The sequence below is a fragment of the Listeria tempestatis genome (assembly GCF_963575625.1).
GTDB classification, from domain to species: domain Bacteria; phylum Bacillota; class Bacilli; order Lactobacillales; family Listeriaceae; genus Listeria; species Listeria tempestatis.
Map to the genome: position 1 here is coordinate 1 of NZ_CAUYTK010000008.1, position 56,463 is coordinate 56,463.

The 56,463-nt window shown below is 38.8% G+C and carries 63 protein-coding genes (1 of these 63 only partly in view); 24 read left to right on the top strand and 39 right to left on the bottom strand.

What is annotated here, in order from left to right:
• Positions 1-228: 228 nt before the first annotated feature.
• The 4 genes from R8923_RS10030 to yugI form a co-directional block, all read right to left on the bottom strand.
• Positions 229-987, bottom strand: coding sequence for a DeoR/GlpR family DNA-binding transcription regulator (locus R8923_RS10030; RefSeq protein ID WP_485872744.1), 759 nt, complete (start codon positions 985-987; stop codon positions 229-231).
• A 63-nt stretch (positions 988-1,050) separates the two neighbouring features.
• On the bottom strand, positions 1,051-2,403 hold the full coding sequence (locus tag R8923_RS10035) for a glucose-6-phosphate isomerase (RefSeq protein ID WP_485872643.1): 1,353 nt from the start codon (positions 2,401-2,403) through the stop codon (positions 1,051-1,053).
• A 75-nt stretch (positions 2,404-2,478) separates the two neighbouring features.
• Positions 2,479-2,901, bottom strand: a complete 423-nt coding sequence (locus tag R8923_RS10040) for an NUDIX hydrolase (RefSeq protein WP_485872644.1) — start codon at positions 2,899-2,901, stop codon at positions 2,479-2,481.
• Between the two features lie 177 nt (positions 2,902-3,078).
• Positions 3,079-3,429, bottom strand: a complete 351-nt coding sequence (gene yugI / locus R8923_RS10045; protein ID WP_485872645.1) for a S1 domain-containing post-transcriptional regulator GSP13 — start codon at positions 3,427-3,429, stop codon at positions 3,079-3,081.
• A 162-nt stretch (positions 3,430-3,591) separates the two neighbouring features.
• Between yugI and R8923_RS10050 the strand changes: the two genes are divergently transcribed.
• From R8923_RS10050 to R8923_RS10060, 3 genes are all read left to right on the top strand, one after another.
• The gene (locus R8923_RS10050; protein WP_485872646.1) at positions 3,592-4,761 is read left to right on the top strand and encodes a MalY/PatB family protein; all 1,170 of its coding nucleotides are present in this window, start codon (positions 3,592-3,594) and stop codon (positions 4,759-4,761) included.
• Between the two features lie 153 nt (positions 4,762-4,914).
• Positions 4,915-6,012, top strand: coding sequence for an ABC transporter permease (locus tag R8923_RS10055; protein WP_485872647.1), 1,098 nt, complete (start codon positions 4,915-4,917; stop codon positions 6,010-6,012).
• Positions 6,012-6,692: an ABC transporter ATP-binding protein gene (locus R8923_RS10060; protein ID WP_485872648.1), complete on the top strand. Its 681-nt coding sequence runs from the start codon at positions 6,012-6,014 to the stop codon at positions 6,690-6,692. The genes R8923_RS10055 and R8923_RS10060 overlap by 1 nt, the downstream gene beginning before the upstream one ends.
• A 69-nt stretch (positions 6,693-6,761) precedes the next feature.
• Here R8923_RS10060 and R8923_RS10065 read toward each other — a convergent pair whose 3' ends face one another.
• Positions 6,762-7,073 carry a PTS sugar transporter subunit IIB gene (locus tag R8923_RS10065; protein WP_485872649.1) on the bottom strand — a complete coding sequence of 104 codons (312 nt, stop codon included), beginning with the start codon at positions 7,071-7,073 and terminating at the stop codon, positions 6,762-6,764.
• A 225-nt stretch (positions 7,074-7,298) separates the two neighbouring features.
• Here R8923_RS10065 and R8923_RS10070 point away from each other — a divergent pair, with 225 nt between their 5' ends.
• Entirely contained in the window at positions 7,299-8,660 is a 1,362-nt protein-coding gene (locus tag R8923_RS10070; RefSeq protein WP_485872650.1) for an aspartate kinase, read from the top strand.
• A gap of 35 nt (positions 8,661-8,695) precedes the next feature.
• On the opposite strand, the gene R8923_RS10075 is transcribed toward R8923_RS10070, so the two are convergent.
• On the bottom strand, positions 8,696-9,283 hold the full coding sequence (locus R8923_RS10075) for a peptidylprolyl isomerase (protein WP_485872651.1): 588 nt from the start codon (positions 9,281-9,283) through the stop codon (positions 8,696-8,698).
• A gap of 238 nt (positions 9,284-9,521) precedes the next feature.
• On the opposite strand from R8923_RS10075, the gene R8923_RS10080 reads away from it, so the two are divergent.
• From R8923_RS10080 to mnhG, 8 genes are all read left to right on the top strand, one after another.
• Entirely contained in the window at positions 9,522-10,730 is a 1,209-nt protein-coding gene (locus R8923_RS10080; protein ID WP_485872652.1) for a lmo2377 family MFS transporter, read from the top strand.
• Between the two features lie 238 nt (positions 10,731-10,968).
• The gene (locus R8923_RS10085) at positions 10,969-13,383 is read left to right on the top strand and encodes a Na+/H+ antiporter subunit A (protein WP_485872653.1); all 2,415 of its coding nucleotides are present in this window, start codon (positions 10,969-10,971) and stop codon (positions 13,381-13,383) included.
• A complete protein-coding gene (locus R8923_RS10090) occupies positions 13,370-13,792 on the top strand; it encodes a Na(+)/H(+) antiporter subunit B (protein ID WP_485872654.1) in 423 nt (140 codons plus the stop codon). Before R8923_RS10085 ends, R8923_RS10090 begins: the two co-directional genes overlap by 14 nt.
• Positions 13,792-14,139 (top strand): Na(+)/H(+) antiporter subunit C, encoded by a 348-nt coding sequence (locus R8923_RS10095; protein ID WP_088809822.1) that lies wholly within the window; start codon positions 13,792-13,794, stop codon positions 14,137-14,139. The genes R8923_RS10090 and R8923_RS10095 overlap by 1 nt, the downstream gene beginning before the upstream one ends.
• Positions 14,132-15,616, top strand: coding sequence for a Na+/H+ antiporter subunit D (locus R8923_RS10100; RefSeq protein WP_485872745.1), 1,485 nt, complete (start codon positions 14,132-14,134; stop codon positions 15,614-15,616). The genes R8923_RS10095 and R8923_RS10100 overlap by 8 nt, the downstream gene beginning before the upstream one ends.
• Before the next feature lie 6 nt (positions 15,617-15,622).
• Positions 15,623-16,102, top strand: a complete 480-nt coding sequence (locus tag R8923_RS10105) for a Na+/H+ antiporter subunit E (RefSeq protein WP_485872655.1) — start codon at positions 15,623-15,625, stop codon at positions 16,100-16,102.
• Positions 16,099-16,386 (top strand): Na(+)/H(+) antiporter subunit F1, encoded by a 288-nt coding sequence (locus R8923_RS10110; protein WP_088815737.1) that lies wholly within the window; start codon positions 16,099-16,101, stop codon positions 16,384-16,386. Before R8923_RS10105 ends, R8923_RS10110 begins: the two co-directional genes overlap by 4 nt.
• Positions 16,370-16,954, top strand: coding sequence for a monovalent cation/H(+) antiporter subunit G (gene mnhG / locus R8923_RS10115; protein WP_485872656.1), 585 nt, complete (start codon positions 16,370-16,372; stop codon positions 16,952-16,954). Before R8923_RS10110 ends, mnhG begins: the two co-directional genes overlap by 17 nt.
• 41 nt (positions 16,955-16,995) lie before the next feature.
• On the opposite strand, the gene menI is transcribed toward mnhG, so the two are convergent.
• Positions 16,996-17,367: a 1,4-dihydroxy-2-naphthoyl-CoA hydrolase MenI gene (gene menI / locus R8923_RS10120; protein WP_485872746.1), complete on the bottom strand. Its 372-nt coding sequence runs from the start codon at positions 17,365-17,367 to the stop codon at positions 16,996-16,998.
• 118 nt (positions 17,368-17,485) lie between these two features.
• On the opposite strand from menI, the gene R8923_RS10125 reads away from it, so the two are divergent.
• Positions 17,486-17,968, top strand: a complete 483-nt coding sequence (locus R8923_RS10125; protein WP_485872657.1) for a divergent PAP2 family protein — start codon at positions 17,486-17,488, stop codon at positions 17,966-17,968.
• A gap of 89 nt (positions 17,969-18,057) precedes the next feature.
• Positions 18,058-18,480 carry a hypothetical protein gene (locus R8923_RS10130; protein ID WP_485872747.1) on the top strand — a complete coding sequence of 141 codons (423 nt, stop codon included), beginning with the start codon at positions 18,058-18,060 and terminating at the stop codon, positions 18,478-18,480.
• 210 nt (positions 18,481-18,690) lie between these two features.
• Here the strand turns inward: R8923_RS10130 and R8923_RS10135 are convergent, their stop codons facing one another.
• Together R8923_RS10135 and R8923_RS10140 are read right to left on the bottom strand one after the other, a co-directional pair.
• Complete coding sequence (locus R8923_RS10135; RefSeq protein WP_485872658.1) at positions 18,691-19,131, bottom strand: ester cyclase; 441 nt, start codon at positions 19,129-19,131, stop codon at positions 18,691-18,693.
• A 346-nt stretch (positions 19,132-19,477) separates the two neighbouring features.
• Positions 19,478-20,689, bottom strand: a complete 1,212-nt coding sequence (locus R8923_RS10140; RefSeq protein ID WP_485872659.1) for an NAD(P)/FAD-dependent oxidoreductase — start codon at positions 20,687-20,689, stop codon at positions 19,478-19,480.
• A 526-nt stretch (positions 20,690-21,215) separates the two neighbouring features.
• Here R8923_RS10140 and R8923_RS10145 point away from each other — a divergent pair.
• Positions 21,216-22,211, top strand: a complete 996-nt coding sequence (locus tag R8923_RS10145; protein ID WP_485872660.1) for an NAD(P)/FAD-dependent oxidoreductase — start codon at positions 21,216-21,218, stop codon at positions 22,209-22,211.
• Between the two features lie 81 nt (positions 22,212-22,292).
• Here R8923_RS10145 and R8923_RS10150 read toward each other — a convergent pair whose 3' ends face one another.
• The gene (locus R8923_RS10150) at positions 22,293-22,448 is read right to left on the bottom strand and encodes a hypothetical protein (RefSeq protein ID WP_485872661.1); all 156 of its coding nucleotides are present in this window, start codon (positions 22,446-22,448) and stop codon (positions 22,293-22,295) included.
• Between the two features lie 224 nt (positions 22,449-22,672).
• Here R8923_RS10150 and R8923_RS10155 point away from each other — a divergent pair, with 224 nt between their 5' ends.
• Positions 22,673-23,302, top strand: a complete 630-nt coding sequence (locus R8923_RS10155) for an SDR family oxidoreductase (protein WP_485872662.1) — start codon at positions 22,673-22,675, stop codon at positions 23,300-23,302.
• Between the two features lie 32 nt (positions 23,303-23,334).
• Here R8923_RS10155 and R8923_RS10160 read toward each other — a convergent pair whose 3' ends face one another.
• Positions 23,335-23,568, bottom strand: coding sequence for a YuzB family protein (locus tag R8923_RS10160; protein WP_088809811.1), 234 nt, complete (start codon positions 23,566-23,568; stop codon positions 23,335-23,337).
• 48 nt (positions 23,569-23,616) lie between these two features.
• On the bottom strand, positions 23,617-23,946 hold the full coding sequence (locus R8923_RS10165) for a YuzD family protein (protein WP_485872663.1): 330 nt from the start codon (positions 23,944-23,946) through the stop codon (positions 23,617-23,619).
• A gap of 384 nt (positions 23,947-24,330) precedes the next feature.
• On the opposite strand from R8923_RS10165, the gene R8923_RS10170 reads away from it, so the two are divergent.
• Positions 24,331-24,567 carry a NifU family protein gene (locus tag R8923_RS10170; RefSeq protein WP_485872664.1) on the top strand — a complete coding sequence of 79 codons (237 nt, stop codon included), beginning with the start codon at positions 24,331-24,333 and terminating at the stop codon, positions 24,565-24,567.
• Positions 24,568-24,615: 48 nt separating this feature from the next.
• Positions 24,616-25,116 carry a phosphatidylglycerophosphatase A family protein gene (locus tag R8923_RS10175; protein ID WP_485872665.1) on the top strand — a complete coding sequence of 167 codons (501 nt, stop codon included), beginning with the start codon at positions 24,616-24,618 and terminating at the stop codon, positions 25,114-25,116.
• A gap of 49 nt (positions 25,117-25,165) precedes the next feature.
• Here the strand turns inward: R8923_RS10175 and treC are convergent, their stop codons facing one another.
• The 7 genes from treC to R8923_RS10210 all read right to left on the bottom strand — a co-directional run bounded on the left by treC (position 25,166) and on the right by R8923_RS10210 (position 33,052).
• Positions 25,166-26,827 carry an alpha,alpha-phosphotrehalase gene (treC, locus tag R8923_RS10180; protein WP_485872666.1) on the bottom strand — a complete coding sequence of 554 codons (1,662 nt, stop codon included), beginning with the start codon at positions 26,825-26,827 and terminating at the stop codon, positions 25,166-25,168.
• A 40-nt stretch (positions 26,828-26,867) separates the two neighbouring features.
• On the bottom strand, positions 26,868-28,322 hold the full coding sequence (gene treP, locus R8923_RS10185; RefSeq protein WP_485872667.1) for a PTS system trehalose-specific EIIBC component: 1,455 nt from the start codon (positions 28,320-28,322) through the stop codon (positions 26,868-26,870).
• Between the two features lie 179 nt (positions 28,323-28,501).
• A complete protein-coding gene (gene treR / locus R8923_RS10190; protein ID WP_485872668.1) occupies positions 28,502-29,200 on the bottom strand; it encodes a trehalose operon repressor in 699 nt (232 codons plus the stop codon).
• 82 nt (positions 29,201-29,282) lie between these two features.
• Complete coding sequence (locus tag R8923_RS10195) at positions 29,283-30,575, bottom strand: hemolysin family protein (protein WP_485872669.1); 1,293 nt, start codon at positions 30,573-30,575, stop codon at positions 29,283-29,285.
• Between the two features lie 48 nt (positions 30,576-30,623).
• Entirely contained in the window at positions 30,624-31,388 is a 765-nt protein-coding gene (locus R8923_RS10200) for a TIGR01457 family HAD-type hydrolase (protein WP_485872670.1), read from the bottom strand.
• A 15-nt stretch (positions 31,389-31,403) separates the two neighbouring features.
• Positions 31,404-31,715, bottom strand: a complete 312-nt coding sequence (locus R8923_RS10205) for a YutD family protein (RefSeq protein ID WP_485872671.1) — start codon at positions 31,713-31,715, stop codon at positions 31,404-31,406.
• Complete coding sequence (locus R8923_RS10210) at positions 31,676-33,052, bottom strand: bifunctional metallophosphatase/5'-nucleotidase (protein ID WP_485872672.1); 1,377 nt, start codon at positions 33,050-33,052, stop codon at positions 31,676-31,678. Before R8923_RS10210 ends, R8923_RS10205 begins: the two co-directional genes overlap by 40 nt.
• 135 nt (positions 33,053-33,187) lie before the next feature.
• Between R8923_RS10210 and R8923_RS10215 the strand changes: the two genes are divergently transcribed.
• Both R8923_RS10215 and R8923_RS10220 read left to right on the top strand, forming a co-directional pair.
• Positions 33,188-34,024, top strand: coding sequence for a sulfite exporter TauE/SafE family protein (locus R8923_RS10215; protein ID WP_485872673.1), 837 nt, complete (start codon positions 33,188-33,190; stop codon positions 34,022-34,024).
• A 30-nt stretch (positions 34,025-34,054) separates the two neighbouring features.
• Entirely contained in the window at positions 34,055-34,396 is a 342-nt protein-coding gene (locus R8923_RS10220) for a DUF1634 domain-containing protein (protein WP_485872748.1), read from the top strand.
• 39 nt (positions 34,397-34,435) lie between these two features.
• Here R8923_RS10220 and R8923_RS10225 read toward each other — a convergent pair whose 3' ends face one another.
• The 3 genes from R8923_RS10225 to R8923_RS10235 are packed head-to-tail and all read right to left on the bottom strand — an operon-like array spanning position 34,436 to position 36,539.
• Entirely contained in the window at positions 34,436-35,068 is a 633-nt protein-coding gene (locus R8923_RS10225; RefSeq protein ID WP_485872674.1) for a DUF5105 domain-containing protein, read from the bottom strand.
• Between the two features lie 9 nt (positions 35,069-35,077).
• Positions 35,078-35,626: a hypothetical protein gene (locus R8923_RS10230; protein ID WP_485872675.1), complete on the bottom strand. Its 549-nt coding sequence runs from the start codon at positions 35,624-35,626 to the stop codon at positions 35,078-35,080.
• A gap of 58 nt (positions 35,627-35,684) precedes the next feature.
• On the bottom strand, positions 35,685-36,539 hold the full coding sequence (locus tag R8923_RS10235; RefSeq protein WP_485872676.1) for a YusW family protein: 855 nt from the start codon (positions 36,537-36,539) through the stop codon (positions 35,685-35,687).
• 214 nt (positions 36,540-36,753) lie between these two features.
• Between R8923_RS10235 and R8923_RS10240 the strand changes: the two genes are divergently transcribed.
• Genes R8923_RS10240 through R8923_RS10250 form a run of 3 tightly spaced genes read left to right on the top strand, consistent with a single transcriptional unit; the run spans position 36,754 to position 38,640 of the window.
• Positions 36,754-37,083, top strand: coding sequence for a PadR family transcriptional regulator (locus tag R8923_RS10240; RefSeq protein WP_485872677.1), 330 nt, complete (start codon positions 36,754-36,756; stop codon positions 37,081-37,083).
• Positions 37,076-37,558 (top strand): DUF1700 domain-containing protein, encoded by a 483-nt coding sequence (locus R8923_RS10245; protein WP_485872678.1) that lies wholly within the window; start codon positions 37,076-37,078, stop codon positions 37,556-37,558. Before R8923_RS10240 ends, R8923_RS10245 begins: the two co-directional genes overlap by 8 nt.
• Complete coding sequence (locus tag R8923_RS10250) at positions 37,555-38,640, top strand: DUF4097 family beta strand repeat-containing protein (RefSeq protein WP_485872679.1); 1,086 nt, start codon at positions 37,555-37,557, stop codon at positions 38,638-38,640. Before R8923_RS10245 ends, R8923_RS10250 begins: the two co-directional genes overlap by 4 nt.
• A gap of 34 nt (positions 38,641-38,674) precedes the next feature.
• On the opposite strand, the gene R8923_RS10255 is transcribed toward R8923_RS10250, so the two are convergent.
• The 4 genes from R8923_RS10255 to R8923_RS10270 all read right to left on the bottom strand — a co-directional run bounded on the left by R8923_RS10255 (position 38,675) and on the right by R8923_RS10270 (position 41,687).
• Positions 38,675-39,517 (bottom strand): DUF72 domain-containing protein, encoded by an 843-nt coding sequence (locus R8923_RS10255; protein ID WP_485872680.1) that lies wholly within the window; start codon positions 39,515-39,517, stop codon positions 38,675-38,677.
• Positions 39,518-39,614: 97 nt separating this feature from the next.
• Complete coding sequence (locus R8923_RS10260; RefSeq protein WP_485872681.1) at positions 39,615-40,373, bottom strand: tyrosine-protein phosphatase; 759 nt, start codon at positions 40,371-40,373, stop codon at positions 39,615-39,617.
• A gap of 21 nt (positions 40,374-40,394) precedes the next feature.
• Entirely contained in the window at positions 40,395-41,330 is a 936-nt protein-coding gene (locus R8923_RS10265) for a ribose-phosphate diphosphokinase (protein WP_485872682.1), read from the bottom strand.
• 132 nt (positions 41,331-41,462) lie between these two features.
• Positions 41,463-41,687 carry a DUF896 domain-containing protein gene (locus R8923_RS10270; RefSeq protein ID WP_485872683.1) on the bottom strand — a complete coding sequence of 75 codons (225 nt, stop codon included), beginning with the start codon at positions 41,685-41,687 and terminating at the stop codon, positions 41,463-41,465.
• Between the two features lie 153 nt (positions 41,688-41,840).
• Here R8923_RS10270 and R8923_RS10275 point away from each other — a divergent pair, with 153 nt between their 5' ends.
• Positions 41,841-42,806 (top strand): cation diffusion facilitator family transporter, encoded by a 966-nt coding sequence (locus tag R8923_RS10275; protein ID WP_485872684.1) that lies wholly within the window; start codon positions 41,841-41,843, stop codon positions 42,804-42,806.
• A 42-nt stretch (positions 42,807-42,848) separates the two neighbouring features.
• Here R8923_RS10275 and R8923_RS10280 read toward each other — a convergent pair whose 3' ends face one another.
• The 13 genes from R8923_RS10280 to R8923_RS10340 all read right to left on the bottom strand — a co-directional run.
• Complete coding sequence (locus R8923_RS10280) at positions 42,849-43,604, bottom strand: carbonic anhydrase (protein WP_485872685.1); 756 nt, start codon at positions 43,602-43,604, stop codon at positions 42,849-42,851.
• A 269-nt stretch (positions 43,605-43,873) separates the two neighbouring features.
• Positions 43,874-44,476: an SGNH/GDSL hydrolase family protein gene (locus tag R8923_RS10285; RefSeq protein WP_485872686.1), complete on the bottom strand. Its 603-nt coding sequence runs from the start codon at positions 44,474-44,476 to the stop codon at positions 43,874-43,876.
• Positions 44,477-44,539: 63 nt separating this feature from the next.
• Positions 44,540-45,283: an alpha/beta hydrolase gene (locus tag R8923_RS10290; RefSeq protein WP_485872687.1), complete on the bottom strand. Its 744-nt coding sequence runs from the start codon at positions 45,281-45,283 to the stop codon at positions 44,540-44,542.
• 225 nt (positions 45,284-45,508) lie between these two features.
• Positions 45,509-46,801 carry a phosphopyruvate hydratase gene (eno, locus tag R8923_RS10295; protein ID WP_088809784.1) on the bottom strand — a complete coding sequence of 431 codons (1,293 nt, stop codon included), beginning with the start codon at positions 46,799-46,801 and terminating at the stop codon, positions 45,509-45,511.
• 393 nt (positions 46,802-47,194) lie between these two features.
• Positions 47,195-48,727 (bottom strand): 2,3-bisphosphoglycerate-independent phosphoglycerate mutase, encoded by a 1,533-nt coding sequence (gene gpmI / locus R8923_RS10300; protein ID WP_485872688.1) that lies wholly within the window; start codon positions 48,725-48,727, stop codon positions 47,195-47,197.
• A 1-nt stretch (position 48,728) separates the two neighbouring features.
• Entirely contained in the window at positions 48,729-49,484 is a 756-nt protein-coding gene (gene tpiA / locus R8923_RS10305) for a triose-phosphate isomerase (RefSeq protein ID WP_485872689.1), read from the bottom strand.
• A 32-nt stretch (positions 49,485-49,516) separates the two neighbouring features.
• Positions 49,517-50,707 carry a phosphoglycerate kinase gene (locus R8923_RS10310; RefSeq protein ID WP_485872690.1) on the bottom strand — a complete coding sequence of 397 codons (1,191 nt, stop codon included), beginning with the start codon at positions 50,705-50,707 and terminating at the stop codon, positions 49,517-49,519.
• Between the two features lie 140 nt (positions 50,708-50,847).
• Positions 50,848-51,858, bottom strand: a complete 1,011-nt coding sequence (gene gap / locus R8923_RS10315; RefSeq protein ID WP_088809780.1) for a type I glyceraldehyde-3-phosphate dehydrogenase — start codon at positions 51,856-51,858, stop codon at positions 50,848-50,850.
• A 35-nt stretch (positions 51,859-51,893) separates the two neighbouring features.
• Positions 51,894-52,940: a sugar-binding transcriptional regulator gene (locus tag R8923_RS10320; RefSeq protein WP_485872691.1), complete on the bottom strand. Its 1,047-nt coding sequence runs from the start codon at positions 52,938-52,940 to the stop codon at positions 51,894-51,896.
• 405 nt (positions 52,941-53,345) lie between these two features.
• Positions 53,346-54,689, bottom strand: a complete 1,344-nt coding sequence (gene rpoN / locus R8923_RS10325; RefSeq protein ID WP_485872692.1) for an RNA polymerase factor sigma-54 — start codon at positions 54,687-54,689, stop codon at positions 53,346-53,348.
• A 246-nt stretch (positions 54,690-54,935) separates the two neighbouring features.
• Positions 54,936-55,862, bottom strand: coding sequence for a dipeptidase (locus R8923_RS10330; RefSeq protein WP_485872693.1), 927 nt, complete (start codon positions 55,860-55,862; stop codon positions 54,936-54,938).
• A 15-nt stretch (positions 55,863-55,877) separates the two neighbouring features.
• Positions 55,878-56,261, bottom strand: coding sequence for a hypothetical protein (locus R8923_RS10335; protein ID WP_485872694.1), 384 nt, complete (start codon positions 56,259-56,261; stop codon positions 55,878-55,880).
• 66 nt (positions 56,262-56,327) lie between these two features.
• A protein-coding gene (locus tag R8923_RS10340) for a hypothetical protein (protein WP_485872695.1) crosses the window boundary here: on the bottom strand, positions 56,328-56,463 show its 3' portion. The gene runs 95 nt beyond the window's last position; 136 of the gene's 231 nt are visible here — the last part of the coding sequence; its start codon lies beyond the right edge, outside the window — the gene reads right to left on this strand; its stop codon occupies positions 56,328-56,330.

The window sequence follows — 56,463 nt, forward strand, 5'->3', positions numbered from 1 at the left end:
CCTGTCCTATGAATTGATTGGTGAAACATCTGTTTCATCGCTTTTTCATCTTCGTTTTGTTCAGTTTTCAAAGGTCATTCTTTCTTTTGTCCTGTGCGCGCTTAACGCATCAGCAACGTTTATAAATATACCAACTTTTTATGCATTCGTCAATAGTTTTTCTCATTTTTTTTTAATATCCTAAAAAACAATTTATTTTTGAGTGCATAAATGATTATTTTGATACGTTTAAGTTATGTATATTTGAACTCCTTTTTCTTCAAATTGAAGCTTTAGAACGGGATCTATTTCGCTTCCTGTAATAATATAGGAGAGCTCGTCGAGTTCCGCATATTTATATAGCGATAGCCTTCCAAACTTTGTATGATCAGTCACTAGGATAACTTCATCGGCAGAGTGAATCATTTCTTGTTTGGCGGGGACGAGATATTCGTCGTAGTGCATTAAACCTTTGTCACTGTCTAAAGCCGGAGTTGTCACGAATGCTTTGTGGACATGTAAATTGCGCAAGGTGCCACTTGTTATCATACCATTTAAGATATAGGTTTCTGGGTAGACGACTCCACCTGTTACGATAATTTTTGATTTTGAGAAGCGCAAAATGGAGGCGGCATTAATATCATTTGTGATGATAGTCAGGCCTGAACGCCCTTTTAATGCTTCCGCTATATGTCCTGTTGTAGTACCAGCATCGAGAAGAATTGTATCACCTTCTTCGACCATTTCAGCTGCATAAGTCGCAATTTTCTTTTTTTCTTCGTAGCGGACTTCGCTTCGTTTTTTCCAGTCGGGTTCTGAAACGACCTTTTCTTCTATCATAACGCCTCCGTGGGTCCGCTTTAGTTTTTTATCTTTTTCAAGCGCTGTTAAATCGCGGCGGATAGTTGCTTCGTGAACTTCAAAGTGTTTCGCAAGTTCACTTACCGTTGCAATTTTTCGTGAGCGAACATATTGGACAATCGCGCGCTTTCGTTCAATAGAGAGCATCATCTTCCTCCTTTCCTGCAAAAGAAAAGAGCCCTTACAAAACGCAAGGACTCCTCGAACATTTTAGTCGTTTAAGCGTTTTTCAAGTTCCGCTTTTTTCTCTTCAAATCCTGGTTTCCCTAAAAGTGCGAACATGTTTGCCTTGTATGCTTCGACACCTGGTTGATCAAACGGATTTACACCGTTTAAGTAGCCGCTAATGCCTACTGCTTTTTCAAAGAAGTAAACGAGGTAACCAAATGTGTATGGGTCAAGCGCTGGTACTTCAACTACAAAATTCGGCACTTCGCCATCCGTATGTGCAAGAAGCGTACCTTCAAAAGCTTTCGTATTCACAAAATCAACTGTTTCGCCAGCTAAATAATTTAAACCGTCAAGATCAACTTCTTCTTTATTAATGGTTAAATTATGACGCGGAGTTTTCACTTTGACTACCGTCTCGAAAAGGTTGCGACGACCGTCTTGAATATACTGACCTAGTGAATGCAAATCAGTTGAGAAGCTCGCGCTAGATGGATAGATACCTTTTTGGTCTTTCCCTTCGCTTTCGCCAAACAATTGTTTCCACCATTCATTGAAGTATTGAAGTCCTGGTTCGTAGCTAATTAAAAGCTCTGTTACCTTCCCTTTTCTGTACAGCACGTTACGTGCTGCCGCATATTGATACGCGATATTTTCTTTTAAAGAAGGTTTTGAGAAGTCTTTACTTGCAGCTTCTGCGCCTTCCATCATTTTCTTGATGTCTACGCCGCTTACTGCGATTGGTAGAAGTCCAACTGCGGTTAAAACGGAGAATCGTCCGCCAACATCATCTGGAACTACGAATGTTTCATAGCCTTCGTTATCAGATAGTGTTTTAAGTGCGCCTTTTGCTTTATCTGTTGTAGCATAAATACGCGTTTTTGCTTCTTCTTTGCCATATTTTTTCTCTAAAAGTTCTTTAAATACGCGGAATGCGATAGCTGGTTCTGTTGTTGTACCGGATTTTGAAATTACGTTTACAGAGAAGTCTCGGTCGCCAACAACTTCTAGTAAATCATGTAAATATATGGAGCTAATGCTATTTCCCGCAAAGAAAACTTGTGGCGTTTTGCGGTCCGCTTTGTCTAGTACATTATAGAAGGAATGATTTAGTGTTTCAATTGCAGCACGTGCGCCTAAGTAGGAACCACCAATGCCGATAACAATTAAAACTTCGGAATCATTTTTAATTTTTTCTGCTGATTTTAAAATGCGTGCAAACTCTTCCTTATCATAATTACTTGGCAAATCAACCCAGCCGAGATAATCACTTCCTGCCCCAGTACCATTATGTAGCATGTCATGCGCTGCTTTTACTGCAGGTTCCATGTACTCTAATTCGCGTTCTTCAAAAAAACGCAATGCTTTGGAATAATCAAAACTAATGTGTGTCATTATTTTCCCTCCAAAAATTATAAAGATTTCTGTTTTAACTTTATATCAAAAAGTGAACTTTAGCAAGGAATGTCGCTAGCTGACAGGAAATTCATTGTGGTGATCATAGAGCACCCCTTTATCAAAAATCAGCTTATTAAGAGGTGTCTTTTCTAGTTCAAGAAGGCCGTCTGCTGTAGGAATTGACAACCATTTTACACGAAAAACACTTTCATCATTTTCCGGCCAATTAAAATCTCCCATTGCGGTTGCACGGAACACAATTGTGCAGACATGCTCCCATTCCGTCCTACGTTCTTTACAGAAAAGGAGGCTGTCAACGGAAATGGTCACATTCGTTTGTTGTTTAACTTTAAGAATTAGCGCTTCTTCCATTGTTTGATCTTTCTCGACGGCACCTCCTGGGAATCCCCAAGAAAGATCTCGTTTACGCACTGCTAAAATCTCATCTTTTTTCTCATTATAGATAAATCCTTCAACGTTAATTGTTCTTTTCATGGTATCCTCCCTTTTCATATGAGAATGATTAAACTACTTAAAACAATCAGATGCTTGTTACTCCCGATTAAATACTGACTAATTATCAATTGATGAAATACTAAATAAAACGTGAATTGTCTGACTTTTTAAAATAAAGATTCGGAAGCTTCTTTCGAGAGAAGTTTCCAAACACACTTACTTGTCCGCTTTCTGAACCCATTCTTGCAGTTTATCTCGGAGTGTATTAAAACCTTCATCAACACCTTGAGTCTCTTTTTTAGGCGAAAAATTTCTTTCCGGTTTTACTTCCTCCGTTGCACGAATCGAAAGACTAATTTTATTATTTTCAGCATCCATATCAAGAATTTTAACTTTCACTTCTTGTCCGATTTCTAAAAAATCATGGATATCTTTAACAAAACCATGCGTCACTTCTGAAATATGCACAAGTCCTTGCGTTTTATCATCAAGCGCTACAAATGCTCCGTAACCCTGAATTCCTGCGACTTTCCCTGTTACAACGTCGCCTACTTTAAATGTACTCATCTTAAAACACACCCGCTTTCCAAAATACCGATAATACACAATTATACCACTTGCTTAAGATTACCACAATTATTCATTACTTTGATTAAAGCTAATGCAGCTTCCTAAAATTGTGTTACAATGGCATTATAAAATGATAGGTAAGTTAAAGGAGGAACTAGTATGAGTCAATTTGATGAAGTCATTCCACGTCTAAATACAAATTCAGAGAAATGGGACGGGGCGGAAGCGTTATTTGGGAGGAAAGATATTGTTCCGATGTGGGTTGCCGATATGGATTTTCGGGCACCAAAGCCTGTTTTAGATGCTTTTCATAAACGAATTGACCACGGCGTCTTCGGCTATACGAAATGTGAGGATGGCATGACAAAAGCTATTTTAAATTGGAATAAAACGCGGCATGACTTTGCCGTTGATCCAGAATCGATTTTATATAATGCGGCTGTTGTCCCTTCGATTTCACTTGCAATTCGTGCACTAACTAAGCCTTCGGATAAAGTTTTAATGCATTCGCCAATTTATCCGCCATTTTTCAAAGTGACTGGGGATGAAACGAAACGCGAAGTCGTATTATCACCGTTAAAATACACGAACAAACGGTTTGAAATGGATTTTGGCGATTTAGAGCAAAAGCTAGCCCAAAATGATATAAAGTTATTTTTACTTTGCAACCCTCAAAATCCAGGCGGAGTTTCCTGGAAAAAAGAAGAACTTGTACAGTTGGTTGAGCTTTGTGAACGCTATAATGTACCGATTGTCTCAGATGAAATTCATGCGGACTTAGTGATGAAACATCACATACATACGCCGCTTGTCAAGGTGGCGCCGCATTATAAAAATCAAATTATTACGTTAATGGCCCCAACAAAAACGTTTAATTTGGCGGCTTTGAAAGTTTCGTATTTAATTATTGATAATCCAGATTATCGCGCGAAATTTCGTGAGTTACAGCAATATGTGCATACGCCAGGCATTAATGAGTTTGGTCAAATCGCGCTTGAGACGGCTTACAATGAAGGCGCGGAATGGCTAGATGAGTTGCGTGATTACATTTATGAAAACTTTCAATATGTCAAAGCGGAATTGAATGCCCGCTGTCCTGAAATTGGTGTGACGGAGCTTGAAGCGACTTATCTTATGTGGCTCGATGCAAGGGCACTTAAGAAAGATGAAGCGGCGTTGTATCAAGACATTATTGATGCGGGTTGTGGTGTTCAGATGGGGTCAGGCTTTGGCGCGGTTGGCGATAAATTTATTCGTTTGAATATCGCTTGTCCACGAGAAACGCTCAAAAAAGGTGTCACCGCACTCATCGCGGGGATTCAAAAATAGTAAACTTGAACCAGGCTGATATTCAGTCTGGTTTTTAAATCGGGGTTTTGGTAATTAACTAGGAACCTTGTTATACTAAAATTGCAGTATGGTTCTTAGGGGGAACGAGGAAAATCGTTTTTCTTTATTTTTGTGAAAGGAGATGAATAATTTATGTTTTTAGGGCTACGTGAAATGCTCTATTCAAAATTGCGATACATACTTGTAACAGGCATCATGGTTTTGATTATGTTGCTCTCATTAATACTTTCTGGTCTTGCAAATGGTCTGGCGTATGATAATGCTTCTGCTGTTGCCGATAACGGGGTTCCGTTTTATGCGATTGCAAAAGATGCACAGGGCAAAGTGTCACGCTCGTTGTTTGATGAAAGCGAGCTCGCTAGTGTACAGGAGGATAAAAGTGTAAAAGATGCAGCGGTGCTTGGGCAATCCATGCAAACATTGAAGCGTGAAAGCGATGATAAAAAGTTTAGTATTGCTTTTTTCGCCATTCAACCGGGTACTTTTCTTGATCCGAAAATCTCTTCTGGGAAAGGCTTAGAGGTAACTAAGCCCGATGAAATTGTAGTAGATTCTTCTTTGAAAAAAGATGGGATTAAGCTTGGGGACATTTTGATGGACGACCAGCTGAACAAGGAACTGACAGTCGTTGGTTTTACCGAAAACAAAAAATATAGTCACGCGCCTGTCGTTTATATTAATATGCCAACTTGGCAATCGATTAATCCCGTTTTATATCACCAAAAAACACCACAAGTGAGCGCCATCGCTATTCAACCTAAAGGTGATTCCGTTCATTTAGCCAATAAAGATTTATCCGTTTTAACCCAAGCAGAATTTTTAGATCAAATTCCGGGTTATTCTGCTGAGCAAATGACACTAAATATGATGATTTATTTCCTAATTGTGATTGGTGGCTTTATTTTAACGGCCTTCTTCTATGTGATGACGCTTCAAAAGACGACACAATTTGGAATTTTAAAAGCGCTAGGTACGAAGTCCAGCTATATCGCGGTGAGCGTTATCACACAAGTCATTGTGATTTCCCTCATTAGTATTTTAATTAGTGTTGGTGTCACGCTCTTACTTCCGAACGTGCTTCCAGAGGCCATGCCATTCCGCTTGTCAGGCTTCACAATTAGCTTATATAGCGTGATTTTCTTCGTTGTGGCCCTGATTGGTTCACTGCTTTCTATGTGGAAAATTAATAAAGTTGATGCGCTTGATGCAATTCGCGGAGGTGATGAATAATGCGTCCAATTTTACAATTTGAAGGTGTTACTAAAAACTACAAATCTGGTCCCACTACGATTCATGCTTTGCGTGAGACCCATTTTGAAGCAAGCAGCGGTGAACTAATTGCAATTGTCGGACCGAGTGGATCTGGTAAAAGTACTTTCTTGTCACTGGCGGGGGCGCTTCTTACGCCTACAGATGGCAAAATCATTTTAAACGGGCAAGAAATTAGTCAGCTAACAAAAAAAGAACAGACGCAAATTCGTCTGACGGAAATCGGTTTTATTTTTCAAGCTGCGCACCTTGTTCCTTATCTTCGCGTGGTCGATCAAGTGCGCTTTATCGGGCAACAAGCCAAGCAAAGTAAAGATGCGGTGACAGAAAAGAGTGTCGCCCTTTTGAATCACCTTGGTCTCGAAACACGGACAACTTTTTATCCTAAAGATTTATCTGGGGGTGAAAAACAACGGGTTGCGATTGCGCGTGCTTTAATTAATTCACCGTCTATTATTTTGGCGGATGAACCGACGGCTAGTCTTGATAGCGAGCGGAGCCGAGAGGTTGTGCAATTACTTCGAAGCGAGGTAGAAGGTACGGAACGCGCGGCGATTATGGTTACGCATGATGAGCGGATGCTTGATTTATGCGACCATGTTTACCGTATGGAAGATGGACGTTTAACAAAAGAACATTGAGCATGATGGCACAAAAAAACGAACTTTCCCGAAACAGGAAAGTTCGTTTTTTTATGATACAAATTGTCTTTATTTATTTTCTTCAATTAATTTAAGTGCTTGAGCGTAAACTGTTTCGCCATCCATTTTCCCGTATGCCATCATATCAATAACATCAACTGGAATGCGTCCTGCAGCTGCATCTTTAACTGTTTTTTCTTGGTAACGCACTTGTGGGCCAAGCAGTACGACATCTGCATCTTTAATAACTTCATTAATTTCAGCAATGGAATACGCAGCAATTTTAACTTCGTCACCTTTTGCAGCTGCTGCTTTTTCCATTTTTGTAACTAGTAAGCTTGTGGACATCCCTGCCGCACAGATTAAAACGATATTTTTCATTTCTATTCTTCCTTTCCAATTAAACGGCTATTGTTGTAACACTATTATTATACAATATGCGCAGTATGTTAAACAAGTAAACGTTATCAGTAACTTTATTACAGTAAATATACACTAATTTTTAAAATAAACTAAAAATAGATTGCACTTTTTCTCTAAAAGAGCGATAATAGACAGAAAATACATAAAATTTCGCTTAAATTGAGCTAGACAGGAGTTGTGTACATGAAAGTCGTTAAATTTGGTGGGAGCTCACTTGCTTCCGGACTTCAACTGAATAAAGTATTAGATGTTGTAAAAAGTGATGATCTGCGTAAAATCATTGTCGTTTCTGCGCCTGGGAAGCGTTTTGCTGATGATACGAAAGTAACTGATCTTCTTATCGATTGTGCGGCGAAGGCCTTACTCTCTGAAGACACGACGGACATTTTCAATCAAATTATCGCACGCTATCATGATATTGTGCTGGATACTGGTATGGATGAGGCTGTCATACGAGAAATTAGTGAAAATTTAACAACCATTTTGCAATCTGACAAATCTAATCCCGACAAATTTATGGATAAAATGAAAGCTAGCGGCGAGGACAATAACGCAAAATTAGTTGCCGCGTTTTTCAACCACCAAGGGGTTCCTGCTACTTATGTGAATCCAAAAGAGGCGGGTCTTTTCGTGACCGAAGACCATGCCCATGCGCAAGTTTTACAAGAATCCTACGACAATCTTTTTGCACTGCGTGACTACCCGGGACTTGTCGTTTTTCCTGGCTTCTTCGGCTACACGAAGTCTGGTGAAATTACCACTTTTTCACGCAGTGGCTCAGATATTACAGGTGCAATTGTTGCAAACGGAATCCAAGCTGAACTTTATGAAAACTTCACTGATGTTGATGCTGTTTTTGTAGTAAACCCTGCTATTGTCAAAAAACCTCAGCAAGTATCCGAACTAACGTACCGCGAAATGCGTGAACTTTCCTATGCTGGTTTTTCGGTTTTCCATGATGAAGCGCTAATTCCAGCATTCCGAGCAGGTATTCCAGTGCATATAAAAAATACGAACAATCCCGAAAGCACTGGTACTCGTGTCATTCACGAGCGAGACACTACGAATGGTCCTGTTGTTGGGATTGCTAGCGATGACGGGTTTTGTAGCATTTACATTAGTAAATATTTGATGAACCGGGAAATCGGTTTTGGTAGACGCGTCCTCGAAATCCTTGAACAGGCAGGGTTAAACTATGAACATATGCCGTCTGGAATTGATGATTTAACCATTATCTTGCGGGAAAATCAACTCGATGCGGCTTTAGAAGAAAAACTAATCAACGAACTCACGCACAAATTAAATGCCGACCTGGTTTCCGTCGAACACGACCTTTCTCTCATTATGATTGTAGGCGAAGCAATGCGCCAAAATATTGGAACAACATTTCGAGCTAGCCGTGCACTTTCAAATGCACATGTTAATATCGAAATGATTAACCAAGGCTCATCTGAAGTTAGCATTATGTTTGGCGTCAAAAAAGACGATGAGCGGACAGCCGTTCAAGCCCTTTATAATGAATTTTTCCAAGAAGTAGAGGTATAATAAAAAGCGAGGACAACCGTCACTCGCTTTTTTAGCTATTCCACAATATTAATTTTTTCGATGACAACATCATGAACGGGTTTATCTTGCGCACCTGTTTGAACACCTGCAATGTTATCTACAACGTCCATGCCTTCAATAACATGCCCAAAAACAGTGTGGCGTCCATCTAACCACGGGGTTCCGCCTTCTTTGTATGCTTCAATAATTTCTGTAGGGAAACCAGCTTCTTCCATTTGGCCAATCATTTCTACTGGCATATCTGGTTTTTGCACAATGAAAAATTGGCTTCCATTTGTATTTGGACCAGCATTAGCCATAGATAGCGCACCGCGTAGGTTAAACGCATTTTTTGAAAATTCATCTTCAAATGGCGCCCCCCAAATACTCTCGCCGCCTGTTCCGATTCCGTCAGGGTCGCCGCCTTGAATCATAAATTCAGGGATTACACGATGGAAAATCAAACCGTCGTAATAACCATTTTTCGCATGTGTCACAAAGTTCTGAACGGTCTTTGGTGCCACCTCTTTGAAAAGCTTCAGTTTGATTGTGCCGCGATTTGTAACCATTTCAGCTAAGATTTCATTTTCAGCAATTTCTTTTGATAATTGAGGATATGTCATATATGATTAGCTCCTTTGTCATAATTTACCTTCCAAACCAGATTATTAAAAGATTTACGAAAACCGCAACCATATAAAGTACTAAAATTGTTGCGAGTGTCCATATGATAATTTTTTTAACCATGAGGCGCTCCTTTTGTTAGAAGAGCGACTCTTGCCGCTCTGATTTATTCAGTACTTCTTTATTCTAATAAAAAACTGCGCGTTTTGAAACTAAAACGAATGGAGATGTCAAAATATGTCAGTAAAAAAACGTAATTTATACATTTGCATGCTGGCGAATTTACTAATGTCCGCTAGTACAACGATGATTATGCCCTTTTTATCTCTTTATATTGAAACATTTGGTGACCAGGACCCGGCTTACGTACAAAAATGGGCTGGCTATATATTCGGCGTTACTTTTCTAGTCGCCTTTATTTTTTCACCTATTTGGGGACGAATTGGTGACCGGTTCGGCTATAAAAAAATTCTTATCTTCACTTCATTTGGTATGGCAATTAGTATATTTCTAATGGGTTTTGCTCATTCTGTTACATACTTATTTATTTTGCGAATCTTTATGGGGGTTGTTACTGGGTTTATTGGAATTTCAAACGCGTTTATCGCGCGTCAAACTGATAAACATGAAGCCGGAAAAATTCTCGGTACGCTCCAACTCGGCGGGGTTACTGGTATGTTATTTGGCCCGCTAATTGGTGGCGCTATGGCGGATTTGTTCGGTTTCAAAAATACTTTCACTGTAACGGGTATCGCCATTTTAATTGCCTCATTTCTCGTTGCTTTTGGTTTAAAGGAAGTGCGAAGCGAAACACAAAAAGCAGGTCGTCCCATTTATTCGCGGAGAGCCGTCTTGAAGAAAATTTTTACCTTAAGAGTGCTTTTTACTGTGATGATTATTACGGCACTTATCCAAATTGCAAACTTCAGTGTTCAGCCGCTTCTTGCGCTTTATGTGGGTGAGATGACGCATTCATCTAATGTAGCTTTCATGTCCGGGCTTGCTTTCTCTGCTACAGGTTTTGGTAATCTTGTGATGACGCGTAGTTGGGGGCGTCTTGGTGATAAATACGGGTATGAAAAAATCTTAAATATTTTGCTAATTCTTGCGGCGCTTACGGTGATTCCACAAGCATTTGTTTCACATTTATGGACGTTTATTATTTTTCGGTTTTTATTCGGCATTGCGATTGGCGGTATGGTTCCTTGTATCACAGCCTATATTCGCCTTGCCGCTCCGGGCGCCATGCAAGGTGAGATGCTTGGCTATAACCAAAGTGCACGTTTTCTAGGAAATGTTATCGGTCCAATTCTCGGGGGAACGCTTGCAGGTTTTGTTGGTATCAACAATGTCTTTTTATTCATGAGTGGCATGTTTTTCGTTGCTTTTTTCATTTTACTTTATGCCCTTCACGCGGATAGAAAACGCAATCTTAATGTAGATTAAGTTGAAAAGATGATTCAATGTTACTTTTAAAACTTAGTATGACTTGATATGATCATTTGTTGACGTTTATCTTAGAGGTGGAAAACTTGTTAAAAGAACAAGCTTTCCACCTTTTTTTTCACCAAAAAAGTATGCTATAATAAATTGTGTTTGCTTTTTTTAAAAAAATGTAAGTACTTGCTTGAAAAAATAAAAATAAATCATTTAAAATAGATTATTAAAAAAGGAGGAACCGATTTTGTCATTGTTGCATCTTGCAATCATTCTGCCATTTATTGTGGCACTTATAATCCCGCTTATTTATAAGTGGACCAAAAAAATTCATACTGGTTGGCTTGTTCTACCGGTTCCAATCATTCTCTTCATCTACTTCCTAACGTTTATCCCTGAAACAATAGACGGTGCTATCATAAAAACATTCGCTTGGATTCCTCGATACGGCATTAACTTCACTGTTGTAGTAGATGGTCTAAGCCTGTTGTTTGCTCTTTTAATTACAGGAATTGGTGCGCTCGTTGTCTTCTACTCCATTTATTATTTAGGAAAAAACAAGGAGCGTTTGAATAATTTTTATGCCTTCTTGATGATTTTTATGACGGCAATGCTTGGCGTTGTACTTAGCGATAACCTTATCGTCCTTTACCTATTTTGGGAATTGACTTCGATTAGTTCCTTCCTGCTAATTGGCTACTGGTATCACCGTGAACGCTCTCGCTACGGTGCTAGAAAATCAATGATGATAACCGTTTTTGGCGGTTTAATGATGCTTGGTGGCTTTTTAATGCTACACATCATGACTGATAGTTTTTCCATTCGGGAAATTCTTGCAGCTAGTGAAGCTATCTCACAAAACGCCCTCTTTATCCCAGCAATGATTTTAATCTTACTTGGCGCATTTACAAAATCCGCTCAGGTTCCTTTTCATATTTGGCTCCCAGACGCGATGGAAGCTCCTACACCTGTCAGCGCTTATCTTCACTCTGCCACAATGGTTAAGGCAGGTATTTATATCGTTGCACGCTTTACACCACTTTTCGCTGTTTCCCCAGTTTGGTTTTGGACGGTGACAATAGTTGGTAGCATTACACTCTTATGGGGGTCTATAAACGCGACGAAGAAAAATGATTTGAAGGCCATCTTAGCCTATTCCACCATCAGTCAACTTGGTTTAATAATGACACTACTTGGAGTTGGAGCGGCCAGCCTACATTTCGATAATTTAAGCGATAATATATATGTTCTTGCCGTTGTCGCTGCTGTTTTCCACCTTTTCAATCACGCGACATTCAAAGGAAGTCTATTTATGATGACAGGCATTATCGACCATGAAACCGGCACGCGTGACATTAGACGTCTTGGCGGACTCATGCGTATCATGCCTATCACCGCAACAATCGCTTTTATCGGAACGTTTTCGATGGCTGGATTGCCACCTTTTAACGGTTTTTTGAGTAAAGAAATGTTTTTAGAGAGCCTTGTTAACCTCACGCACCTTAATCTTTGGAATGCGGAGACTTGGGGAATACTTATTTTAATTAGTGCGTGGATTGCTAGCGTATTTACGTTTACGTATAGTATGATCATCTTCTTTAAGACTTTCACTGGCAAGCAAAAACCGTATTTAATGCCAAAGAAACCTCATGAGGCACCTTTTGGTTTGCTACTACCTCCCTCCATTTTGGCTGCACTTGTACTTTTAATTGGACTATTTCCCAATTTAATTGCCGCACCAATTTTAGAACCTGCTGTGAAAGCTATTGTACCATCGCTTGCGACAAATGATGATTTCCACATCCACATTAGCCTTTGGCACGGGATTACACCAGCGTTGCTTATGACCATTGGTATTGTTATTATCGGGATATTAGTTTATAAGACGTATCGTTACTGGAAACCTTTTATTACAACACGAGTGCCTAAAATGCTCCGAATTGGCAAGAGTTACGATAAAGGTATGTCATACCTCGAACAAGGCTCCTATCGTTTAACGATGACCATCATGACGGGATGGCTGCGCACTTATTTGAACTACATGTTATTTGCTTTTATTGTTCTTGTTCTTGGGTCACTCATTATGACAGGCTCATTAAATTTCAACTTTAATAACTTAACGTCTGTCACACTTGTGGACTATGTTTTAGCCGCGGTAATTCTTGTAACCTTAGTGGGTACGGTTTTCTCGAAATCGCGCATTACTTCTATCATCTTACTCGGTGCGATGGGCTACACGATTAGTATTTTCTTTGTAATTGCTCGTGCTCCGGATCTTGCGCTAACGCAGCTTGTGATTGAAACGATTTCGGTTGTGCTTTATTTACTCGTTTTCTATCATTTGCCACAATTTAGTAATATTGAAGAAAAACCGCGATTCTTTTCGGTTAAAACATTTTTAAGTATTGGCGTCGGCATTACAATTACACTGGTCGCATTATCTGCCTACGACACAACTTTTTATGATTCCATTTCACAATATTACATTGATAACACGTATAAAGAAGCGGCTGGGAAAAACATTGTAAACGTCATTCTTGTTGACTTCCGTGGCTTCGATACATTGTTTGAAACGACTGTTCTTGCCATTGCATCTATCGGGATTTTCCAGATGATTAAATTACGACTTACGAAACGGAGGGAGAAAAATGAAAACCAATGACGTACTGCTGCGCAATGTCACAAAAGTAGTTGCATTTATCATCTTTTTATTTTCACTGCACCTCTTTTTCGCAGGGCATTATAATCCTGGCGGCGGGTTTGTAGCTGGACTTACGAGTGCTGGTGCCATTACACTCACCCTCCTTGCTTACGATATTAAAACAGTGAAAAGCATGCTGAATATGCATACCATGATTATTACAGCTACCGGCCTTATTTTCGTCGTAGGGACTGGACTACTTGGTGTATTAAACGGAAAACCCTTTTTGACACATTTATATGGTCATGTTGATTTACCTGTTTTAGGCGATGTATCGCTGCATACTGCAACACTTTTTGACTTAGGCGTTTATCTTGTTGTTGTCGGTGTGACACTTACTATTATTCAAACGATTGGGGAGAGTGACTAATGGAATTATTAATGTCTATCCTCATCGGTTTAATGTTTGCCGCTGCTGTTTATTTAATTTTATCAAAAAGTTTATTACGGATTATTATTGGGACAGCGATTTTAAGCCACGGTGTCAATTTGCTTGTTTTGACGATGGGCGGAATTAAACGTGGTGATGTGCCTATTTTAGGTTTAAAGGTCACGGCCTCTTATAATGATCCATTGCCACAAGCGCTCATTTTAACTGCCATTGTAATTAGCTTTGGCGTCACCGCTTTTTTCCTAGTTTTAGCTTACCGAGCATATCAAGAATTAGACAGCGAGAGCGTATCCAAAACGAGAGGACATGAAGCCGATGATGAATAATATTATTTTACTACCTATTTTTATCCCGTTAATCGGCGCAATTATTTTAATGTTAGCGCCAAAAAAAGTCATCGTTCAGCGCACCATTGCACTGATTATGAGTTTACTACTTGTTGCTTCAGACCTTTTCTTACTTTTTTATGTAAAAAATAATGGTATCATAACGCTTAATATTGGCAACTGGCGTGCGCCTTTTGGAATTACAATCGTAGCCGATATGTTTGCCACTCTTCTAGTCGTCACAACCAGTTTAGTACTGACTTGTGTGGTTATTTATTCGTTTTACACAATTGGTAAGGCACGTGAAAAGTTCCTTTACTACCCGTCCGTTTTATTTCTCATCGTTGGTGTTAACGGGTCCTTTTTAACAGGTGATATATTCAACTTATTCGTGTTTTTCGAAGTTATGCTGATGGCTTCCTATGTTTTACTCGTCATTGGGGGCACGCAAATCCAGCTAAAAGCAACAATTAAATACTTGCTCATCAATGTGATTGGCTCTGCTTTTTTCGTCGTCTCAATCGGTATTTTATATTCGATGATTGGTACATTAAACATGGCGGATATTTCTCAAAAAATTAACGCTCTGCACGGTGCAAATACTGGTATGATAAGCGTTTCCGCTGTGATGTTTCTGTTTGTTTTCGGTTTAAAAGCTGGACTCTTTCCGCTTTACTTCTGGCTACCCGGATCCTATTTCGCGCCACCAATGCCTGTCCTCGCACTATTTGGTGCACTTTTAACAAAAGTTGGTGTTTACGCCATCATTCGTACGTACAGCTTATTTTTCGCAAAAGAAACAACTTTTGCGCTGCCGCTTCTCGGCATCTTGGCAATTATGACCATCATTTTAGGCGTGATTGGTGTCATTAGTTATTATGATTTGAAAACGATTGTGATTTATAATATTTTAATTGCAATTGGCGCGATTTTATTCAGCGTTTCCATCATGACGCGCGAATCCATGACCGGTGCCGTTTACTACCTAATTCACGATATGATTATTAAATCGGCGCTTTTCCTTATAATAGGTGTTATTATGGCCATAACAGGCACCTCCACAGTTAAGAAATTTAGCGGCTTGATGACTGTAAAGCCAACGCTCGGCTGGTCATTTTTCATCGCAATTTTAGCGATTGCTGGGATCCCACCACTGAGCGGATTTTTTGGAAAACTATTGATGGTAGAAGGCGCCTTTAGTACTGGCGAAATCTTCCCCGGTATCGTCATTCTTCTATCAAGCTTATTCGTTTTAATGTCACTCATCAAAGTGTTTACACGCGGATTTTGGGGTGAGAAAAGCGGAAAATTCAATCTCGCTATTCCCTATAAGAAAATGATGCTTCCTGTCGTTATTTTACTTGCTTGTTCCGTTTTATACGGCGTCTTTTCAAATGCGCTTTATCCATTTATCGCTGACGCTGTTGACCCTATTATCGATCCAAATATTTATATTCATGCTGTGATAAAGGAGTGATGACGCATGGCATTTCAATTAATCATTAATGTTATTTTAGCTTGCTTTTGGATGTTCCTTGAGTCATCCTTCACATTCGGCACATTTATTATTGGCTTTGTAATTGGGATTGTGCTTTTATTCTTCATGCGGCGCTTTCTTGGCTCAACCTTCTACTTGTTCCGCCTCTTTGCGCTCGTTAAACTGTTATACAATTTTCTGCATGACTTAATCGCATCAACCATTCACGTGAGCCGTATTGTCTTAAAAAAAGATATGAACATTCGTCCAGGAATTTTTAGATACGATACTTTGTTAGAAACTGACTGGGAAGTGACCATGCTCGCGCTTATGATTACACTCACGCCTGGAACGCTTTCAATTGATATTTCTGACGATTATAAATCGATTTATGTTCATTCATTACATGTACCAAATATCGAAGAAGAAATTGCCACCATTCGAAAATCTTATGAAGGTGCCATTATGGAGGTGTTTCACGGATGATTTTAAAAATTGCCCTATCCATCGCACTTTTACTTTATTCCATTTCTACTTTTCTATACTTGTACCGTATTTTAAAAGGTCCTACTACATCGGATAAAGTTGTCGCACTTGATTCTATTGGTATGAATTTAGTCGCTACGGTAGCACTTCTATCCATGTTTTATGACACAAATGCCTATCTAGATGTCATCCTTTTAATTGCACTTCTTGCATTTATCGGAACGGTTTCCTTCTCTAAATTTATTGAGAAAGGTAAGGTGATTGATCGTGAACGTGATAATTGAAATCATTATTTCTATTATGGTTCTACTTGGTGGTTTATTAAGTATTTTGGCTGCTATTGGTGTCATTCGCCTGCCCGATGTCTATACGCGTACACACGCAGCCGGTATTAGCAATACATTCGGTGTTAGCATTCTTCTATTTGCGACAGTTGGCTTCTTTTTCCATTCTGGTGAAGGTTTCAATGCCCGCGTCTTGCTCGCCGTTTTCTTTATTTATTTAACAACACCTGTTGCTTCTCATCTTATCAACCGTGCGGCCTATGATACAGGTGTCCCGCTCGCAATTCGAATTCGTGACCAATTGCGTTCGGTTAAGAAAGATGAAATTAAAGCACGGAAAAACTTAATTATTCAGCAAGAACAAATTGAAAAAGCGCGTCAAGAGAAAGAGGAGCTCGAAGACCGTTTAGACTACGAGCTTCGCGAGGAACAAATTGATGCCCGCGAACGGAATGAAGATCTGGAGCGCGAGCGTGACGAGCAGACCATCGAGGAAGAAGCGGACGATTCGGAAGACCAAATCATCGAACAAGATGATAGCGACTCAGAAAAAAAACAAGACGATTAAATTAAAAAGCCCGATTCCATGTGAGGATTTCGGGTTTTTGTTTACCTATTTCGTTTTTTCTTGACGGCAATTGTGACTCGGCTAACGCAAATGATTTGGCCATTTGTCTCAATTTGAACTTGCCAAACTTGGGTTGTGCGACCAATATGTACGGGTTCTGCTACGGCGTAAACGTCTCCACTTTGAACGCTTCTCAGGTGACTAGCATTTATGTCCAAACCAAAGGCGATTTCATCTTCTGGGACTAATAGCGCAGCGCCTAGGCTAGCTGCATGTTCTGCAAGCGCTACTGAAACACCTCCGTGCAAATAACCAAATGGTTGTTTCACTTTATCCGTAACTGGTAATTTTAGTTTAACGTAACCTTTTTCAGCGGACACTACTTCAATTCCGATATTTTCTCCAAAATCCATCATTTCACCGCCCTTTTTCTTTTATTATAAAGCTTTTCAGGAATTTGGCAAAAATTGGGTTTCCATTAGTTTGATTGTGGTAAAATAAGAATAAAGAAGAGAGACTGGGGAGATTGCTATGACCGTTTTTGAAAATGTACCTTTGGTAGCTTCAATTGTTGCCATTTTATTTGCTCAATTTGTTAAAGTCCCAATTCGCTTAATGATTTCGGGAAAGTTGGAATGGGGACTAATGTTTTCAACTGGTGGCATGCCTAGCTCCCACTCTGCTGCGGTGACTGCTTTAATGACCACTCTTGCAATCGAACATGGCTTAAGCTCACCATTTTTCGCAATTGCTGTCGTATTTGGCATTATCGTTATGTTTGATGCGACTGGCGTTAGACGTCAAGCGGGCGAGCAAGCTGCTGTTTTAAATAAACTCGTGAGTGACTTCCAAGAATTTGTGGAACATGCGAAAGGTTTAACGGCTTCTGAACAAGCTGAAAAACAAAAACATTTAAAAGAACTTTTAGGCCATAAACCGATGGAAGTATTTTTCGGTGCCATAACTGGTATTATAATTGGCTTTTTCATTGCCTTTTTGATGGGAATTTTATAAAATTTCACTAATCTGTCACAGTATTTCTATTTTCATCATGATAAAATGAAGATAAGGCTACGAACAGAGGAAGTGATATTTTGATTACCGTGGTAAAATTCTTAGATGCACGAACTGAAGAGCTAGTCAATTACTGGCTAAGTACCTACTATGTTCGCTCAGAAGAATATGCGCTTCGCAGGCACGCCGAAGGTTTTTTAGAAGCCGAGCGTCGTGAAGCTATCCTTATCTTTAAAAAAGCACTACAATGTTTTGAGAAAAACGAGCGTATCCCTTATATAGATGAAATTGTTGAAGATCGCCGTGATATGCAAACACCATTTCATGACGCTTATATAAACTTAGAGACTTTTTTCACTGCTATAAATGAGTTTTTAATGATTCATTACGAAAAGAAAACGCTAAATTGCTCACAAAATGCCCTTTTTAAAATCCTTTTAGAAATTCGAAAAATAGAAACCATATCTTGCTTGGCGCTCGTGAATGGGTATCATTCTAATTCATTTGAATAATTCTTATGTACGGAAGAACCATGTCAGTGCATGGTTCTTTTTAAAACATTTACAACTCGGTAGAACAACATGAAAGCAATCTCATTTTGTAGCTGCTAAGAATTAAAACAATCCATTGACCATACAATTATCAATGTATCAAAATCAAAAGTTGGGCTAAATTAAATTTAGCCCAACTTTTTAGGTTCAATAAGTCTCTTAACCTTGCCGTTATTTTACTTGATTTTCAATTGTTGTTGGTGTTAAACCAGAATCATTGATTTGACGAATCTCATACACTTTTCCTTCATCATTAAATTCAAAAAACTCCACCGCGCCATAACTGAACTTTTTACCCGTTTTACTCGCACGTTCTCCATTTGGGAAAGTAATATCTCCAGTTAAAGTACCAGATATACTATAGCGACTTATCGCTACGTTATTGTCCGCATAAATTTCATGATCTTCTACTTTAGCATCACTTGAAAAAGTCACAATGGCACGAATAGTAGCAATGAAATTATCTGCCCCTTCAATTACTTCTCCATTTTTATGAAAAACAATATCTGGCGTAATTAACTCATACTGTTTATCAAAATCTCTATTATTAAGGTTCGTATGGAAAAGATGTGGAATCATTCTTTTTTCTTCAATTGTCATTGGATTGTTCATTTTTTATCTCCCCTTGTCATTTTTTTATGTGCTTAATCTCGTGTTTAAACCTGTATTCCCATTCTTACTTCTTGTCTAGCAAAAAAATATATATTACACCTTCCTCCTGTAAGACAAATATTTTTGACGAATCTGACTACTCCTCATAATTTAATATATATGATAATGCAGTATCTTTCTGTTTCAATTACACAAATTCAATATAACTTTCTTACAGTTTTATGAACAATTCCCCTCTTAATAACAAAACAAGCATAAATCCAGTAACTTCCATCTTCAAAATGGTTTTGTTACTAGACTTATGCTTTTATTCTCTGAAAAAATCCATTATCTCTTGTAATGGTTTTTATTTATAAAACTTAAACTTACCTTTATTCACCATTACGCCAGGTCCGCCAATTTGGAGTAGCGCGCGGTCATCGATAACCTTTTTCATTACAGAAGCTGGGTAGCCTTTTAGGTTTTTACCAAACACAATGCCAATCGCATCGTTATCACCGATGGAACAAACTGTCCCTTTTTCATGATACTCGAAATCAACAAGATCCGTATCGCCCATTGCAAGTTTTGCTAGATTGACAGCCGCAATATCAGCTTGCTGCATCGCAATTTGCGCAGTTGGCGGGTATGGGCGCTCATTTGCTGGGTTAATAATTAGCGAGCAATCACCCACAATAAGAATTTCTTCATTGCCTGGCACAGTTAGATTGTTGTTTACTTTCACACGACCGCGACCTTGTTCAAAGCCAGAAGCTTCAATGACACTGTTGCCACGAACACCAGCCGCCCAAATAATTGTGCCCGCTTTAATTTCTTTCACTTCATTCTCGCTTGCTGCATATTTCACGCCTTCAGCTGTAGCTTCTTTCACAGGCTTTCCAACTAAAAATTCCACGCCGCGGTCTTCCAAAACACCCACGCCGTAATCTACTAATTTTGGATCAAATTGTGGCAACACTTTAGGTGACGCTTCTAAACAGAAAATGCGCACTTTTTCTCGTGGCACATCATACATTTTCACAAGTTCAGGAATGCGATTTGTTAGTTCCCCTAAGAACTCGATTCCCGTAAATCCTGCCCCGCCAACGATAATCGTTAATAGTTCATCATTTTGTTCCGTTTTCCATTTCGCAAATTGCGATTCAATATGAGCGCGAATTTTCTTAACAGACTCTACACTCGTAATCGTTAATGCATATTCTTTAAGTCCCGAAATTCCGAATGTTTCTGCTTCTGAACCTAAAGCAATTAACAGATAATCATAGGAAACCTCACCATTATTCGCTAAAGACACCGTTTTCTCTTCTTTATTGATTTTTACAACCGTATCTTGAATAAAAGTGGTTTTGTTTGGATCAATGACTTTGTCTAAGGGATACATGAGTTTTTCAGGTTCAAGCGTTCCTGCCGCTGCTTCGTGCAGCCAAGTTGTTTCATGATGATAGTCATTCTTGTTTACAAGTACAAGTTCAGCACCTGTATTTGAGTTTTGCAATTTCCTTAACGTTTTTAGTCCACCGTAACCAGCACCTAGAATGACGATTTTCGGTTTATTCATCTGTAATCACATCTACTTTCCCTTTATATTTTTTTCACAAACTAATTCAAATCGAGAATATTCTCCGTATTTCTTATGTAGATTGCGCTAAAAATCTACCTCAAGTGAAACAATCCACTTGCAGTTACTATGATAGACGTTTTAGGCAAGTATTTCAAGAATTGACGCTTAGAAAAGTTAGTATATTTAAGGCATTCTAACTGGTACAGTCATTTCTTGCACATTAACACGTAACGGCTAATTATTTAGACGCTTTTGTTCATATTTTAACAAAAATTGGTATGGTCTTATGGAAAATTTCTCCATATCATTCTCCTACCCAACATTGTGAAATTCAAAACATATTTGAGAAAACCGCAACTAATCATTCCGACGTTAAAATCGCAATTTCGCTTTACTATTTATCTATTTTATAAAATCTTCATCATTCGTATGCCTATTCTTCATTTTTCAAGCAAAAGTTGCATTAGTTTTAATTTTTTTATGCTAGAATGGATATAATCTTTGATTGAAAGGGGAAATTATTTTGGATGATAAAACCAAAATTTATGATATAACTATTATCGGCGGCGGTCCAGTTGGTCTTTTCGCAGCTTTTTATGCTGGCATGCGCAAAGCCAATGTGAAAATCATCGAAAGTTTACCCCAACTAGGTGGTCAATTAACCGCGCTTTATCCTGAAAAATATATTTATGATATTCCTGGTTTTAAAGCTGTGCGGGCCCAAGAACTCATTAATAATTTAACGGAGCAAATGCAACCGTTTAATCCTAGCATTTGTCTTGAGGAGACCGTCTTACAAGTTGAAAAACAAGCGGATGGTACATTTGAAATTACGACAACAAAAGACGTTCATTATAGTAAGACCATCATTATCACTGCTGGAAATGGTGCGTTTGAACCGCGCAGACTTCAGCTAGAAGAGGCTAAGCAATTTGAGGGGGCAAACTTGCACTACTTTATTAGCGACTTAAATCGTTTCAAAGGAAGACGTGTTGCTGTTTGTGGCGGCGGCGATTCAGCTGTTGACTGGGCGTTAATGCTTGAACCAATTGCTAAATCCGTTACCATTATCCACCGGCGAGGAACGTTTCGCGCGCATGAACATAGTGTCGCAAATCTTGAAAAATCTTCCGTAACAATTTTAACGCCGTTCATTCCAACTGCACTACACGGGACAGAAACGGGCATCGAACGAATTGTTTTAGACGAAGTAAAAGGGTCACAACAAGAAATACTTGAAATTGATGATTTTATCGTCAATTACGGCTTCGTTAGCCAACTTGGCCCTATTAAAGAATGGGGCTTAACTATCGAGCGAAATTCTATCGTTGTCAACTCAAAGATGGAGACATCGATTCCCGGCATTTATAGCGCAGGAGATATTTGCACGTATGACGGTAAAGTCAAACTTATCGCTACTGGCTTTGGCGAAGCGCCGACAGCTGTTAATAATGCGATTAATTTTATTGATCCAACTGCGCGCATCCAACCTATGCACTCCACATCCATGTTTTCCTAAACTTAAAAAGGAACCTAGCTCTTTAGCTAAGTTCCTTTTATCCGTAAAAACCCTATCATAGTATCTTTCGTTTCATCATCTTTATTTATTGATGCTTTTAATTAAGCGTCTATCTTTATCATTATAAATCTGTTCTTGAATGTTCCGCATGCGTATTTTAAGTTCTGCTAGCTCACGTTCCATCGTGTCGCTTTCTTCTTTCTTCTCTCTAAGCTTTGCGCGTATCCTCCTTAACATATTTATCACCTCATATTATTCTTTTTTTCTCTATAGTTAAATGGTACCATAAAAAGAGGCTTCAAAATGTAAAATACCCTAGAAAGCCCGTTTTTAGTCCTAAATAACAAATGTAAGCATAATTTTCACACTTCCTATATATTGTTCGTAATTTTCAGACTCTGTTTTATTTTGCATTGCCCAGGGAAAAAGATAACTACCAAAACTAAAAAGGAGGTCAATTTATGAATGTTTTAGTTATTGGCGCAAATGGTCAAATTGGCAAACAAATAGTGCGTGAGTTAGCACTTGGTAAAGGTTTCTTTGTACGCGCCATGATTCGTAAAGCAAGCCAAGTAGATGAATTAGAAAAATTAGGTGCCAAGCCAATTATTGCCGATTTAGAAAAAGATTTTAGCTATGCTTATGATGCAATTGATGCCGTCATTTTTGCCGCTGGTTCCGGAGGGCATACCGGTCCTGAAAAAACTATCAGCGTTGACCAAGATGGCGCCATCAAAGCGATTCAATTTGCTGAGATAAAAAATATCAAGCGTTTCATTTTAATCAGCTCCGCTCTAGCTGGCAAGCCTGAAAAAGGTCCCGCCTCATTAGCAAATTACTTAATCGCCAAAGGACGGGCTGATGATGCATTACTTGCAAGTGAATTAGACTATACCATTTTACGTCCCGTCACCTTAACAAATGAGGCACCAACTGGTCTTGTGGACGATGCTAGCGAACTCGGTCAAGCTACAATTACCCGTGCTGATGTCGCACAATTTGCATGCGCCGTTTTATCTGAAGAGAGCACCTACCACAAAATCTATACATTTCAAAACGGTACTACACCCATTTCAAATTATATCCACTAAAAAAACCGAGGAATTTTTCCTCGGTTTTTTATTTAAATTGGATTTTCTTCAAGAAATGCATAAATGTTACGTAATAGTTCAGCAGCATCATTTCCGCGCACTACTTCACCGTCTACAAGTGCGAAAAGACTTGTCGCACATAAATCACAGTAGGTGAGGCAATCATATTCCACAACGTCCAAATTCGGATCTTCATTTAAACGTTCGTATACTTCTTGTGCCCCGCTCGCTAAATTATTAACGCAAAATTCCACAATCGGATTCACGTCTTTACTTCCTTTCTTTACAACGGAAGCCTTTCACACTTCGTCTTTCTACATCGTTGGAACATATCCGTGGTCGGTCATCACTTTATAAATATCTTTAAGTCGTGGGTTTCCTTCTGCAACAATCTCATCATCCACCACAATAACAGGATACATATAGTCTTCATCAACAATTTTTCGTGCCAAATCCCTTACATTTGAGTCAACTTGCTCTGGGTCAAAAATATCGACATACTCGACTTCAAACGGTTGATTTTGAAACTTTCTCCCAACTGCTGCACGTAGCCATTCCTCCGTTTCTTTTGAAGAAGGAGCACCTACACAGCTCGCGCAAATAACTGAAGAACCGTACACATACAGTTTTGTTTGATTTTCCATCGCAACCTCACCTCACACACATTGTACTAAAAAAAAAGAGCAAAATCGACTTTTCTGTTTTAAATGAATAAATGTGAATTTTCCTGATTAGTTATTCATTGACACCATTTAAGCAGTATATTATAATAATTAGAACAATTCTGTCACTTTAGCGCTTGTTTGTGATAAAGTGCTAATTAGCGGTTGTTTCCGTGAAAATCACGGTTTATATAACAACACTCCCTTTAGGCTGGTAAAATAACCAGTCTTACGCGGCTTTACCAACCGCGTTTTGCCCGTTCCTTTCTGAGCCTTAGGAACGGGCATATTTTGTGTCAAGTGCTTCCATCTCTTCTTCACTCCTGTTATAATAGTGAATATCACTTGAAAGGAGTTTTATTTCGTATGGAAGAAATTAGTTTTGATACTGTTGACAAAGCTTTGCAAAAGTTCCGTCCGTATTTACTCCGAGATGGTGGCGACTATGAACTTATTGATGTGACTTCAGATGGCATCGTTAAAATCAAACTTCTTGGTGCCTGCGTAACTTGTCCCAGTTCGGATATGACTCTAAAAATGGGCATTGAACTCACACTTTCAGAAAAAATTTTTGGCTTTAAAGAAGTCGTTCAAGTTTTTTAAAAAGCGGCAATTGAGATTGCTGCTTTTTTAATTTAAGGAGGAATTTGCATGGTAGAAAAACAAAGCGTTTTAGAGCAAAAAGCACGTACAATGCTTACTGAACGCGGTGTGACAATTGATGACATAGCAGATCTTGTTTTATTTCTACAGAAAAAATATCATCCGAAGTTAGAACGTTCGGTTTGTATCGAAAATGTGGAACAAGTTTTAAGTAAACGCGAAGTGCAAAACGCCATTTTAACAGGGATTCAATTGGATATTTTAGCTGAAAAAGGCGAATTAATGCAGCCATTACAAAATATTATTAGTAGTGATGAAGGTTTATACGGTGTTGATGAAATTTTGGCGTTGTCCATTGTTAACGTTTATGGCTCTATTGGCTTTACCAATTATGGCTATATCGATAAAGTAAAACCTGGCATTTTAGGAAGATTGAATGAACATAATGGCCAAGACATTCACACCTTTTTAGACGACATTGTGGGGGCTATTGCAGCCGCAGCCGCGAGTCGACTTGCCCATAGTTATCACGACGACATTGTTCAGTGAAATTTAAAGAAAGCCTAGCAACTTATGCGGTTGCTAGGCTTTTAATCATTTAACCTGATATTATTAACGCTTCATACGGTCTTAATTCAAGTGTATCTTTTATTATTCGTCCAGATTGCTCATAGTTAGAGAGTAATATTTGTCCGCCTTTATTTAACCATGTTAATTCATGCAAACAAATGCTAGCTGGCTGTTCATAAAAGTTCGCGACGACTAATAAATGACTCTTTGCCGTGTTTCTTGTGTAGGCAAAAATATGTTCATCAAGAAGGAGTAGCGGCTTGTAGTCTCCTTCTGTGATAATCGAATGCGCTTTACGGAGCTTAATCAGTTGCTGATAATATTTGAATACTGATTTCGCAGCAGCCTGATCTTTTGCGGCATTAACTGTTGCGCTATTTTTCCCTGCGCTTATCCAAGATGTACCATCAGTAAAACCATTTGCCTCACTTGCATCCCAAGTCATTGGTGTTCGCCCGTTATCTCTTGATTTATCTGCTAAAATTGCCAACGTTTCAGCCTCGCTACTTCCAGCTGCTATGAGCCTCTTATATGCATTTAGTGACTCCACATCGCGATACTCATCAATGGAGCGAAAATCAGGATTTCCAGTAGCAAATTCTTCTCCTTGGTAAATATAAGGTGTCCCCTGCATGCCATGTAATACTGTGGCTAACATGGTCGCACTTTCATAGCGATACTTCTCGTCACTGCCGAACCTTGTGACTGCCCGCGGTTGGTCATGATTATTCCAAAACAGTGCGTTCCAGCCACCGCCTTCGTGCATGCCAATTTGCCAGTCAGCAAATAATCGCTTTAACTCGGTGAAATTAAATGGCGCTCTTGTCCATTTTGCTTTATCTTTATAGTCTACTTTTAAATGATGAAAATTAAATACCATATCTAACTCTTCATTTTCTGGTTTTGTATAAGCAATACAACTTGGCAAGGTTGTTGATGACATCTCTCCGGTTGTCAGCGCATTAGGAAATTCAGCTAAAACTTCTTGATGCATTTCATGTAAGAACTCATGGATTCTTGGACCATCTGTATAAAACTTGCGCCCATCATCCGTTGCGGATTCTAGGCTATCATCTAAGAAGCGCTGATCTTTTGATAATAAATTTACTACGTCTAATCGAAAACCATCAATACCTTTTTTCAGCCACCAACGCATCATCTGATAAATTTCTGCGCGTAGCTTTGGATTTTCCCAATTTAAGTCTGCCTGAGTCACATCAAATAAATGTAAATAGTGATTTTTAGTTGCCTCGTTATATTCCCATGCACTTCCGCCAAACTTTGACTGCCAATTATTCGGTTTCTCTTGCCAGATATAAAAGTCATAATACGGATTATCGCGGCCTGTTTTCGCCTGCTGAAACCACTCATGTTCTGTTGACGTATGATTTACAACTAAATCCATAATGATTTTTAATCCTTTATGATGCGCCTTCGTAAGCAGTTCATCAAAATCGGCTAAGGTGCCATATTGAGGATCAATGTTATAATAATCCGCTATATCATAGCCATTATCACGCTGTGGTGATACATATATCGGTGTTAGCCAAACATAATCAACACCAAGCTTCACTAAATAATCTAAGCGGGAAATGATTCCTTGAATATCACCAATCCCATCACCGTTACTATCCTGAAAGCTCTTCGGATAGATTTGATAAACAACAGATTGTTTAAAATTTGTACTCATTTATTATCCTCTCTTCAATCATCCTTATGTTTTTTATTTTCTACATACCGAAATCTGTATCCTCAGGCGTGATTATTTCTTGTCCGCCTGCTTTCTTCACGGCCATTTTATGGAATGCGAAGGTTAACGCCATTGGCACAGCAATAGCTACAATCATCGCGATGGCAAATGGTAGCCAATCTTGTGGTTGAATGGATAAAATTCCAGGTAGTCCCCCGATACCAATAGCATTTGCCATTACCCCGCTAACTGTCGATACTACCGCGGCACAGGCCGATCTGATAATTGCAGCATAAAATGGGTAACGGAACTTCAAGTTAACGCCGTACATCGCAGGTTCAGTAACCCCAAGCCAAGCGGAAATGGTTGAAGATGTTGTTACTGACCGCGTCTTAGCATCTTTGTATAAGAAATAGCATGCAAACGCGGCAGCACCTTGTGCAATATTACTTAAAGCAATCATTGGCCAAATCATTGTTCCACCGAGGTTAGCGATTAATTGTAGGTCTACGGCGATAAAGGTATGATGTAAGCCTGTAATAACAAGCGGTGCATAAGCTAGACCAAAAATAATGGCACCAATAAAGCTAAATGGTCCGGTTAGTAACCATTCAAAGGAGAATGCAATTCCGTTCCCTATTTCGCGCGAAACTGGACCAATGATAGTATAGGATAACACCATTGTAACTAATAAAACTGTAATTGGAATAATGACCATTTTTAAGGCATCATGAATATATTTATTTAAAAATGTTTCCATTTTAGCGAGAACAATTCCGCCAATCAAAGCTGGTAAAACTTGTGCTTGATAACCTACTTTTTGAATTGTAAATAAACCAAAATCCCAGACTGGCACTTTACCAGCCGCATTAGCTGCTGCGTAGTCATAAGCATTAAGCAATTGCGGTGATACTAACATAATTCCTAACGTAATACCAAGTACCGGAGTCCCTCCGAACTTTTTCACTGTAGACCAACAGATGGCCACCGGCAGGAAATGGAAAATGGCTTCTCCAGGAACCCATAAGAATGCATTTAGTGCATCCACCCAGGAATACATTTCCGTTAAGGTTAAGCCGCCAAACTTGATTTCGCCAATGATATTTCGTATGCCTAAAATTAATCCGCCCGCTAATAAAATCGGGATAATTGGTACAAAAATCTCAGCAAGATTGGCAATTAGACGCTGTATAATATTTTGATGCTGTAAAGCATCTTGTTTCACTTCTTCTTTACTTACTTTTTCAATACCACTCACTTCTGCAAAATCTTTATAAAAATCGGCAACAGCATTTCCAATGATGACTTGAAACTGACCAGCACTAGTGAATGTCCCCTTCACTTCATCTAATGTTTCAATTTTCGTCACATCTGCCATATCTTCATCTTTTAAAACAAACCGAAGCCGAGTTACACAATGCGTTAATGATACGATATTATCTTTTCCGCCAACATAATCAAGTAACAACTTTGCCTGCTCAGTATACTTCCCCATAATTTACCTCCTAGAGTGTAAGCCTTTACATAAAACTATAACTTGTTTAAACAAGATTGTCAACATGTTTAGACAAGTTTGCGGAAATTTTGTTTAACTAGCAAAAAAAGCATACTCTCAGTAACAATCCCCTTTCAAAATTCGAAGATTACTGAATTTATGCTTTTTACGACACTTGTTTAACGCCTAGCAATATCGGTGAAAATAAATCGATCAGGTCGATGTCTAGATTGAGTATATTCAAATAACACTCCGTTTTGTAAGTAAACAAAGTTATGAACAACTGCGACTAAATCGAAATCTAGCATATCAATATGTTCATAGTCGGTTTCAGTCGCTCGTTCAATGACAATACTTTTCTTAGCAATACCAATTTCAATCGCGAGCTCTTCTTCAATAAACGTGTAAATTGACTTTTGCGCAATTTCAGGTGTCAGTCCAGGAATAAGTTGCTGAGCGAAATAATTTACATCCAGAATAATTCGCTCATTTTGAAGCGAGCGTACTCGTTTAATATGAGTTAGTAGGGTGTTCACTGCAAACCCACTCTTTTTTGCCAACTGTTCATCAGCAGTGATATGTTCAAATGCTACTACTTTTGTTTGGAAGTTTTCCTTTGTTCGCACCATAACCTCTTGAAAACTTTCAAGACCGCTAATTGCAAATTCAAAAGAACGGTTGTCTAATACGAAGACACCTTTTCCTTTCTTACTTACCACCATACCGTCACTAATTAGCAAATCAATTGCTCGGCGAACAGTATTCCGACTTACATTATATTTTTCAGTCAACTTGCTTTCAGAAGGAAGCTGTTGTTTATACTCCCTATTTATAATTTTAGTCTTTAAATCATCGTATATCTGATAATACTTATTCATGTTGCTTAGCACCACCCAAACTGTATTTTATCACGACTTGGTATTTATTAAAATTTTGAAACGTAACTAAAAACACGTAAGATCAGCTATTTTCAGTTTTTCTTATCTCCACTTGTCGTACAGAATTTTTATTCATTGCTAAAATAATAAACTTCCAGCCAGATTCTTGAATGATATCACCACTATCTAAATTAAAATTTTGTAAAAACAGCCAGCCAGATAAAGTATGTACGCCTTGCCCTACAAGTTCAATTCCAAGGACTTCCTCCACACTAACGAGTGGTTCTGATCCCTCTATGATAAAATGATTTTTCGAAATATGCCGAACCCCTTTTGGATTTTTCGCTTCCTCCATATCGCCAACAATAATCTCCATCACATCTTCAAGCGTTACAATACCAGAAGTTCCACCGTACTCATCCGTTAAAATCGTAAAAACCTCCGCACGCTCCTGCATCTTCACAAGTAATTCCTCAAGCATAATACCTTCAAACATTTCAAGCGCTTCTGTTACAAAAGGACGAATCGATTTTTCGAGAATTTCCGGATTCTCACCTAGACCAGCCATGACTCGGCTCACTTGAAGCATTCCTACGATTTTATCCTTATTATTTTCTTCAGTGACTGGAAAAATGTGATACGTATGTTGTGCTGTCAATTTTAGTAAATCAAGAACTGTTGCCGTCTCATCAATTGTAATGACTTTTAGACGGGGAATCATAATTTCATTTGCGGGAACATCCGCAAGCTTAAAAATATTTTTCATATATTTGAATTCTTGTTGGTTTAAAATTCCTTGTCGGTAGCTATCCTCAAAAATAATTTTCAGCTCGGTTGGCGTCATCTGCTCGCTATTCGGTTGATTTTTTGCCCCAAAAGGCTTTGTAATAAGATTTGCAGAACGATTTAATAACCAGTTTAAAGGAAATGTTAGCTTATACCAATATACAAGTGGCCGCGCGATTATGAGTGCTACTTTTTCCGTGCTTTGAATGGTCAGCGTTTTCGGCGCCAGCTCACCAAGAACGACGTTGAAAAATGTGATGAGGATGAATGACACAAAAATGGAAATTGGACCTTCAAGTGAACTTGGTAATGGCAACCACTCAAATAGTGGTGCAAGAAATTTTTGCATTGTTTCTTCACCAATCCAGCCCATCGCAAGTGCAGCAAGAGTATTTCCGAGCTGACAAGCCGCCAAATAATCATTCATGTTCTGTGTCACAAGTGCTACGTATTTCGCACGCTTATGACCACTTTCGACAAGGCTCGTTACGGTTGGCTTACGAATAGCTACTATAGCAAACTCAGAGGCTACAAAAAATGCAGTTGCCGCAATAAGAAAGACAACAAAAAAATCACTTACAATATCCACAGTCATTCCTCCTTTTTTGAAAGTAAAAAAAGCGTCACAAAAACGCTCTTAAAATTTCCATTCTGCCAAGCTAGAAAGTGCATAAGTCGGTTGAATTTCCTTCTGCACTAGCGCTTCTTTCGATGTAAAACCGGTGTGAACGATGAGCGTATCCATTTCCGCATGAATTCCGGCTAAAATATCCGTTTCATAGTTATCGCCGACCATAATGGCCGTATTTTTTGTGACACCCAGTCGTTCAAGCGCTTGATTAATAATAATTCGTTCCGGTTTTCCAACGATTATTGGCGCTTTTTCACTCGCAACCGACACCATTGCCGTAATCGAGCCGTTCCCTGGTAATAACCCACGTTCAGTCGGAATCGCCGCATCCACGTTTGTAGAAATAAATTGCGCACCGCCTCGAATGGCAAGCACAGCTTGTGCCACTTTTTCATACGTTAAATGCGTGTCCATGCCCACAACAACAAATGCTGGGTTTTCTGGTTGCACTTTAAACCCCGCCTCAAATAGAGCTGTTTCAAGCCCTTCTTCCCCTATGAAAAAAACGCTTCGCTCATCTGTTTGTTGTGTCATAAATGCGGCTGTCGCCTGCGCCGAAGTAAAAATATCCTCTGGCTCTGCTGGGATACCCATTCCGTTTAAGCGGTCGCTCACTTGTTTAGGCGTTTTTGTTGAATTATTCGTCACAAACAAATGTGGAATTTGCTTTTCATTTAACGTTTTAATAAATGGAATCGCCTCTGGAATAACCGTTCCACCGCGGTACATTGTCCCGTCTAAATCAATTAAATAAGCCTTGTATTGTTTCAAACTAAAAACGCCTTTCTATTTTTTAACTTTTTTCAACACAAAATAGGCACAGCCAAAATTACAGTATTCATATAAATACTCTTTTAGCGTGCTAATTTTATTATCGTAGGTCGATTTACGATTATTATCTTCAAAGAAGCCTTTTAAACGCAGTTGATCATAACCATAATCGCCAACAATATAGTCATAGCGAAGTAAAACATCACTGAAACGTTCCATTAATTTTTCTTCATCAAAACATTCGCGGTAATTGGTTAGTAGCTCATATTCTTGCTTTTCTATCGTTATCATTCTTTTTCCTCCCCGTACAATTTTTTTAGTTGCCATGTTAAAATATCGCGGAGTAATTCCGGTGTATATACTTCTTTTTTCTTTACTTGTTTTATGATCGGGAAAAACGGTGCATAAACAAAAGTATCATGGGTTACAATTCGGTATTTCCGACTTGTATCAATTTGTTTTCCGTCCCAAAGTGGCATGTTAGAAGCTCGGTCATATCCCATTCGCTTCATTAAAATGGATCCGAAAACTTCACCACGAAAACCGAATCCCTTAAGTGGAAACTCCTTAAGCTCATCTTGTTTGCGAATAATTTCTTGGATTAAAACTTCAAGTTCTTGTCCCGAAAGTGTTACCGCAATTAAATTGAGCGGATGCGGCAAAAGTTGGTGGATATCAAACGCGCTTACATCGCCTTTTTCAAGGTCTTTCATGTATATTCCAGCGTTCGTCAAAAAAGTATCAGCCCCACTAAACGCGCATGCGGCATCATGAAATACCTCTGCAATTTTTGACCCTCCAAACCAATTATGCTCTAACTTTCTAGGGAGTGCAACCACTTTTTTAGAAAGCATATTTTTTCCTTTTTCAAAAAATGCTGCAATTTGCGCCTCTTCATCATTTGGCGCGGGGAGCGTTTCAGTTTGATATACTGTAGCCGTTTTTGAAAGAACTGCCTTTTCATCACTGAAGGTCACCGTTACCTTGCCAACATATTCCCCCCATCTGCCGCAAGCGGCAAGGAGTGTTGCGCCAATTTTTTTGCCATTTTCAAGGAGATGATGCGTATGACTGCCTAGAATTAAGTCAATTTCAGGAATTTGCGTAGCAATTTGTTCATCAAGCGGCAACCCAAGATGTGAAAGTAAAATAATAAAATCTGTGTCCACATCAAGTATTGCAATTTGTTCGCGGATACACTGGATTGGCTCTTTTATGCCCCATCCAAGTGATTCATAATATTCACTAAATGCAGCCGTCACACCAATGACTGCTATTTTAATTCCGTTAACTTCCTTATACACAAAAGGCACCGCCCAGTTTGCCCGCCCAGTTCTTTCCACATCCGCATAAATATTTGCACATACGACAGGAAAATTTGCATTTTCATAAAGTCTTGAAAGTTGTTCATAGGAAAGCGTTGTACCTTCATTATTTCCAATCGTCACCGCATCGTATGCTAATTCATTTAACAGCGCCACATTTGCTTTTCCCGCACTGCCTTCTGTTAACGGATGAACGCGGTCCAAAAAATCGCCAATATCAAATAAAAGGCTGTTGCTCGCGTTTTCTTGTCTTTTTTCAGCCAAAAAGGTTTTGATTCGCGGCCAATTTTCCAAGTGACTATGGATATCATTCGTATGCCAAATTTGAAGTTGTTTCATAGTAACATCCCCTTTTACTCCCTCTATTGTAGCTTAAAATCCTATTTTTGACACGCAACTCCGCTCCCACTCTTTTCATTTTGCTTTTTTTGGCGTATGATAAAAAGATGATGACTTACAGAAAGAAGTGAATTTATGGACACGCAAATGATGATGATACTTATTATCGCCATTTTTGCCGGTATTCTCGGATCCATTCTCGGACTTGGTGGTGGAATTATTATCACACCAGCATTAACACTCATTTTCGGCATCGATATTCAGTACGCAATTGGTGCAAGCATTATTTCCGTTATCGCAACTAGTAGCGGCTCTGCGATTGCTTACATAAAAGATCACATCACAAATCTTCGCGTTGGCATGTTTTTAGAAATCGCCACTACAATCGGCGCAATAACTGGAGCCTTCGTCGGTGGACTGCTGTCAGCAACCGCGCTGTATATTATTTTCGGTCTACTCCTTCTTTATTCCAGCTATAATATGTTTAAAAAAGTAGGTTCCGAATTTCCCGTAAACGTAGAAAAAGATCCCTTAGCTACCAAATTGAAACTCCACGATAGTTATTACGACAAGGCGCTTCGAAAAGAAATCCCGTATAATGTTGCGAACGTAAAAGCAGGATTTGGCGTCATGTACGGAGCCGGCGTTGCAAGTGGCTTACTTGGAATCGGTAGTGGCGCGTTTAAAGTCATGGCACTTGATGTTTTCATGAAAATGCCACTAAAAGTGTCAAGTGCAACGAGCAATCTTATGATGGGTGTGACCGCTGCTGCAAGCGCCACAGTCTACTTGTTTAAAGGCGATATCGATCCAACTATCGCAGCCCCAGTTGCCATTGGAGTTTTAATTGGTGCCACAATAGGCACACGCGTCATGCAACATTTAAAAAGTAAAGTTATTCGTATCATTTTTATTCCCGTGCTCTTATACGTCGCCATACAAATGATTCTTGAAGGATTGGGGTGGATTTAATTGGCTAACGATAAACAAAAAGAGCAAGAAATGTACCACGTTGAAGTTATTGTTGGCGGCCTGCTCCGCATCGGCGTTTTAATTAGCGCAACCATTATAATTTTCGGTCTCATTCTTTATATGGTGACCGGCGAAAGTGGCTATAAAGGCTCGACCTATCCAACTTCTATTTCCGCCATCTTTACTGGACTTACTGCATTAAAGCCATTTTCCATCATCATGTTTGGACTGCTCTGCCTGATTTTCACGCCCGTATTTCGGGTTATCGTCTCCCTTTTTACTTTTTTAAAAGAAAAAGATTATTTATATGTTGGTATTACTGGTATCGTTCTTTGTATATTATTAATCAGCTTTTTAATTGGTAAAGGATAAAAAAATGAGATTTCCGCGTATAGGAAATCTCATTTTTATTTATAAGCCAAATGCTTCATAGATATTTTTGAAAAAGATATCTTCATTAACAATTTGCCATTGTTCTTTATCATCAGGGTTTTGCTTCAATTCAAGAATAACTGTTACGGCCTTTTCCTCAGCAGGACTTCCTAAATACATCGTTTCAAGCGACTTATAACTCACTTCGTTAATGACCGCATTCAATTCAGCTTCCGAGCTATCCGCTGTAATTTTCTGTTCAGTTTGATTAATCAATGTTTCAATTTCATTGTTTACCGTCTCACTATCTGTGTCTAGGCCTTTTACAGCAATTTTTAAAGTTGCTTTTTTACTACTCTCATCTTCAACCTTAACCGAGTACGAGCTCACCTTTTTTAAATGTTTTTGTACTTCTTGCTGAAAATCTTCCAGTTCCGACTTCGACTTATCTGGAAATTGTTCTTGAATAGATGATATGAATGTATTTTGGTTTTCTCGAATCATACTTGCATCATCGATTCCAAAAATCGCTTTTAATTCAGGCGTGGATTCTTCATAAATATAGCTTTGTATGAGCGCATCACCAGCTTTTTTAGCATCTTCCGGTTGTTGGCACCCTGCAAGTACGAGGAAAACAGCACCAAATATTACTAGAAAGAAATATTTCTTCATTTTATTCTCCTAACGATGACTTTGATTATATTTTTTCTTTTCTTCAATAATGCGTTGGCGTTCTGCATCTGAAAGATTAGGGTCACTCAATTGATTTCCATACTCGCGATTTTTCTCACCAATCTCTCTACCATTTCGGCTTGCTCCTGTAGTTACATCTGATTGACCACTCTGTGTATTTGAAGAGGAGTCTCCAGAACTTTTTGGCTCAGCACTTTTTTCTGTTTCGGACTGGCTTCCTTGACTGTTTGAAGCTGCCGTTTGTTGTTTAGCTTGCTCCGCCTGTCTAGCCGCTGCTTCACGAGCTGCTTGTTCTTTTTTAGCAACTGCTGCTTTATAAGCAGCGATTTTTTTCTCTTCTACTTTCTTCACATGTGTTGTATCCACTTTCACTTTCACTTTTTCTCGAATTGCTGTGATTTTTTTCTGAATCGCAGCAGTTTGAACTTTATTGTAAGTTGATGGTGCTGCTGCTTTAGCTGATGGCTGGAATAAAACTGATAGGACTACTAGAAAACCAACTATATAAACTATGTTAACATATTTTTTTTGTAACATATCCTATTCTCCTTTATATCATGCAAAATGGAGCCCGAATAAACGGGACTCCATAGAATTATTTTACTTTAAACTCAAATTTTGCATTATTAGTTTGTTTCACTTCATATTCAAATTTCTCAAAGTTATTTTTAAGATTTAATTTTGATGTAACGTGGTTAATAATTTGAGTTTTATTTTTGTTTTGGAAGTTAAAGCCATTAAAGATTTTTTCTATTGCAACTTGTGCATCTTTACCTTTTAATTTTTGTCCAGTGAACTCATTTTTATATTCAGCTTCCACTCTACCATTACTCTTCACTTCATATTCGATTTCAACATCTTTCTTTTTATACTCAATTTCAACGTCTAATTCTTTAATGTTTAAAGTAGAAGTTGTAACCTCACCTGGTGCTGGTGTTGGGCTTACTGCTTCATCATCTTGATCAGGAGCTGGTGTTGGGCTTACTGCTTCATCATCTTGATCAGGAGCTGGTGTTGGAGTTACTGAAGAAGAATGGTATGTACCGAAGTTAACTTCTGTTCTCCAAGCATTCGAAACGTAAATAACTTTAAGACCAACGTTTTCGCCTTTAGAAATAGCAGTTAAAATGCTCTTCAATTGGTTAGCGTAACTTACAGAAGATGCTTTTGTAGCAATTACTTTCGCTTGTGCGTTCGTATATCCTGCTTTTTCCCAAGTTTGCGTTTCTTTTAACTTGTTGTAAACTTTTGTAATATTTGCTGTCGTAAGTTTAACCCCTGTGATGCTTTCTACTTCAGCTTTGCTAAATTCAACGATTTTCTTGTAAGCATCTTGATAAATAACCTCACCTGGTGCTGCCGCTGCTTCTGATACTGTTGGAGCTAGTGTTGTGACACCTATCGTCAAGGCTAACCCCGTGATTGCTGTTACTTTTACAAATTTGTTCATGTCAATTTCTCCTTTGTCCTATAAATTTTGTAGTATTGTTTTATCTATACTAGCTAAACTTAGTATAAACAATAACCTTTTATTCGTCAAGGTTTTTCTACTATTTTTTTTATAATAGCTAATATTAGATTGTGTAAAACCATTGAAAATGCTATACTTAGAGATGTTCTTAACTAATATAAAAAAGTGAATAGCGAATGTAGGAGGAAAGAAAATGCGTTCATCCGCACAATTTAAAAAAGGAGTTCTCGATATTTGTGTCTTATACTTATTACAGAAGACTGATCGCTATGGGTACGATTTGACACAACAAGTGAATAGCTATATTCCAATTACTGAGGGAGCCCTTTATCCATCATTAAGACGACTTGTAAAAGAAGGCTATTGTTCCACCTATTTACAAGAATCCCCTAATGGACCATCTCGAAAATATTATCACATTACAAACACTGGTCGAATTTACTTAGAAGATATGCTCGAAGAATGGGATGAGTTTGTAACAAGCTTTAACCAACTACGAAAGGAAGCGGATATTAATGGCTAAACATCAATTCCTAAAAGAATTAGATAAAGCATTTTCTGGCTTACCTAAAGAAGAAAAAGACGAACTTATTCAATATTACGCAGAATACTTAGATAATGCTCGTTTGGAAGGAAAGACTGAGGAAGAAGTGTTAGATGAACTTGGAAAACCTAGTCAAATTGCTGAAGCTTACCTAGAGGCAAACAGCGACATTCCTCTTGAACAGAAAGCTTACGAACAACTGGCTTTAAAAGGGTTTTGGAAAAGATTTCTCATTCAATTTTTATTTATAGGCGGGTTTATCTTACTCGGAATCATTTGTTTAAGTAGTTTTGCTAGTATTTTTCTCTTGCTTGCAGACATCATTTTCTTTAGGCAAATCATTTTGTTCCAAATCTTTATTTTATTATTTGCAATTGGCGTTTTGTACATCGCAATTCTTGGCAGCAGACAATTGTGGTTAATTTACACAACACGAAAAGGGCGGTTTTTATGAAAAAGCATGTTTGGATTAGTAGTATCTTTTTAATTATTGGCAGCGTTGGTATTTTGTTCTGCCTGTTTACGCACAATTTTCAAGATACTGGCAAAAATTATACTGATAAATGGCAGTTTACTGATGAGGAATTTTCCAATTTAAATCTTTCTAGCGACAAAAATGTAGCTATTAATATCGAAAGATCCGATGTCAAAAAGCCCACCGTTATAATTTCCGGCAAGCTTTCAAAGCGAGAGATTCAGGATTTAAAACCGACTTCTTCAAAGAACAGGACGGAAATTAAGATTGGAACTTTTAGAACATGGCTAGAACGTTGGCACCTTCCAACATATGGTACACAAAAAGTACGTGTTAAAGTACCGAAAGATTATTCTTTTAAAACCCTTTCTGCAAAATTAAACAATGGCAATGTCCACCTTAACAACCTAACTGGCGAAGGTCTCTCCATTCGGCTTCATGATGGGGATTTTGTAGGAGAGAAGAGCGCCTTTAAAAGCACTGAAATCACAACTAAAGCAGCCCAAACTGATTTGACAAACTGGACTGGGAAAATTGCGCTAGCTTCTAGCGAAGGGAATCAAATTGTAAAAGACTCCACTGGCGACTTCTCACTGCGCAATTCGAAAGGCATCTCACAAGTACACCGGCAAAAAGCGGTGAAAGGTGAAATTAACAATACTAACGGTAAAATAATTACGACTCGCGTCAAGTCTAGCCTTCTTACAATTAACTCTCAAGATGGAACAAACATCGTTGAACAGCTCGACGGAAAACTGTTTTTAACTTCTTTAAACGGAAAAAGTATCTTACGAAACAATCAAGGCGAGCAAATTGTCGAAAGTAAAAACGGTGATATCATTGTAGAGGAAAATACAGTGGACGAAAATATGAATATTAAGAGTGAAAACGGCTTGATTAAAATGACGCTCTCAGATGATTATCACCAAGAGAAATTTCAAATTATTGCGCCGCATGGTCAGGTAACTTCTGACTTTTTATGGCAAGACAATGCAAAAAATGCGAAAGTGAAAATTCAAACTTTACGTGGTGAAGTGAAAGTCTTAGAGGGTAGCGCATAGGAAAAGCGGGAGTGGCAAAAACCACACCCGCTTTTTATTCTGAAAATAAATCCATTTGCATCGGAGCAAGATTTGTATATTCTATTTTCATTTTTTCTTGTAAATGTTTGGCGTTATCTGCTGCATCACCGCCACTATTATTATTAAAAATGACTACAACCTCGGAAGACTCTTTTTCTAAGTGCGAAATGTATTTCGCCCATTCAGAAATTTCTTCTTTATTATAGCGATAAAGTGTTCGTACTTCTCTCCATTCTGGACTATTTGCTTTCATCCATCCATATTGATTTCGACCATGCAACCGTACTAAAGTTACACTCTTATTTGTTCCCCTTAGCACAATTGGGACGCTGCCCGAACCGACTTGCGGCTCATCTACAACAACGTGAATCAAGTTCAATTCTTTAAAAAAAGCCAGTGTTTTTTCTTTGTTCGTTTCGCTGTACCAACTGGCATTCCTAAATTCGACAGCAACAGGTAAATCCCCCATTTGTTTAGCTACATGCCGTAAGTAGTCCACATTTTCCTTCGTACAATTAAAATAGGGCGGAAACTGGCATAAAATTGCTTTTAACTTCCCTGCCTCACTTATTGGCGCAATAGCATCCATAAAGCGGCGATACATTTCAATTTCTGAATCAAAATAATCCTGCCATTTTTTATGCATCGTCATGGCGCTAAAAGCCTTTACAACAAAGAAGAATTGCTCCGGCGTATCATTTGCCCAGTTCGCCGTCGTTCGTGGTGACGGAATGGCATAAAAACTAGTATCAATCTCAACAAGTGGAAAATGTGCCGCATAATCCACTAATTTATGTTTACTGGAAAGTTTTAAGGTGTCATGATCACTAAACCCCGTCAAGCCAATCGTTATCATCTACATCCCAACCCTTCTCGTTATTTTATTTTATTATACCGCAAAGCACAAAAAAACAGAATGCACACGCATTCTGTCCATGTATAAATGGAGACAGTTAAAAGAAGAAAAACTTCTTCTTTAGTTCAATTGAGTCATATGGATTGAATACTTTATCCTCCAAGAGCGCTTTTGCATTACTTAAAAAGTAATTGCTTTTCTCCCGCCCTTCCGTTCGGCGAAGTTTATGAAGCTCATCACGCATCACTAACGAGCGTCCTTCATAAGAATGGGCATCTGTCGCGATAAAGTGTACGAGATTCGCTTTTATCAATTGGTCACTTAATTTCTTAATACGCTTATCTACCCGTCCTCCGTAAGACCCCCACGTCAACTGCGCAAAAGCCCCCGCATCAATCAGCTCATACAAACCTTCTAAATCACGCATCACCTCACGATTTCTCTCCGGATGCGCAATAATTGGTATATAACCTTTCATTTGTAAATTAAAAAACAACTCTTGGGTAAAAAGAGGAATCGAGTCTGTCGGGAATTCGATTAGAATATACTTCGTTCCGCCAAGCGTTAACACCGAACCGTCTGATAGCCCTTCAAGCATTTCACCGTGAATACGAACTTCCTGTCCTGGATGAATGGTTAGTGGGATTTTTTCTGCTACAAGACGCTCATTAAACGTTTCCACTTGCGCCTTAACCTCATCGCCTGGATTGACAAACTTCCCTTTCAAATGATGGGGCGTTGCAATTATGTCAGTGAATCCTTGTTCTACAGCTTGCCTAGCCATTTGCAAACTCACTTCTATATTTTTAGCCCCGTCGTCAACACCATTTAATATATGGCAGTGAATGTCTATCATGTTATGCCAACTCCTTTTTATCTAAAAAAGCGGATGAAGCGAACGATTTTCTTGCACACCAGAAATCGCCCTTGCTAGTATCTCACCAATTGTGATTACTGTCATTTTATCATGCTGTTTTTCTTTTGGAATATCAATAGCATCCGTTAAAACAATTTCTTGAATTGGCGAATCCGCAAGCCGTTTTGCTGCATCTCCTGCTAAAACAGCATGGGTAGCACAAGTTACAACTCCTGTAGCACCATTTTCAAGCAATTTTTCTGCAGAAGTTGTCGCCCGATATCCGGTATCAATAATATCATCAACAATAATCGCAAGCTTGCCTTCTACATCGCCAATTATACTTGAGATTTCACGTTCATTTGGACGCGGTTTTCGATTTAAAATGGCAATTGGTGCATTCATTTTGTCGGCCACTCGGCGGGCACGAACAACCCCGCTGTGGTCTGGTGCCACAATTACCACATCCTCATTCCCGTATTTTTCAATCAGATGGTTGGTTAAAAGCGGCACGGCCGAAATGTGGTCGATTGGGATATTGAAAAAACCTTGAATTTGCGCAGCATGTAAGTCAACTGAAATAAGTCTTGTTGCACCTGCTTGCTGAAGTAAATTCGCAATTAATTTAGCCGTTATAGGCTCTCTACTTTGTGCTTTTCTATCCTGTCTTGAATACCCATAATACGGCATAATAACTGTTATCGAATGCGCTGAAGCTCGTTTTAATGCATCAATCATGATAAGCATTTCTATAAGGCGTTCGTTCACGTTGCTGTTCATCGATTGGAGAACATAACAATTGGTTCCGCGAATGCTTTCTTCGATGTTGATTTTAACTTCACCATCACTAAACTTTTGTAGCTCAACCTCACAAAGTGGAACGCCTAGCGCTTTTGAAATCTTAATTGCAAGCGGTCGTTCAGTTGATACAGAAAAAAGCCTCATTTCATTTGTCATTCTTATCCCCTTCCGGCAAACTAATTTGACACTTAATATTATATAAAACAAGTTGTATTGTCGCAACCATATTCATTTAAAAGAAAAAGGCATACCGATTTTTTATACAAATTGGTACGCCTTCCGCTTTATTTATTTTTTTAAATCTGCTTTAATTTCTTTTAATTTATTTGGTGTTACATCATCGCCTAATGGATCTACGATGGTCACATGATGTAAATTATCTTGAAGTGTTCCGCGAATCATTTGGCAATACTCTTTGCGAAGTTCTGCTTGATGTTCTTTTTCAACTGCCGTAAGCCCTTCATTTCTTTGCTTTGCCCCGTAATGATTAATTTTTGCTAATAATTCCTTCATGTGATCCCTCCTCTAATTAGTTACCCTTAGTAAGTAACTAACAAAATAATAACACATTGGTCAAAAATAGTCAAACTAGATTTGTTTTGCTATTCCAACGCTTTGTTTCATGCTAAAATAATGAAAGATACTTACCCGAAAGAAGGAGACAATTTGAAAGAATTTTTTCAGCTGTTAAAACACGGTAACAAGTCGGCACTGATGGCCGCGGTTGTGAATGCTGTCGTTTCACTTGTAAAAGGAATAACTTATCTATTTACTGGAAATGTGGCGATGTTTGCCGAGACGCTTCATAGCTTAGGCGACGCCGCCAATCAACTTTTCGTTTTCACTGGGTCTGCTCTTAGTAAAAAACGCCCAACGAAACGTTTTCCAAAAGGCTTTGGCCGTGTTGTAAATTTAGTTTTACTCGGCGCTGTCCTTGTAGTTGGCATCATGGCGTATGAAACGATTAAAGAAGGCATCTCCCATATATTCCACCCTAGTGAATCGACTGGTTTTTTAATCAACCTAATTGTTTTACTTACTTGTACGCTTTTAGAAGCGACTGTACTCGTGAAGGCGATGCGCGAAATTACGCATGAGGCAGGTGTCCAAGCGAAAGGATTCAAACTTTTCCCTGCTGCTATGAAAAATTTAAAGTCGGCAAAAGCCGCTACGAAGCTCGTTTTTATGGAAGATTCTGTTGCAACTGGCGGTGACCTTTTAGCTGCCCTTGCCGTTGTGATTTCCCATTATACACCATTCCATCAAGCAGAAGGAATTGCTTCGATTTTAATTGGTCTTATGATGTTTATCGTGGTTGGTGAAGTATTTCTCGACAACGCTGCTGGTGCCATTGGAGAGTCCGATGAAGGTATGCACCTCCAAATTGGGCAGCTTATTATGACTGACCCTGATGTAAAAGATATCCAAGTTTTAACTGTTTTAAAAGAGGGAGATTCTTTCCATGTCGATGCCGAGGTTGAACTTGACTCCTCGCTCACGCTTGCTGAAATCGACCAAATTCGTGAGCGCATAGAAGACTCCGTTACCACTATCCCGCACGTATCCGATGTTATGATCACTTTTGATGAGGTAGACTCTGTCGTTGACTGGGAATACGGCGATGGTAGATAAAACTAAAACGGAAGAGCAGCTGAGACTCTCTTCCGTTTCTTTTTATTCTTTATGTTCTAAAACCGTACGTCCATTAAGTTCTTGCACTTTTCTGTTGTTCGCATCATAATATTTATCAAACTCTTTAATTTGTTCGCTTGAAATTTCTACGGGATTTTCCATCACATACCATTCCACATTTTCTGAAAGTGGGGGTGTTGTAAGTGATCCTAAATAATGATAATAGCTCTTATTTTCAGGAAGCATGCTCGCAACATCAATCGTGTCTTCCACTTTCACTTTTTCACCTTTTTTAATATTTGCAAGCACTGTATTAAAACCTGCATTTTCTTTTCCCTCTGTAAAGAAGACAGCAATTACGGCAATTCTACCATCTTGGGATTGATTGACAAAATGCGCTTCAACTGGGAAATGTTTACCATTTAATGTATGTTCACTTTTAGCATGGAAATGAAATTGAGCCAGTTCAAAGTTACGTCCATTAATCATGGCTTCACCCGTATCATCCACTTGAATACTATGACCATTATCCACCTCATCTACTACAACATCAGAATAATCAAGCTCTATTTTCCCAGAATCCTTCATAGGCTCCACTTTAGCCGTCTCAATATTAATTGGCGACTGCGCATCACCTGACTCAAATTTCCAACCTTTTTGATCATTATAGTCAATCGTTTCCTCTGACTCTTTTTTCACTTCTTTTTCACTCGCTTTTGATTCCGTATTACTAGAACAACCCGTAAGTAACCCTAATGCCACAAGCATTGCAGCCGGAACTAACAACATTTTCTTCATTTAATAAACCTCCAAAATATTTAATCAACTTAACTAAATTAACATAACATAGATTGAAATACTGTGGACAAAATGTGACGTTTTTCACATAAATATGTACATTTTACACAAAAAAAACACCCGCTTTAGTAAACGGGTGCTCCTGTCTTTACGAGACATAATGCGGTTTTCTGCGGGTCTCCACAAACCCATAAGCGCAGAAAACACTCGGGCAGCTAAAAAATCGCGCTGCATAAGGCTCATCGCATGACCTTTAATATAGCATTTTTTTATTTTTTTGTAAAGCTAGCAAAAGACGAACACCAAGCTTCCGCAATCAACTCATGTCCTCTTTTTGTCGGGTGAACCCCGTCAGGCGCAATTTCAGCATATCCTTGCGCGATTCCCGCTGCGTTCAACATCCCATCAAGTGGAACATATAGCGCCCCGTATTCCTTGGCAAGTTCCCGTACAGCATGAATTTTTGGATCTAAGTCAGCCCGCCATTCTTTTCTATCCTCTGGAATTGGTAAAACAAATGGCTCCATCAAAATCAATTTTGCTTTTGTGTTTTGTCTAGCTTCTTCCAAAACATCCGCGTATACCGTTTTAAATACACTCGTTGAAGTATCCCGCCATTCCGAAAAACTCCGCCAAGTGTCATTAATTCCAATTAAAATCGACAAATAATCTGGCGCAATCCCAATTGCATCCCGCTCAAAGCGCGCCCGCATATCTATCGTCAAATCACCAGAAACACCGCGATTAATAATCCGAAATTCAGGCAGCATGCGCGAAATCATTTCCACATACCCCGCACCCAAACTCTCGCTATCCGAGCGGTCCCGCCCTGCATCTGTAATACTATCACCTTGAAAAAGTATCGTCTCCATAAGAATCCTCCTAATTGATAAAAAAACACCAACAAGTAAGCACTCGTCAGTGTTCAGCTCACATTATACAACTTTTTCTTCCAACCAGTTTAAATCATCTAAAAAGTAAAGCAAGTCTTCCTCTAAAATGTCACGTTCACAATCGTTCACAATGTCGTGACCACTTCCTTGATAAAAACAAAGTTGTTTATCCGCTGTATGAATGTTTTTAAAAATATAATTCGCGTTATCCGCGTCAATTTCCTCATCTTGGCAACCTTGCCCAATCATTGTAGGCACATGGATTTTTTCAATATTATCCGCTACAAATTTATAAAAATCAGAACGAGCGTCTGCCATCTTTCTAATTTCCGGTTCATAGCTTTTTAGCATTGCTTCCGCTGCTTCCGCTTCAAAACCTTCTTTTGCTAGTTGCTTTAATAAATATTTCTCTACTGGAATATAGCGCATTTTACGATTAACATTCGCACATAAAGGAACAATCGCTTTCGGTGAAAATGATTCCGCCATCTTAAGCGCAAACACACCACCCATTGCAACACCAATAATGGCAATTTCATGATAACCTTCTTTTTCTAAAAACTTATATCCAGAAACAGCATCTTCGTACCACATTTCAGGCGTCGTTTTTAAGAATAACGCTGGCTCATCTCCGTGTCCACGGAAATTCGGAGCATATACCGTATACCCGTTTTCAGCCAAATATTCTCCTAAACTTTTGACATCTTCTGTAGTCCCTGCAAAGCCATGCAAGAGTAAAACAGCACGATTTCCCGCTTTTAACATAAAGCTACGATCCGCACTCATTTTTAAGCAGTCCTCCTACCCTTAAAATAAAGGTTTTGTGAATTACAATAGACCTATCATAACTCGAAGTTAGACAACTGTCAACCCTAAAAACCAATCGCTTTTTTCGGGCTAAAATAAAGTTGAAAATCCAACAAAACACCCCCTTCTCCACCTGAAATTCCTCAACAAAAAAAGCTCGGCAAACAATGCGTTTCCGCATCATTCGCCGAGCTTACAATTCAATTATTTTTTCAAATTGTAGAATGCTTTAAGACCACGGTATTCCGCAAGATCTTGAAGGTTATCTTCAATACGTAATAATTGGTTGTATTTTGCAACACGGTCAGTACGAACTGGCGCACCAGTTTTAATTTGACCAGCATTTGTTGCAACTGCGATGTCAGCAATTGTGGAATCCTCAGTTTCACCAGAACGGTGAGAAACAACTGCAGTATATCCAGCTTGTTTAGCCATTTCAATTGCATCTAAAGTTTCAGTTAAAGTACCAATTTGGTTAACTTTGATAAGGATAGAGTTTGCAATACCTTTTTCGATACCTTGCTCTAATTTTTCAGTGTTTGTTACGAATAGATCGTCACCAACTAATTGCACTTTAGAACCAATACGTTCTGTAAGAAGTTTGAATCCATCCCAGTCATTTTCATCCAAGCCATCTTCAATAGAGATGATAGGGTATTTGTTAATCATTTCTTCATACCAAGCTACCATTTCTTCAGAAGTACGTGTAACGCCCTCACCTTTAAGTTCATATTTACCAGATTCACGGTTATAGAACTCAGAAGATGCCGCATCCATCGCGATTCGAACTTGTTCGCCTGGTTTGTAACCAGCTGCTTCAATTGCTTCAATAATCGCTTCAATTGCTTCTTCATTTGATTCTAAGTTTGGCGCAAAACCACCTTCATCACCAACACCAGTGTTAAGGCCTTTACCTTTAAGAACGCCTTTAAGTGCGTGAACAATTTCAGCACCCATACGTAAAGCTTCTTTAAAGTTAGCAGCACCTACTGGCATAACCATGAATTCTTGAATATCAACGTTATTATCCGCATGTTCGCCGCCATTTAAAATGTTCATCATTGGAACTGGAAGAACTTTTGCATTTGTTCCACCAATATATTCATATAAATGTACGCCTAATTCGTCAGCGGCAGCACGAGCAGCAGCTAAAGAAACACCAAGAATAGCATTAGCGCCTAATTTACCTTTGTTTGGTGTACCATCTAAGTCAATCATCGCTTTATCGATACCAATTTGATCTGTAACATCAAAACCAATAATTTTGTCAGAAATAATATCATTTACGTTTTCAACAGCTTTTAAAACACCTTTACCTAAGTAACGGCCTTTATCACCATCACGTAATTCTACAGCTTCGTATTCACCAGTAGACGCACCACTTGGAACAAGCGCGCGACCAAAAGCACCAGCTTCAGTATAAACTTCTACTTCAACAGTTGGATTACCACGGGAATCAAGAACTTCGCGTGCATATACTTCAGTAATAATAGACATTAATAATCTTCTCCTTTGTTGGGACTCTTACGAACAAAGTAAGTTAGAGTCCCAATATGCATGTGAGCAAAGCGAACATGTAATCCTTAAAAGACTCTTCACAGATCAACTCTTCAAAGCCCTATTAGAACACTTAATCCTTCAAAAGCTCTTCATAAGTCAACTCTTCAAAGCCCTATTAGAACACTAATCCTTCAAAAGCTCTTCATAAGTCAACTCTTCAAAGCCCTTTTCAAGAACACTAAACCCTTACAAGATTCCAAAAAGCCAAAATCTCGCTTCTTTGAAACCCATCACACACATATTGGTACTTTCCAAACTCGTCCGTGCCCACATTTTAAATTACATTTTTATTGTAGCTTTGTTTTAACAAAAACAAAAGTAAAAACTGTTTTATTTCTCAATTAAACTTTCACCAGTCATTTCAACTGGTTTTTCTACATCTAATAAATCAAGCATCGTAGGCGCCACATCAGCCAGGCGACCATCAGTTCGAAGTGTAACACCTTTCTTCGTTACAATAACAGGAACTGGAACAGTTGTATGCGCCGTATGCGGTTTGCCTTCTGGCGTTGACATCGTTTCAGAATTTCCGTGATCTGCGAAAATAACAGCAGAGCCGCCTTTTTCTAAAATCAAATCGACTACCCGACCTAGATTTTCATCAACCGCTTCAATCGCTTTAATAGTCGGCTCAAGCATACCCGAGTGACCAACCATATCCGGATTTGCGAAGTTTAAAATAATCGCATCATGCTTGTCGTCTTTAATATCTTGAACAAGTGCGTCCGTTACTTCATAAGCACTCATCTCTGGTTTTAAATCATACGTTTCGACTTTTGGCGAGTTGATTAAAATCCGGTTTTCGCCCGGAAATTCTTCATTTCTTCCACCATTCATAAAGAATGTAACGTGCGGGTATTTTTCTGTTTCAGCAATTCGCAATTGCGATAAGCCGGCATCAGATAATACTTCTCCAATTACATTTTTCATTTCAATTGGTTCAAAAGCTACTTCAGCATCAATACTTGGATTATACAAAGTCATTGTCACAAATTTCACGTTTTTAGGATGTTTCTCTCCGCGGTCAAAATGTTCCCACTCTGTATCTGTAAAAGCATTTGAAAGCTGGATAGCACGGTCAGGACGGAAGTTAAAGAAGATAACTGCATCATTATCTTTCACCGTTGCAATGGCTTCACCGTCTTTTGCAATAATTGCCGGTACAACAAACTCATCGTTCTTCCCATTTTCATAAGAAGTTTCAACTAATTTAATTGGATCCGCAAATTTTTCGCCTTCACCGTACACAAGAGCCTTATAAGCTTTATCAACTCGTTCCCAACGTTTGTCGCGGTCCATCGCGTAAAAACGTCCAGATACTGTTGCGATTTCGCCATATCCAAGTTTCAAAATAGCGTCTTGTAGTTCTTGTAAATATTCAACTGCCGATTGCGGCGGCACGTCACGACCATCTAGGAAAGCATGAATATACGTGTTTGGAACACCTTTTGCTTTCGCTGTTTCAAGTAGTGCAACGAGATGGTTAATGTGACTATGAACGCCCCCGTCAGAAAGTAAGCCGAATAAATGAAGGTCGGAATGATTTTCTTTCGTATGATTAAATGCATTATTGATTGCTTTATTTTCTTGGAACTCACCTTCCGCAATTGCTTTATCAATACGTGTTAGGCTTTGATATACGATACGACCTGCACCGATATTTGTATGCCCTACTTCCGAGTTACCCATCTGTCCATCTGGAAGACCAACGTCAAGACCCGAAGCTTTTAACGTACTATGCGGAAATTCAGCCCAGTAACGGTCAAAATTTGGTTTATTGGCTTGTGCAACAGCATTTCCAACTGTTTCAGCACGTTGCCCAAATCCGTCCAAGATAATAATTGCTACAGGAGATTTACTCATTTTATTTTACTGCCTCCAATAAAGCTAAGAAAGATTTAGGTTCTAAGCTTGCGCCCCCAACAAGAGCGCCATCAATATCTGATTCTGCCATGTATTCAGCAATATTTTCTGGTTTCACACTTCCACCGTATTGAATGCGAACCGCTTCTGCTGCTTCTTTAGAAACTGCGTCAGCAATTTCTGCACGGATAACCGCACAAGTTTCATTTGCATCTTTACTTGTCGAAGATTTACCAGTACCGATTGCCCAAATTGGCTCATAAGCAATGATTGTTTTCTTCACTTGCTCTTCAGTAAGTCCAGCAATAGCTGCACGGATTTGACCGCGAACCCAAGTTTCAGTTTGACCAGCTTCACGTTGGTTTAGTGTTTCACCACAACAAATGATAGGCGTCATACCACGTTTAAAGATAGCATGTGCTTTTTTATTAATATCCTCATCTGTTTCGTGGAAATACTCACGACGTTCAGAGTGCCCAATAATAACATAAGACACACCAAGATCAGCAAGTGCAAATGGACTAGTTTCCCCAGTGAATGCACCTTCATCTTCTGAATAGCAGTTTTGAGCAGAAATTTGTAAGTCAGTTCCTTCAGCTAAACGAGTTAAGTCACGAAGGAATAGAGCTGGTGAAGCGACAACGGAATCAACAACACTTTTAGAAGGCACTTTCCCTTTGACTTCTTCTACAAATTCCGCAGCTTTAGCCGCTGTTTTGTTCATTTTCCAGTTTCCAGCAATAATGGGTTTACGCATGAAAAACATCCTTTCGAACTAAAAATTTGTTTTTATTTATCGCTAATAGATGCAACGCCTGGTAGCTCTTTACCTTCTAGATATTCTAAAGAAGCACCGCCACCAGTTGAAATATGTGTGAACTTATCAGCAAAGCCAAGTTGCATTGCCGCTGCTGCTGAGTCACCACCACCGATAATTGTTGTTGCATCTTTTAAGTTTGCAATGGCTTCACAAACACCAATTGTACCTTTTGCAAAATTGCTCATTTCGAAAACGCCCATTGGTCCGTTCCAAATAACTGTTTTCGCGCCACGAAGCTCTTTTGCAAATAGTTCGATTGTTTTTTCACCAATATCAAGACCTTCTTCATCAGCAGGAATAGCGTCAGATGCAACTGTATGGAAAGGAACATCATTGCTGAATTCTTTCGCTACAACAGTATCAATTGGAAGAACAAGTTTGTCGCCCGCTTCTTCCATTAAACGTTTTGCAAGATCAACTTTATCTGCTTCAAGAAGCGAGATACCTACTTCATAGCCTTTTGCTTTCATGAATGTATAAGCCATACCACCACCAATTAAAAGTTTGTCTGCAACTTTCAATAAGTTTTCGATGACACCAATTTTATCGGATACTTTCGCGCCACCTAAAATAGCTACAAGTGGACGATCTGGGTTTTCAACAACCCCACCGATAAATTTAATTTCTTTTTCCATTAAGAAGCCAGCTGCAGAATCTAAGTTTGAAGCAATCCCAACGTTAGATGCATGCGCACGATGAGCTGTTCCAAAAGCATCATTTACGAATACATCGCCTAAAGACGCCCAGTATTTTCCAAGCTCAGCGTCATTGCCGCTTTCTTTTTTGCCGTCAACATCTTCAAAACGCGTATTTTCAAATAAAAGAACGTCTCCGTCTTTCATATCAGAAATAGCGCCTTCAAGTTCTGGACCGCGTGTTACAGGAACAAATTTCACTTCTTTGCCAAGTAATGTGCTTAAACGTTCAGCAACTGGGCGAAGAGATTTGTCTTTTTTATCTTCTTCAGTTTTCACTTTTCCAAGATGGGAGAATAAAATTGCTTTTCCGCCTTCTTGTACAATATATTTGATAGTTGGAAGAGCAGCTACAATACGATTATCGTTTGTGATTTCGCCGTCTTTCATTGGTACGTTAAAGTCAACGCGAACAAGTACTTTTTTGTCTTTTAAGTCTAAATCAGTCACTACTTTTTTAGCCATTTGGATTCCTCCTGATAATAACAAAATACAGAGTCTCTCGTGTAATTTGAGTTTGTAACATAAAGCTAAAGAATTTCAGAAAACAAGCGGAAACAAATACATGTCTCCGCCTATTCGTTTAAAACTTATTTAATTCAGGCTTATTTTGCAATTTTAGCGAAGTATTCTAAAGTACGAACTAATTGAGCAGTATAGCTCATTTCATTGTCATACCAAGAAACAGTTTTAACTAATTGTTTGTCTCCAACAGACATAACTTTAGTTTGAGTTTCATCGAATAAAGAACCGTAAGTGATACCTTTAATATCAGAAGATACGATTTGGTCAGCAGTGTAACCAAATGTTTCTGGATCGCTTGCAGCTTTCATTGCAGCATTTACTTCATCAACTGTTACTTGTTTGTCTAAAACTGTTACAAGTTCAGTAAGGGAACCAGTTGGAACTGGAACACGTTGAGCAGCTCCGTCTAATTTACCTTTAAGGCTTGGTAATACTTCACCAATTGCTTTTGCAGCACCAGTAGAGTTTGGAACGATGTTTTCAGCCGCTGCACGAGCACGACGGAAGTCACCTTTAGGATGTGGACCATCAAGAGTCATTTGATCACCAGTGTAAGCATGGATTGTAGTCATAAGACCTTCAACAATACCAAAGTTATCATCTAAAGCTTTCGCCATTGGAGCTAAGCAGTTTGTTGTACAGCTTGCACCAGAGATAACTGTTTCAGTTCCATCAAGTGTTTCATGGTTAACATTGTAAACGATTGTTTTCATGTTACCAGTTGCAGGAGCAGAGATAACAACTTTTTTAGCACCAGCTTTTAAGTGTAACTCAGCTTTTTCTTGAGTCGTGAAGAAACCAGTACATTCAAGAACAATTTCTACACCTAAGTCGCCCCATGGTAATTCTTCAGGGTTACGGTTAGCTAAAACTTTAACTTCTTTTCCATTAACTTTAAAGAAACCATCGTGAACTTCAACATCTTTACCGAAAGTACCTTGTGTTGTGTCATATTTTAAAAGGTGTGCTAACATTTTAGCATCTGTAAGGTCATTGATTGCTACTACTTCAATTCCTTCTACTTCTTGAATACGACGGAATGCTAAGCGTCCAATACGTCCAAAACCATTAATACCAACTTTAACTGTCATGAGTTATTTCCTCCTTGAAAATAAGTGAAATTTTTTTATTTCAAATGGGTTTTACTCCCATTTAAAAGCATGTTCGCTGCTCCTTCATCTGTGACTAAAATCGTATTTTTCGGAGCACTTTTCATATACGACTTAATCGCTTTCGCCTTTGAAGTCCCACCCGCAACAACAATAATATGTGGGATTTTGGCTAAATCTTCAAATTGCAAACCGAATGTAGAAACTTTATGTACAACTTCTCCTTGCTCATTGAAATAATAGCCAAATGCCTCGCCGACTGCCGAAAGACGTGTTATTTTCTCAATAACTTCATCGCTTGTATGGCGTCGTTTCGCCATCGTAAACGCGTCACCGATGCCATGAACGATTGCGTTTGCTGATTGTACCAAGCGCAAACCTTCTTGAATCGCAGGTTCTTTCATAAGGGATTGATAAGCTTCTTCACCTAACTGCTCTGGCACGTATAGAACACGGTGTTTAGTACCTGTTTTTGTTGCGATGCGGTCGCAAATGGTGTTGGCTTGATTATCTAAATCTTCACCGATTCCACCTCGCCCAGGAACGAAAAGTAACTCTCGCCCTTTCGCAAAATCACTAGGCATTGTATCTGCAAAGTTTGCCATTGTAGAACCACCCATTACAGCTACAACATTGCGCTTTTCAACTAATGCTAAATCAAGTTGTTTTACAGCAACACGACCCATTTCTTCCCGAACCCAAGGCGTAACGTCACTATCACCCTGCACGACTAAACATTTCTTTATTTGTAAAAGCTCCGCCAGTCTATTTTCTGCAGAATGTAAACCAGATAGTTGATTCATTATGCTTTCCAGGTCACGAAAAACAATGAGACCTTCTTTTGTCACAGTCATTCCTGATGATGCAATATCAATCAGGCCTTGTGCTTTCAAAAATTCAACTTCGCTACGAAGAACGCGTTCACTCATGCCTAGCATTCCCGCAAGAGTCCGCCTGCCAACAGGCTCTGCAAAATAAATGGAACGAAGTATTTGATAGCGTTTTTGCATGACCGCTAAAACGTCGGGTAATAACTTTTGTTGAATGTTAATTAAATCTGACATTTTAATTGCTCCTCGCTTTTGGACGCTAATCGACCCGCATAGTCACCTGGCGTCCCGTTGAAACTAAAAAAAGTGGAGATGAAGGTTTCTAAGTTTTGACCGGATGAATTTTTCAAATCATACGTCTCTCTTTTTCTTACCCTCTCTCGCCCTACGTGCTTTATGGTGAAGCATTATCATTCCTTTATTACCCTACGATATTTATTTTAACAGTCTTCCGGAAATTCTTCAAGTAATAAGTGGGACATTTATGAAAAAACAAACATTCTTTACAAAAGAAAAATATTTCATTTTGCTTAGAGCTTCTTGTAGCTAGCTTCGTTAGAATCAGCTTTCTTATCATATTTTCATAAAAAAAGACGAATTCCGTCCCATCTTTTTTAAAACTGGGGCAAAACTCGTCCATCATTCATCAAATCGTTTTCGTTTAGAAGAAGAAGGAATTCGTAATTCCGTTCTGTATTTAGCAATTGCTCTTCTCGAAACTTCAATCCCTTTTTCTTCAAGTAAATCAACAATTTTTTGGTCAGACAGCGGTTTTCGTTTATCTTCTTCATCTATAAAGTTAAGAATCAATTGTTTAATACTTGCACTTGAAACATCACCTGTATCCGCTGCTGTCTCTTTTTTCTTTTGTAGACTAGAAGTGAAAAAAGATTTAAGTTCAAATACACCTTGACTTGTTTCAATGTATTTCCCATTAACAGCTCGACTAACCGTTGACTCATGCACACCAATTTCTTCAGCAATTTTCTTCAAAGTAAGAGGCTCTAGGTAGGCATTTTTTAGAAAATGCGCTTTTTGATGAGCAACAATGGCTGTCCCGACGCGCTTCAATGTATCCTCACGTTGCTCCATACCTTTTACAAGCCAGTCGTATTCTCCAGCTTTATCTTTTAAAAAATTCAGCACATCTTTTTCTTTTGTATCGCGCATCATTTTATAATAGTTATCTTGAAATCTAATTTGTGGAATAAATTGTTTCGCAACTGAAACGTATAGCTCCTGCCCTGATTGTTGTAAAATTAAATCTGGGACGACATATTGCACGCGTTCCGTTTCAAACTCAGAGCCAGGTTTAGGATTTAACGTTTGCACAAAATCAGACACTTGTTGAATTTCTGAAAGAGGCACATCAAGCGCGCTCGCGATTTTCTTCCATTTTTTCTCCGCAAAAGCAGTAAAATGCTCTGAAATCACATCATAGGCAATATACGGCGCATCTGGCGAACGATCAATCTGCAGCAAAATACACTCCCTTGCGTCACGCGCACCAACACCAGCCGGCTCTAAACTTTGTAAAACTTCAAGACCCGTAAGCACATCCGCTTCGCTCATCAAAAGTCCGCTCGCAATCGTTTCAATGTCCGTCACTAAATAGCCAGCATCATTCAAGCTTTCCACAAGGTAAAGTAAAATAATTTTTTCCTTGTAACTTAATTTCATAAGCGAGATTTGATTCTTCAAAAAATCAGCAAGTGTTTCCGTGCTATCCGCAATTTGTTCCAACCAGTCCTGATCTGTATCATAATTTTTTTTACGCTTCTTATAGCTGTAATCTGTCGCAATATCCATACCAGCGACTACTTCAATCAAAGGATTTTCTAGAGCCTTATCTTCCAAAAAAGTCGTTAAGTCAGCTGTTGTAAATTGTAATATCGCAATAGATTGGGATAATTGTTGCGTCATTGCAAGTTTCATCGATTGCTTTTGCTGCTGCTTCTGCGCATAATTGGATTCTAATCTCATGTCAAAGCCTCCTTTTCATCAACTATTATAACACGAGAATAAAAAACACGTTAGAAGACGGCGTTTTCAAAAAACATTTCATTACGTTCTTTCCATTCTTCATAGAACTAAAATCTACGAGACAATCACTTTCGTCTAAACAGAATGCCTTAAACTGATGATAAATTCTCGTCATCAATTTGAATGGGCATAAAATTTACACAGACTTCAAGTTTTTCTATGCGCTAAAACATCCAAATATGTTTTTTATCTTGGTAAATGATTCATAAAATTTTTATGCGCAAAGCCTTCTACATCTTCCTTTGAGAAATACTTCAATAAAACTTCGATAAAATCTTGGTACTTGCTAGCATTTTCAAGCCCTTTTACATGGGACGGGATACCATCAAAATCCGATCCAAATCCGATATTATGAATACCTCCCAGTTCAGCAATATGCTCAATATGGCGGACAATATCTTCCATTTCTGCAGTCCCACTATTGGTTGTGAAAAGCGGATGGAAAACCACATGAATCATCGCATCATGCGCAATCATTGCTTTTAATTGCTCATCGTCCAAATTGCGGACATGTGAACAAATCGCTTTTGCGTTTGAATGGCTTGCAATTGGGAATTCCGCAACATCAATTGCATCCCAAAAACTTTTCACACTTAAATGCGAAAAATCTGTAAAAACTTTTCGTTCATTTAAACGTCGAATAATATTCTTACCAAATTGCGTAAGTCCCGCCCCGCGCGGTTCCAGAATGCCATCAGCCGCTAAATTCGCATTGTTCCACGTAAGGCCAACAGAAAGAACGCCACTATCTAGCACCTGCTCTAAACGATCCAAATCCTGTCCTAGCGGCTCCACACCTTCTAACGTTAGTGCTGCCGCAATTTTCCCATCCGGCAACATCTCCAAATCAGTCCATTTTTTAAGCGGCTTTATTATGCCATCACGATGTATAATGTGCTGTCTAAAAATATTTTCTTGTTCCACCGTCTTTTTCCACTTTTGTTCAACAGGTACTTCCGGATCTAAAAAAATGGCGAAGCCCTGCAGCATTATATCCCCAGCAAGCAAATGCTCAAAATTCACATCTAGTTCCTCGTCATCTTGAAAAGTCATACGTCCCTTAGCTTTTTGCAACTTATAAAGAACATCACAGTGCATATCAACAATTTTCATGATTAAAATCCTCCCTTAAAATAGCGCTTGTCCCTCGAGACTTAAAAGTTTCCGTACCGTGTTTTGATGCCACCTACGTCCTAGTACGCGCTTACTGACTAAATATTTTCCTTCTTCAAGTTTCTCATCTTCTGTGAGCGCTTGAATTTTAAGTTCATAAACGAGCGTTTTTTTTCGCATTTCTATTTTATGCAGCTGAGATTTCGCCAAAAAATGCATTTCTGCTTCACCTAATTTAAATTGAAAGGTAAATAACCCGACATTTGTAAAGGCTAAGACGAGTGTATGACGCGTTCGCATCGTTGGTCCCGCATACATAAAATGCGCTTCTGTTATTGAAAGCTCATTTTCTTTTGCATACTCAAAAAGCTCATTTTCTAACCGTTCTTTTAAACCCATTTAATCACCTTTTTCCGTCATTAACTTCATTATAAACGGGATTTTTCTAGAAAGGTAGGAAAATCTTTATTTTATCATTGAACAAGTCATAATTTGCTTTAAAAATAATCTCTGCAGTCGATTATTTTGATCATAAAATTCCACAACTTCTTCCCGCATGTCAACAAAAACAGGAAAAAGAGCCAACTCTACATGCTTAAGT

What these genes read in the sequence shown, in the direction of transcription:
- R8923_RS10260 (WP_485872681.1), bottom strand. Translation starts at nt 40,373, where the DNA reads ATGATAGACATTCACTGCCATATATTAAATGGTGTTGACGACGGGGCT.
- R8923_RS10110 (WP_088815737.1), top strand. Translation starts at nt 16,099, where the DNA reads ATGATTTTAAAAATTGCCCTATCCATCGCACTTTTACTTTATTCCATT.
- eno (WP_088809784.1), bottom strand. Translation starts at nt 46,801, where the DNA reads ATGTCTATTATTACTGAAGTATATGCACGCGAAGTTCTTGATTCCCGT.
- R8923_RS10170 (WP_485872664.1), top strand. Translation starts at nt 24,331, where the DNA reads ATGGAAGAAATTAGTTTTGATACTGTTGACAAAGCTTTGCAAAAGTTC.
- menI (WP_485872746.1), bottom strand. Translation starts at nt 17,367, where the DNA reads ATGGATTTTGGAGAAAATATCGGAATTGAAGTAGTGTCCGCTGAAAAA.
- R8923_RS10280 (WP_485872685.1), bottom strand. Translation starts at nt 43,604, where the DNA reads ATGAAGAAAATGTTGTTAGTTCCGGCTGCAATGCTTGTGGCATTAGGG.
- R8923_RS10205 (WP_485872671.1), bottom strand. Translation starts at nt 31,715, where the DNA reads ATGGCAACTAAAAAAATTGTACGGGGAGGAAAAAGAATGATAACGATA.
- rpoN (WP_485872692.1), bottom strand. Translation starts at nt 54,689, where the DNA reads ATGAGATTAGAATCCAATTATGCGCAGAAGCAGCAGCAAAAGCAATCG.
- R8923_RS10250 (WP_485872679.1), top strand. Translation starts at nt 37,555, where the DNA reads ATGAAAAAGCATGTTTGGATTAGTAGTATCTTTTTAATTATTGGCAGC.
- R8923_RS10245 (WP_485872678.1), top strand. Translation starts at nt 37,076, where the DNA reads ATGGCTAAACATCAATTCCTAAAAGAATTAGATAAAGCATTTTCTGGC.
- treC (WP_485872666.1), bottom strand. Translation starts at nt 26,827, where the DNA reads ATGAGTACAAATTTTAAACAATCTGTTGTTTATCAAATCTATCCGAAG.
- R8923_RS10105 (WP_485872655.1), top strand. Translation starts at nt 15,623, where the DNA reads ATGGCATTTCAATTAATCATTAATGTTATTTTAGCTTGCTTTTGGATG.
- tpiA (WP_485872689.1), bottom strand. Translation starts at nt 49,484, where the DNA reads ATGCGTAAACCCATTATTGCTGGAAACTGGAAAATGAACAAAACAGCG.
- treP (WP_485872667.1), bottom strand. Translation starts at nt 28,322, where the DNA reads ATGGGGAAGTATACTGAGCAGGCAAAGTTGTTACTTGATTATGTTGGC.
- R8923_RS10055 (WP_485872647.1), top strand. Translation starts at nt 4,915, where the DNA reads ATGTTTTTAGGGCTACGTGAAATGCTCTATTCAAAATTGCGATACATA.
- R8923_RS10125 (WP_485872657.1), top strand. Translation starts at nt 17,486, where the DNA reads ATGACCGTTTTTGAAAATGTACCTTTGGTAGCTTCAATTGTTGCCATT.
- gap (WP_088809780.1), bottom strand. Translation starts at nt 51,858, where the DNA reads ATGACAGTTAAAGTTGGTATTAATGGTTTTGGACGTATTGGACGCTTA.
- R8923_RS10225 (WP_485872674.1), bottom strand. Translation starts at nt 35,068, where the DNA reads ATGAAGAAATATTTCTTTCTAGTAATATTTGGTGCTGTTTTCCTCGTA.
- R8923_RS10070 (WP_485872650.1), top strand. Translation starts at nt 7,299, where the DNA reads ATGAAAGTCGTTAAATTTGGTGGGAGCTCACTTGCTTCCGGACTTCAA.
- treR (WP_485872668.1), bottom strand. Translation starts at nt 29,200, where the DNA reads ATGAATAAGTATTATCAGATATACGATGATTTAAAGACTAAAATTATA.
- R8923_RS10060 (WP_485872648.1), top strand. Translation starts at nt 6,012, where the DNA reads ATGCGTCCAATTTTACAATTTGAAGGTGTTACTAAAAACTACAAATCT.
- R8923_RS10175 (WP_485872665.1), top strand. Translation starts at nt 24,616, where the DNA reads ATGGTAGAAAAACAAAGCGTTTTAGAGCAAAAAGCACGTACAATGCTT.
- R8923_RS10265 (WP_485872682.1), bottom strand. Translation starts at nt 41,330, where the DNA reads ATGACAAATGAAATGAGGCTTTTTTCTGTATCAACTGAACGACCGCTT.
- R8923_RS10035 (WP_485872643.1), bottom strand. Translation starts at nt 2,403, where the DNA reads ATGACACACATTAGTTTTGATTATTCCAAAGCATTGCGTTTTTTTGAA.
- R8923_RS10165 (WP_485872663.1), bottom strand. Translation starts at nt 23,946, where the DNA reads ATGGAAAATCAAACAAAACTGTATGTGTACGGTTCTTCAGTTATTTGC.
- R8923_RS10030 (WP_485872744.1), bottom strand. Translation starts at nt 987, where the DNA reads ATGCTCTCTATTGAACGAAAGCGCGCGATTGTCCAATATGTTCGCTCA.
- R8923_RS10155 (WP_485872662.1), top strand. Translation starts at nt 22,673, where the DNA reads ATGAATGTTTTAGTTATTGGCGCAAATGGTCAAATTGGCAAACAAATA.
- R8923_RS10330 (WP_485872693.1), bottom strand. Translation starts at nt 55,862, where the DNA reads ATGAAAATTGTTGATATGCACTGTGATGTTCTTTATAAGTTGCAAAAA.
- R8923_RS10335 (WP_485872694.1), bottom strand. Translation starts at nt 56,261, where the DNA reads ATGGGTTTAAAAGAACGGTTAGAAAATGAGCTTTTTGAGTATGCAAAA.
- R8923_RS10270 (WP_485872683.1), bottom strand. Translation starts at nt 41,687, where the DNA reads ATGAAGGAATTATTAGCAAAAATTAATCATTACGGGGCAAAGCAAAGA.
- R8923_RS10150 (WP_485872661.1), bottom strand. Translation starts at nt 22,448, where the DNA reads ATGTTAAGGAGGATACGCGCAAAGCTTAGAGAGAAGAAAGAAGAAAGC.
- R8923_RS10320 (WP_485872691.1), bottom strand. Translation starts at nt 52,940, where the DNA reads ATGTCAGATTTAATTAACATTCAACAAAAGTTATTACCCGACGTTTTA.
- gpmI (WP_485872688.1), bottom strand. Translation starts at nt 48,727, where the DNA reads ATGAGTAAATCTCCTGTAGCAATTATTATCTTGGACGGATTTGGGCAA.
- R8923_RS10230 (WP_485872675.1), bottom strand. Translation starts at nt 35,626, where the DNA reads ATGTTACAAAAAAAATATGTTAACATAGTTTATATAGTTGGTTTTCTA.
- yugI (WP_485872645.1), bottom strand. Translation starts at nt 3,429, where the DNA reads ATGAGTACATTTAAAGTAGGCGACGTTGTAACAGGGAAAGTCGCAGGA.
- R8923_RS10310 (WP_485872690.1), bottom strand. Translation starts at nt 50,707, where the DNA reads ATGGCTAAAAAAGTAGTGACTGATTTAGACTTAAAAGACAAAAAAGTA.
- R8923_RS10080 (WP_485872652.1), top strand. Translation starts at nt 9,522, where the DNA reads ATGTCAGTAAAAAAACGTAATTTATACATTTGCATGCTGGCGAATTTA.
- R8923_RS10050 (WP_485872646.1), top strand. Translation starts at nt 3,592, where the DNA reads ATGAGTCAATTTGATGAAGTCATTCCACGTCTAAATACAAATTCAGAG.
- R8923_RS10135 (WP_485872658.1), bottom strand. Translation starts at nt 19,131, where the DNA reads ATGAACAATCCAATGACAATTGAAGAAAAAAGAATGATTCCACATCTT.
- R8923_RS10100 (WP_485872745.1), top strand. Translation starts at nt 14,132, where the DNA reads ATGAATAATATTATTTTACTACCTATTTTTATCCCGTTAATCGGCGCA.
- R8923_RS10240 (WP_485872677.1), top strand. Translation starts at nt 36,754, where the DNA reads ATGCGTTCATCCGCACAATTTAAAAAAGGAGTTCTCGATATTTGTGTC.
- R8923_RS10285 (WP_485872686.1), bottom strand. Translation starts at nt 44,476, where the DNA reads ATGGAGACGATACTTTTTCAAGGTGATAGTATTACAGATGCAGGGCGG.
- R8923_RS10140 (WP_485872659.1), bottom strand. Translation starts at nt 20,689, where the DNA reads ATGAATAAACCGAAAATCGTCATTCTAGGTGCTGGTTACGGTGGACTA.
- R8923_RS10065 (WP_485872649.1), bottom strand. Translation starts at nt 7,073, where the DNA reads ATGAAAAATATCGTTTTAATCTGTGCGGCAGGGATGTCCACAAGCTTA.
- R8923_RS10075 (WP_485872651.1), bottom strand. Translation starts at nt 9,283, where the DNA reads ATGACATATCCTCAATTATCAAAAGAAATTGCTGAAAATGAAATCTTA.
- R8923_RS10235 (WP_485872676.1), bottom strand. Translation starts at nt 36,539, where the DNA reads ATGAACAAATTTGTAAAAGTAACAGCAATCACGGGGTTAGCCTTGACG.
- R8923_RS10215 (WP_485872673.1), top strand. Translation starts at nt 33,188, where the DNA reads ATGGACACGCAAATGATGATGATACTTATTATCGCCATTTTTGCCGGT.
- R8923_RS10210 (WP_485872672.1), bottom strand. Translation starts at nt 33,052, where the DNA reads ATGAAACAACTTCAAATTTGGCATACGAATGATATCCATAGTCACTTG.
- R8923_RS10040 (WP_485872644.1), bottom strand. Translation starts at nt 2,901, where the DNA reads ATGAAAAGAACAATTAACGTTGAAGGATTTATCTATAATGAGAAAAAA.
- R8923_RS10090 (WP_485872654.1), top strand. Translation starts at nt 13,370, where the DNA reads ATGAAAACCAATGACGTACTGCTGCGCAATGTCACAAAAGTAGTTGCA.
- R8923_RS10220 (WP_485872748.1), top strand. Translation starts at nt 34,055, where the DNA reads ATGTACCACGTTGAAGTTATTGTTGGCGGCCTGCTCCGCATCGGCGTT.
- R8923_RS10095 (WP_088809822.1), top strand. Translation starts at nt 13,792, where the DNA reads ATGGAATTATTAATGTCTATCCTCATCGGTTTAATGTTTGCCGCTGCT.
- R8923_RS10290 (WP_485872687.1), bottom strand. Translation starts at nt 45,283, where the DNA reads ATGAGTGCGGATCGTAGCTTTATGTTAAAAGCGGGAAATCGTGCTGTT.
- R8923_RS10255 (WP_485872680.1), bottom strand. Translation starts at nt 39,517, where the DNA reads ATGATAACGATTGGCTTGACGGGGTTTAGTGATCATGACACCTTAAAA.